Below are 46,625 nucleotides of genomic sequence, written 5' to 3' on the forward strand. Positions count from 1 at the left end.
CGGCTCCCTTTCCCCCTCTCCCCTTTGGGGAGAGGGGACTGACCGAGGTGTTCTTGGATCTACATCGACCTGAAAACCGAGTCGAACTCAGGATTTGAAAAGCATGAAGATCGGCTCCCTTTCCCCCTCTCCCCTTTGGGGAGAGGGCTGGGGTGAGGGGTGACTCTAACTGACCCACCCCACTCCGAGAATCACTCAGCCGTCGAAGGCTTCTCCCAAAGATTGATCCCGCCCTCCTGGGCAAACCGATCGATCTCCGCCAGCTCTTCCGCGCTAAAGCTCAAGTTCTCCAACGCCCCGACGTTCTCGATGATCTGTTCCGGCCGGCTCGCGCCGATCAGGGCCGAGGTCACGCGCGGGTCGCGCAGGGTCCAGGCCAGCGCCAGTTGCGCGAGGCTCTGGCCGCGACGCTTGGCGATTTCGTTGAGCCCGCGTACGTGGGCGATGTTGGCTTCTGACAGGTGCGATTCCTGCAACGAACCGCCGCCCGGACGGTTGACCCGCGCGTCCTTCGGAATGCCGTTGAGGTATTTGTCGGTCAACAGACCTTGGGCCAAGGGTGTGAAAGCAATCACGCCGGCACCGAGTTCGTCGGTGACATCCAGCAGATCCTTTTCCACCCAACGGTTGAGCAGGTTGTAGGCCGGTTGGTGAATCAGCAGCGGCACTTTCCACTCTTGCAACAGCGCGGCGATTTCACGGGTTTTCACCCCGGAATAGGACGAGATGCCGATGTACAACGCCTTGCCTTGTTGCACGGCGGTGGCCAATGCGCTGGCGGTTTCTTCCAGCGGGGTGTCCGGGTCGAAGCGGTGGGAGTAGAAGATGTCCACGTAATCGAGGCCCAGGCGTTGCAGGCTCTGGTCAAGGCTGGCCAGCACGTATTTGCGCGAACCGCCGCCCTGGCCGTAAGGGCCTGGCCACATGTCCCAACCGGCCTTGCTGGAGATGATCAGTTCGTCGCGGTACTGCTTGAAGTCTTCACGCAGCAGGCGACCGAAGTTGATTTCGGCGCTGCCGTACGGCGGGCCATAGTTGTTGGCCAGGTCGAAATGGTTGATGCCCAGGTCGAACGCCGTTCGCAGCAACGAGCGCTGGGTGTCGATCGGCGTGCTGTCGCCGAAGTTGTGCCACAGCCCCAGGGACAGTGCCGGCAGCACCAGCCCGCTGCGGCCTACGCGGCGGTACGGGATAGAGTCATAGCGGTTTTCGGCAGCGGTGTAAGTCATCGAATCCTCTCTTGTCTGTTTTGAAATGGTGTCGACTTCTTCGCGAGCAGGCTCGCTCCCACATTTGGAAAGCATTCTCCTGTGGGAGCGAGCCTGCTCGCGAACGGTGTTACACAAATCGATTGCCTGGCCTTGTGGCGCCAAGACTGGCTCTTACTCTGTTTTCAACTACTCTCGATAACAAATGCGCCCCCAAGCATACGCCCAAGAATTGCCACGCCAACCTCGTGTTCGACGGATTGCTGAAACGTTTCACATTTTTCCTGGATCGCTCTAAAACGACGCATGAAGTGTACGTTTTCAAGGTATTAGTACGTACCGCCTCAAACGCTCGCTGATCTAACCAAAATTCACCGAAAATCGCCAAAAACCACGCTCAACGCCGTTCTAAAGAATACTTCATAACCAGCCATCTTCCGTACCACATGGTATGGAGATTTTTAGCGGGTTACGGCCCTGACACGCAGCCAGAAATGCCTTGTCACAGCGTCTGAAGCCGCTTGAAAAATCAAGCATTCAAAGCGGTCTGCACAAGGAAAGTAGCGTGCAAGCTCTTGATAGCGATCTACGCACGAGCGACGACGAGGGAGGGTTGGAGTCTGGGCGTGCTGCAGGCCAGAGAGCCAACACGCATGAGCCTTGTACGCATCCTGAAAAGATCGCAGCCTTCGGCAGCTCCTACATTGGAATGCCGTACACCTGTAGGAGCTGCCGAAGGCTGCGATCTTTTGATCTTGAGTTGCTCAAACTGCCCCCGCAAACACTTCCCCCAACCAATCCACAAACACCCGTACCCGTGGCGACATGTGGCGGTTATGCGGATACAGCACTGAAACCGGCATCGGTGGTGGTGGTATGTCGGCGAGAATTTCCTGCACAAGGCCTTGGGAGATCAGCGCTTCCATCCGGTAGTGCGGGCATTGAATCAGCCCCAGCCCCGCAATCGCCGAAGCCGCGTAGATCTCCGCGCCGAACACCGACACCGAGCCGTCGATCGTCAGTTCCTGCAGTTCGCCATCGACCATGAATTCAAACGGAAACTGCTTGGCGGTGGTGCGCGACACGTAGTTCACCGCGCGGTGCTGTTTCAGCTCGTCGAGGCTTTTCGGTTCGCCATATTTGCGCAGGTACGCGGGGCTGGCGCAGGTGATCTGGCGCAGGTTGGCCACGCGTTTGCCGATCAATGCCGAGTCACTCAGCGTGCCCGCGCGCAGTACGCAATCGACACCTTCGGCGATCAGGTCGACAAAACGGTCGGCCTCGCTGATCGACAGCTCGATGTCCGGATAACGGGCCATGAATTGCGGCAGTGCCGGGATCACAAAGTGCTTGGCCAACGTGCCGTGCAAATCCACGCGCAACCGCCCTTTCGGCGCCACGCCGCGAAACGCCAGTTCGGCTTCTTCCAGCTCCGCCAGCAATTGCACGCAACGCAGGTAATACGCCTCGCCATCCAGCGTCGGACGCACTTTGCGTGTGCTGCGCTCCAGCAGGCGCGTGCCGAGCCAGGCTTCGAACTGGTTCAGCGTATGGGTCAGCGTGGCCCGTGGCAGACCCAGGTCATCGGCGGCCAGGGTGAAGCTGCTGCGCTCGTAGATGCGCACGAACACCTTCATCGCTTTGACTTGATCCACGTTCAGCTCCTGGTATTCGATTGTTGGCGATTATTGAACAGTCAAGGCAACTCTCGTGCATTTATCGCCTTGAGTAAACATGTGAATCTGGCCTCACCCCGAACAAACACGTTCACCACTTCATAAGGATTCATCGCCATGACCACTCAAACTTCGAAAGTAGCCATCGTCACCGGCGCCTCCCGCGGCATCGGCGCGGTCATCGCCAAACAACTGGCCAGCGAAGGTTTTGCCGTCGCCATCAATTACGCCAGCAGCGCCACCGAAGCGTCGAAACTGGTGGTTGAATTGCGTCAGGCCGGCCACCAGGCCATAGCGATCCAGGCTGACGTCTCCAGTGCCGACGACGTTCGCCGTTTGTTCGACGAGACCGAAGCGCAACTGGGCAAGGTCGACGTGCTGATCAACAACGCCGGCATCCTCAAGGTGCTGCCACTGGCCCAACACAGCGACGAACTGTTCGACCAGAACTTCAACATCCACACCCGCGGCACGTTCAATGCCCTGCGTGAAGCCGCCACTCGCCTGAACAGCGGCGGTCGGATCATCAACTTCTCCAGCAGCACCGTCGGCCTGAACCTGCCGGGTTACGCGGTGTACATCGCCAGCAAAGCGGCGGTGGAATCCCTGACCCAAGTGTTCGCCAAGGAAATGCGCGGTCGCAACATCACCGTCAACGCTGTCGCACCGGGCCCGGTCGCCACCGACCTGTTCCTGCACGGCAAGAGCGAAGAGCAGATCCAGACCTTCGCCAAGATGGCTCCGCTGGAACGTCTGGCCCAGCCAGAAGACATCTCCCGCGTCGTGTCCTTCCTGGTCGGCCCTGAATCGGGCTGGGTCAACGGGCAAATCCTGCGCGTCAACGGCGGCCTCGTCTGAGCCCCCGTCACCTGAACCCCACAGCGCAAGGTTGAAGGAGCAAAGAAGATGAGCCACCCCGCCAACACCCCCGTTCGCACCGGGCAGTCAAAACTGATGTTCACGCTGTTCACCGTGGTGGCGGCGGCCACCGCCGCTCTGGCTGCGGGCTCCAGCCTGCTGTTGACTCTGCCGGTCTGGGCGATGTTTGTGGGTTGGGTGGCGTTTTTCAGCCGCGGCCTGACCTTGCGCGACGGTCTGGTGAACTTCGGCTGCGTGCTGATGGGCATCGCCTTCGGCATGGGCGCGGCACCGAGCATTGGTGCATTGGCGCCAAGCCTTGGCCTGTTTGCGCTGCCGCTCGTGGTGTTTGTCGTGGCGATGATTGTGGTGTCGCTGCGGGGATTGAAGGTGATGAACAACATCGTCGCCTACTTCCTCGGCCTCATTGCCTACTTCGCCTCGCACCTGGAGCCGTCACTGGAAAGCTTCACTGAGCTGGGTGCCGCTGGCGCCATCGGCTCCTTCGCCGGCTGGTTGTCCCACGCCGTGCAACAACACCTTCCCCGTCGGGCCTGAAACCAAACCCTGCTTAAATGCGCAAGAGGTCAACCTCATGAAATCAGTCATTCTCATCACGGGCGCCGGTACTGGTATCGGCAAACTCGCCGCCGAATCCCTCGCCCGGGCCGGGCACATCGTTTACGCCAGCATGCGTGACGTGAACGGACGCAACGCCACGCGGGCCGACGGCGTTCGCCAGTGGGCCAAGGAACAGAATGTTGAGTTGCATCCGCTGGAGCTGGACGTGTTGTCCCAGGATTCGGCCGACGCAGCGGTGGCGACGATCGTCAAAGAACAAGGTCGTCTGGACGTGGTGATGCAAAACGCCGGGCACCTGGTCATCGGCCCGAGCGAAGCCTTCACCGCCGAAGAAATCATGAAAGTCTTCGACAGCAATTTCTACGGCGCCCATCGGGTCAGCCGCGCGGTGTTGCCGCAGATGCGCGCGCAGGCCTCGGGGTTGGTGTTGTGGATCAGCAGCACCACGACCAAGGGCGGTTTCCCACCGTTCCTGGGGCCTTACGGCGCAGCGAAAGCGGCGATGGATTCCCTGGCGGTGAGCATGTCCTACGAACTGACGCGCTTCGGCATCGAAACCTCGATCGTGGTGCCCGGTGCGTTCACCCGTGGCACCGATCATTTCCCGAGCGCCGGCAAACCGGCCGACGTCGCGCGCAGTGACGCCTATGCTCGATATGACGGGGTGATGGATAAAGTCGGCGAGCGATTGAGTGCATTGACCCCGGACGATGCCGATCCGCAAGCGGTGGCCGATGACATCGTGCGCATTGTCGGCCTGCCCCATGGCTCGCGGCCGGCGCGCTCGGTGATCGATTTTGTCGGGGATGGCGCGGCTGAGGTGCTGGAAGTGTCGGAGCGGGTGCGGATCGAGTTTGCCAAGCGGATCGGAATTGATGATTTGCTTCGCGTGAGTCAGTAAGGACGCCTTCGCGGGCAAGCCTCGCTCCTACAGGGGTTACGCGTACTCTGTAGGAGCGAGGCTTGCCCGCGAAGGCGCACGAACAGGCACCACACCTCTAAAGGACGGAACACACCATGCACACCACCATCATCATTTTCTTCGGCCTGGTCCTGCTGGCGCTGATGCTGTACATCGGCGAGCGAATCGGCTTCAGCCGCCAGACGCTGACCTACAGTTTCGTCGTCCTGTGGCTGGCGCTGACGGTGATCAACGGTGCAGTCGGCGTGGTCACGGCCGGCCAGTCCGTGAGTTCGGAGCTGGTGGTCGGCACGGTGGTGTTCAGCGTGCCGGTGGCGGCGCTGGTTCTGTTCATGGTGCTGAGCAAAACCTAGGCGCCACCGGCTCCCGATCAACGCACCAAATGCAGGAACTGCATGTGCCGCTCGTACTGGTCGAGGATGTCGTTGATGATCTGCTCCTTGGTGTAACCCACCAGATCGTAGTCCTGACTGCCCTCGCTCAAATGCACTTCGGCGCGGTAGTAGCGACGGTTGTTGAGTTGCTTGGAACCCATGCCGCCACGGGCGAAGGACGGCGTGAAGTAGCCACGCATCTGCACCTGGTAGATGAACGGATGTTGCTCGCCATGCCCGATTTCCAGGCTGACGCTGTCGTTCGCGGGGTCCGGCTGAGCGACCACGTTCAAACCCTTCTCGACGAACACCGCCGTCACTTCTTCAATCGCCGGACGCACCGTAGTTTCGAGGAAGCGATAGACCTCATCCCGCGACGGGAAATGCACCGCCTGACTCAAACGCTGACGCCAGCCGCCACGCTTGGAACCGGAGACCGGTGCCAGGGAATGCATCTGCGCAATCTGCTTCTGCGACTCCAGATAGAACGCCTTGTGCAGCCCCCACATCATCAGCAGCAGGATCATCGAGAACGGTAACGAGGTCAGCACGACGGCTGATTTCAACGCATCGATGCTGCCAGAGAACAGCAGCGCACTGGTCACCAATGCCGTCATCGCACCCCAGAACACCCGCAGCCATTTCGGCCCGTCTTCGTCCGGGTTGCCGCCCTTCGCCGAGAGCGTCGACAGCACCACGGTGCCGGAGTCGGCGGACGTGACGAAGAACACGAAGCTGATAAACACCGTGACCGCGATCACGGTTTTGCTCCACGGGTAGGTTTCCAGCAGCAGGTACAAGGTCATCGACGGGTTATCGATGGCCGACATACCGAGCGCCGTCATGCCGTGGTTGAGCACTTGATCGATGGCGCTGTTGCCGAAAATCGACATCCACGCCAGGGTGAAACCGAGCGGAATCAGCAGCACGCCGAAGACGAATTCACGGATGGTCCGGCCCCGGGAAATCCGGGCGATGAACAGGCCCACGAACGGCGACCATGCAATCCACCAGGCCCAGTAGAACACCGTCCAGCCGCCCAGCCAGTCGCTGGGTTTGTCGTAGGCGTAGAGGTCGAAACTCTTCATCGGCAACGCGCCGAGGTAGTCCCCGATGTTCTGGATCAGGGTGTTGAGCAGGTGCTGCGTGGGGCCAGCGAACAACACAAACAGCAGCAGCGCGCAGGCCAGCAGCATGTTGATGTCGGACATCACCCGTACGCCTTTATCGACGCCGGACACCGCAACGATGATCGCGGCGCCCATCATCAGCGTGATCAGGCCGACCTGAATCCAGTGGGTGTGGGCGATGCCAAACAGGTAGTCGAGCCCCGAATTGAGGTGCAACACCCCGAAGCCCATGTCCGCGCCGAGGCCGAACACCGTGGCAATGATGCCGAAGCCGTCCACCGCGTAGCCGATCGGGCCGTTGATGCGCTTGCCAATCAGCGGGTACAGCGCCGAACGCAGGGCCAGAGGCAGGTTATGGCGATAGGCAAAGTAGGCCAGCGCCATGCCGACGAAAGCGAACACGCCCCAGCCATGCAGGCCCCAGTGCAGAAACAGAATCTGCATCGCCTGCCGCGCCGCTTCCGGCGTACCGGCGGTGCCTTGGGGCGGTTGCGCCAGGTGCGTCAGCGGTTCGGACACGCAAAAGAAGAACAGCGTGATGCTGATCCCGGCGGCGAACAGCATGCCGGCCCAGGACAGGTAACTGAATTCGGGTTCGTCGTGGTCGGCACCGAGTTTGATCTTGCCGTAGCCAGACAACGCGGTGACCACCACGAAGACCAGATACAGGGTCATCGCGAGCATGTAATACCAGCCGACCGTGTTGGCCGCCCAGTTTTGCGCTTCCAGTAACCAGGCCCCGGCCTGTTTGGGCATGGCCATGACGACGATGCCGAACAACAGAATGAAACCCGCCGCGAAGTAGAACACCGGCGGATTCATGCGGACCTGGCCGCTGGGAGGGGTGGACGGTGCACTCATGAACAGTGCGCCTCAAAGGGGTGAAACAGGGCAATCAGTAACGGACTCGGCAAGGGCAAGCCTCCTGTTGTGAGCGGGCAGCAAACCGGCGGTTTAACTTGAATGAGCGTTCAAGTTAAACATGAATAGCGTGCTAAGGACTAATCGCAGGGCTCGGCGGTCGCTTTCCTACGCTAGCTCAAGGAAGGGTATGACGCGGGGTTTGGAGGATTCGTTCATTGAGAAAGGAGCTAATTGCCAGTATCTCGATCAACCTTGAGAGCCACCCCTCACCCTAACCCTCTCCCCAAGGGGTAGAGGGGACTGACCGAGGTGTTCAGTTGAGCTACATCGACCTGAACTATCGAGCCGAACTCAGGATTTGAAAGCAACAGAGATCGGCTCCCTTTCCCCTCTCCCCCCTGGGGAGAGGGTTGGGGTGAGGTGTGGCTCTCAGATTAAACAACGATCTAACTGATGCTTACTTCTGCGTCCCATCATCATGCTGCAAATTCGCCTGCGTCAGGTTGGCCCCCGCCGGCACGCTACGGGTCAGCCACACGTTGCCGCCAATGGTCGAACCCTTGCCGATGGTGATCCGCCCCAGAATCGTCGCCCCGGCATAGATCACCACATCGTCCTCGACAATCGGATGCCGTGGATGGCCCTTCTGCAACTGCCCGTCCTCATCCGACGGGAAACGCTTGGCACCCAGGGTGACCGCTTGATAAATCCGCACCCGCTCACCAATGATCGCCGTCTCGCCAATCACCACACCCGTCCCGTGATCGATAAAGAAGCTGCGGCCAATCTGTGCGCCCGGATGAATGTCGATGCCGGTGGCGGAGTGGGCGATTTCCGCGCTGATCCGCGCCAGCAATGGCAACCCGGCGCGGTACAAATGATGGGCGAGGCGATGGTGAATCACCGCCAGAATTCCCGGATAGCACAGCAACACTTCATCGACGCTGCGGGCCGCCGGGTCGCCGTGATAGGCCGCCAGCACGTCGGTGTCGAGCAGATTGCGCAGCCCCGGCAGCGCGAGGGCAAAGTCCTGGATGATCTGGATTGTCTTGGCTTCGACTTCAGTGTCAGCCTGGTCGCTGTGGCGAGCGGCATAACGCAGCTCAAGCCGCGCCTGAGCCAACAATGCATTCAGCGCGACATCGAGGGTGTGGCCGACGTAGAAGTCTTCACTCTCCTCACGCAAATCCACCGGCCCCAGGCGCATCGGGAACAACGCACCGCACAGGGCTTCGAGAATCTCCGCCATCGCCGCCCGGGACGGCAACTCGCGACCGCCCTGCTCGCCGCTGGCGCGGCCGTTTTGTGCACGCCATTGATCACGCGCCGTGCGCAGTTGGCTGACGATGGTCTGCAATTGCCAATGGCTGGAACGCTCGCTCACGGTAAAAACTCCTCACGGGCGGCCGGACTGTCTGGCCGCACTGACGGCGATTACTTTACGGCAAGGGCTTGGAGCCGAATTAAGAACCAATTGTGCTGGGATCAATACATTCGGATATAAGCGATTGACGGTTGCCCGTACAAATAGGCGTGCCTATAGTCCTGACATCTCTCCCCGCCAGTACGGACCCATGATCAAACAATCGCTTGCCCGCTTTAATCGCCTCGACCTGCTCGGCCATCCCACCGCCCTGGAAAAACTCGAACGACTGTCGACCTGGCTGGGCCGCGATGTGTACGTCAAACGCGATGACCTGACGCCGCTGGCCATGGGCGGCAACAAGCTGCGCAAACTCGAATACCTGGCCGCCGATGCGCTGGCTCAGGGCGCCGATACGTTGATCACCGCCGGTGCGCTGCAATCCAACCACGTGCGCCAGACCGCCGCCATCGCCGCCAAACTGGGCCTGGGTTGCGTAGCGCTGCTGGAAAATCCGCTGGGCACCGACGACGCCAACTATGTCGGCAACGGCAATCGGCTGCTGCTGGACCTGTTCGATGCCAAGGTCGAGTTGGTGGAGAACCTCGACAACGCTGACGACCAATTGCAAGCCTTGGCCGATCGCCTGCGCAACAACGGCAAGAAGCCGTACGTGGTGCCGATTGGTGGCTCCAATGCCTTGGGGGCTTTGGGTTATGTGCGTGCGGGCCTGGAACTGGCGGAACAGATCAAGGACACCGGCCTGCAATTCGCCGCCGTGGTGCTGGCCTCGGGCAGTGCCGGGACCCACAGCGGTCTGGCGCTGGCCTTGAATGAAGTACTCCCGGATTTGCCAGTGATTGGCGTGACGGTTTCCCGCAGCGAAGAAGATCAGCGGCCCAAAGTTCAGGGCCTGGCCGAACGCACAGCCGAGCTGCTGGGTGTGAGCCTGCCGAAGCGTTTCAAGGTTGAACTGTGGGATGAATACTTCGGCCCGCGTTATGGCGAGCCGAATGCCGGGACGCTGTCGGCGGTGAAGCTGGTGGCGAGTCAGGAAGGTTTGCTGCTGGACCCTGTGTACACCGGCAAAGCCATGGCCGGGTTGCTCGATGGCATCGGCCGCGGGCGTTTTGATGACGGCCCGATCATCTTCCTGCACACCGGCGGGGCGCCGGCGTTGTTTGCCTATAAAGATTTTCTGTAACCAAACAAGATCAAAAGATCGCAGCCTTCGGCAGCTCCTACGGGCGCACGCCGATCCCCTGTAGGAGCTGCCGAAGGCTGCGATTTTTTCCAAAGACAATACATATTCTATAAAAGAATAACAAAATCAATATTTAGTATTTTCCTATCTAACAAAGCCGTCATATAGTCGCGCCGCAGGCGAATTTGGCGCGAGACGCATAAGCTGCTTTAGGGCAGGATATCGCAATCGTTCAAATCCCGATTTTGCCAACATTCCTAATAGCGTCTTCCATAAGAAAACACAGGGGCTTGTCATGAATTTTTCCGCACTACGTCGAAACCTGCTGGTAGGTTCGCTGGGCCTGGCATTGAGCGCCGGCCTGTTGGGGCAAGCGGTTGCCGGTGAGCAACTGCAAAAAATCAAGGACGCAGGCGTGATCAACGTCGGCCTGGAAGGCACTTATCCACCGTTCAGTTTCGTCGACGCCGACGGCAAACTGGCCGGCTTCGAAGTCGAGTTCTCCGAAGCCCTGGCCAAAGAGCTGGGCGTGAAGGTCAAACTGCAACCGACCAAATGGGACGGCATCCTCGCGGCGCTGGAATCCAAGCGTCTGGACGCAGTGATCAACCAGGTGACCATCTCCGAAGAACGCAAAAAGAAGTATGACTTCTCCGAGCCGTACACCGTTTCCGGGATTCAGGCGCTGGTGCTGACCAAGAAGGCTGCGGAGCTGAACATCAAGACGGCCGCCGACCTGGGTGGCAAGAAAGTCGGCGTAGGCCTGGGCACCAACTACGAGCAATGGGTCAAAGCCAACGTGCCGACCGCTGACGTGCGCACCTATGAAGATGATCCGAGCAAGTTCGCAGACCTGCGTAACGGCCGCACCGACGCCATTCTGATCGACCGCCTCGCCGCCCTCGAATACGCCAAGAAAGCCAAGGACACCTCCGCTGCCGGCGAAGCGTTCTCCCGCCAGGAAGCCGGTATTGCCCTGCGCAAAGGCGAGCCTGAGCTGCTGGCTGCCGTGAACAAGGCCATCGACAAGCTGCGTGCCGACGGTACGCTGAAAAAGCTTTCGGAAAAATACTTCAGCGCTGACGTCACTCAATAATGGAAGAAGCTTTCCAACTTGCGCTGGACTCCGCGCCCTTCCTGCTGAAGGGCGCGTACTACACGGTCATCCTGAGCCTGGGCGGAATGTTCTTCGGCCTGGTGATGGGCTTCGGCCTGGCGTTGATGCGCTTGTCACGCTTCAAATCGGTGAGCTGGCTGGCCCGCATCTACGTGTCGTTCTTTCGCGGCACACCGTTGCTGGTGCAGCTGTTCGTGATCTATTACGGCTTGCCGCAATTGGGCATCGAACTCGACCCGCTGCCAGCGGCCCTGATCGGCTTCTCGCTGAACATGGCCGCCTACGCCTGTGAAATCCTGCGTGCCGCAATCAGCTCCATCGAGCGTGGCCAGTGGGAAGCCGCCGCGAGTATCGGCATGACCCGCGCGCAGACCCTGCGCCGGGCCATCCTGCCGCAAGCGATGCGCACGGCCCTGCCACCGCTGGGCAACAGCTTCATTTCGCTGGTCAAGGACACGGCGCTGGCCGCCACCATCCAGGTGCCGGAGCTGTTCCGCCAGGCGCAATTGATCACCGCCCGCACCTTCGAAATCTTCACCATGTATCTGGCCGCCGCCCTGATCTACTGGATTCTGGCCACGGTGCTGTCGCACCTGCAGAACAAGTTGGAAGAGCGGGTCAATCGGCACGACCAGGAGTCCTGACCCAATGATTGTCGTGGAAAAACTGACAAAGCAGTTCAAGGGTCAAGTGGTGCTCAACGGCATCGATCTGGAAGTGAAGGAAGGCGAGGTCGTGGCGATTATCGGGCCAAGCGGCTCGGGCAAGACCACGTTCCTGCGTTGCCTGAACTTCCTCGAAGAACCCACCAGCGGCCGAATCAAGGTCGGCGACATCGAAATCGATGGCAGCCGCCCGCTGAACCAGCAGCAAGGCCTGGTGCGACGTCTGCGCCAGCACGTGGGCTTCGTGTTCCAGAACTTCAACTTGTTCCCGCATCGCACGGCGCTGGAAAACGTGATCGAAGGCCCGATCATCGTGAAGAAGATCCCCCACGCCGAAGCGGTGGCCCTGGGTAAAAAACTGTTGGCCAGGGTTGGCCTGGCGGGCAAGGAAGACGCTTACCCGCGACGCCTGTCCGGTGGTCAGCAACAGCGTGTGGCGATTGCCCGGGCGCTGGCGATGGAGCCGGAAGTGATTCTGTTCGATGAACCCACCTCGGCACTCGACCCGGAATTGGTCGGTGAAGTACTGGCGACCATCCGCAGCCTCGCCGAAGAGAATCGCACCATGGTCATCGTCACCCACGAAATGGGCTTTGCCCGGGACGTGGCGAACCGCGTGGTGTTTTTCGACAAGGGTGTGATCGTCGAGCAGGGCGAAGCCAAGGCACTATTTGCCAATCCGAAAGAAGAACGGACGAAGCAGTTCCTTAGCAAGTTCCTGAATAACGCACACAACTGAAACTCCCATTTAAAACTTGTTAACTTCCATGGAAGGAAGTGACATTTACCCTCCGACTTAAAAACTCCGCAACCACCGCCTCCTTTCCAATCTATACAACTTCGATTCTCTAAACGCGGTACATATATATGTTCTGCAACAGAATCATTCATCCTAAAATCAATCATGCATCCAGACAACGGCGGCTCAATGCATCGCCGCACCCGCCGCATCAAACCGGGAAAAACCAAGGTAAAGTTCGACAGCGCAATGGCGTTTATTAACTGCGCCACGTAGGACATTTCTGATTAACACCGAATCCAACCCGCAACTAACAAACTCTATTGACACCTATTCCAGCGCACTCTTATCTAGTCTCCAACAGGCGTCGACCGCCCAACTCAATCGTTATCAATACGTACACATAACGAACATTTTGTTGCTCGATCATTAACGCCTCTTGAACTTCCAGAAACGGACTTCGCTGCAAGGCTTCAAGGAGAGAACCCATGACAAGCACCTCGAACAAAACCGAACTTGCGGCCCCCACCCTGGCGCAATCCCACCGGAGCGGCATCAACATCACCTCGGCCGCCCACTTGCTGATCGCGGTAGCGCCCTACCGCGGCATGGACGAAGGCGATCTGATCGAACTCTATTGGGACGACTGCTACGTGGCTTCAAAAGCCCTGATCATCGACGACGTCAATCAACCCGTGCATCTGCGCGTGCCCGAGAGTTTTGTCATCAATGGCACCTCGCACGTCCATTACCGCGTCATGCAAGTCGGGCAAGACCCGGCGTTGTCGCCGACCACGCGGGTGCAGATCAAACTCGATTGCCCCGGCGGCGAGTCGCCCGCGCTGTCCGGCGACGAAAACCAGAGCCTGGCCCCGGTGAACCTCCCCGACACCATTCGCCGCCAAGGGGTCAACCCGAACCAGATCAAACGCGGCGTCCCGCTGACCATCGAGCCTTACCTGAACATGGCCGTCGACGATGAAATCACCCTGCAGTGGGGCGATGTGCGCATGGACCTGCCCAAGCTCAGGGCGAGCGACATCGGCAAGCCGATCCAGGTCTGGGTGCCGCCGGCGATCATTCTCGAAGCCGGCGAAGACCTGCGCCTGGAAGTGACCTATTGCATCCTCGACCGGGTGGGCAACAACTCGCGCTGGGCGCCGCCGCGGATGTTGAAGATCGGTTGCGCCAATCCCTACCTCAAAGCGCCGTTGAAAGAAGAACTGAAGGCAGCAGAACCCCGCAAAAAATGAAATCACCACCGCCCTCCTGTGGGAGCGGGCTTGCTCGCGAAGAGGCCATGTCAGTCGAAATAAAAGTTGCCTGACACACCGCCTTCGCGAGCAAGCCCGCTCCCACAGGGGACCCTGCCGACCTCAGTCCACGCGTCAGCTGTTGCCCCACAAACAACTGTTGCCCTACGGACAGACGCTCTTCTATGCATATTCCCAAAAGTTAGTTTATTAATTATTTATACACGCTTAGGGTATATACACCGGACCACCGGACATTCTTGATATTCATTCGCCGCCACCATCGCGGCGTTTCCATGAGATGTGAGGTAGGTATGGTCCGGAACACAATCACCCCAGTGCAGAACGCCAGGGCATTGCGTGCAGCCAAGGAGCGGCACTGATGTCCAGTCTGGCAGAAGCCACCATCCAGAGTGATCTGGATATCGCCCCCCTGTTGTTGCCCGCGCAGGTTTTGCGCAACGACGCACAAGCCATCAAGGCTGCCCATGAGTTGGCGCAAGCCGCTCGCCTGCAAGCGGCCAAACGTGATCAGCAGCGCAAGTTGCCGTGGTCGGAAATCGAACAGTTCACCCGCAGCGGCCTGGGCAGCATTGCCATCCCGCGCGAGTACGGTGGCCCGCAGGTTTCGTTCGTCACGATCGCCGATGTGTTCGCGATCATTTCCGCGGCGGATCCGGCACTCGGGCAGATCCCGCAGAACCAGTTCGGCATCCTGAATCTGGTCCTCGGCAGCGCCACGGAATCGCAGAAAAAACAGCTGTTCAAAAGCGTGCTCGAAGGCTGGCGCATCGGCAATGCCGGGCCGGAGCGCGGCACCAAAAACACCCTCGAACTCAAGGCGAGAATTACGGCTGACGGTGACGGTTTCGTCATCAGCGGCCAGAAGTTCTATTCCACCGGTGCGCTGTTCGCCCACTGGGTGGCGGTCAAGGCGTTGAACGATGACGGCAAGCAAGTGCTGGCCTTCGTGCGCCGTGGCACGCCGGGTTTGCGCATCGTGGATGACTGGTCCGGTTTCGGCCAACGCACCACCGCCAGCGGCACCATTTTGCTCAACAACGTGCGGGTCGACGCCGAGCTGGTGGTGGACAACTGGAAGATCAACGACAACCCGAACATCCAGGGCGCCGTGTCGCAATTGATTCAAGCAGCCATCGACGCCGGCATCGCGCGCGGCGCCATCGATGACGCCATCGAATTCGTCAAAACCCGCGCTCGGCCATGGATCGACGCCAAGGTCGAACGGGCCAGCGATGACCTCTACGTGATCGCCGACATCGGCAAACTGAAAATCGAACTGCACGCCGCCGAAGCGCTGCTGCGCAAGGCCGGGCAAGTGCTCGATCAGGTCAACGCCGCGCCACTCACCGCCGAATCCGCCGCCCGCGCCTCGATTGCCGTGGCCGAAGCCAAAGTGCTGACCACCGAGATCTCGTTGCTGGCCAGCGAAAAACTCTTCGAACTGGCCGGCAGCCGCGCCACCCTCGCCGAATTCAACCTCGACCGTCACTGGCGCAACGCCCGCGTGCACACCCTGCACGACCCGGTGCGCTGGAAATACCACGCTGTCGGCACTTATCACCTCAACGGCACGCTGCCCGCTCGCCACTCCTGGATTTGACCAGACCTCTGGAGAAACACATGACTCTTTCTCACCACGTCGCGGTCATAACCAGCGATGAGCAAGCCCTGATCGTCGCCAGTGATCTGGCCGAAGACTTCAAACGCGACAGCGCCCTGCGCGACCGCGAACGCCGTTTGCCGCACCCGGAACTGGAAGTGTTTTCCCGCTCAGGCCTCTGGGGCATCAGCGTGCCAAAAGAATACGGCGGTGCTGGCGTGTCCAACGTCACCCTGGCCAAAGTGATTGCCCTGATCGCCCAGGCCGACGGCTCCCTCGGGCAAATCCCGCAGAACCATTTCTACGCCCTCGAAGTGCTGCGGGTGAATGGCAGCGAAGCACAGAAAAAACGCCTGTACGCGGAAGTCTTGGCTGGCCAGCGTTTCGGCAACGCCCTCGCTGAACTCGGTACAAAAACGGCTCATGACCGCGCTACCAGCCTGACTCGCGACGGCGACGGCTACCGCATCAACGGCCGCAAGTTCTACGCCACGGGCGCGATTTACGCCCAGCGAATCCCGACTTCAGTCGTGGATGAACACGGCGTGCAGCAATTGGCCTTCGTGCCGCGCGACAGCCAAGGCCTGACGGTGATCGACGACTGGAGCGGCTTCGGTCAGCGCACCACCGGCAGTGGTTCGGTGGTGTTCGAAGACGTGTACGTCGCCGCCGACGATGTGATCCCGTTTCAAAGCGCTTTCGAACGCCCGACCACGGTTGGTCCTCTGGCGCAGATTCTTCACGCCGCCATCGACACCGGCATCGCCCGCGCGGCTTACGAAGATGCCCTGCATTTCGTGCGCACTAAAACCCGGCCGTGGATCGACGCGACCCACGAAAAAGCCACCGACGATCCGCTGACCATCAAGAGCTTCGGCCACTTGGCCATTCGACTGCACGCAACGGAAGCCTTGCTGGAGCGCTCCGGCGAATTCCTCGACAAGGCCCAGGCCGAGATGAACGCCGAAACCGTGGCAGCCGCCTCGATTGCCGTCGCCGAAGCCCGGGCCATCAGCACCGAAATCTCCCTCGCCGCCGGCAGCACGTTGTTCGAACTCGCCGGCAGCCAGGCAACCCTGATTGAACACGGTCTGGATCGCCATTGGCGCAACGCCCGGGTGCACACGCTGCACGACCCGGTGCGCTGGAAATATCACGCCGTGGGCAATTACTACCTCAACGATGAAAACCCGCCACTGCGGGGGACCATCTGATGGCTGATGCGAAAAAGAAGATGCTGCTCAACGCGTTCAACATGAACTGCATCGGGCATATCAACCATGGCCTGTGGACGCATCCACGGGACACGTCCACCCAATACAAAACCATCGAATACTGGACCGAGCTGGCGCAACTGCTGGAGCGCGGACTGTTCGATGGTTTGTTCATCGCGGATATCGTCGGCGTGTACGACGTCTACCAGAACTCGGTGGACGTGCCGCTGAAAGAGTCGATCCAGCTGCCGGTCAACGACCCGCTGCTGCTGGTCTCGGCCATGGCTGCCGTCACCAGGAATCTGGGTTTCGGCCTGACCGCCAACCTGACCTACGAGCCGCCGTATCTGTTCGCTCGGCGCATGTCGACTCTCGATCATTTGAGTCGCGGCCGGGTCGGCTGGAACATCGTCACCGGCTACCTCGACAGCGCCGCCAAGGCCATGGGCCTGAGCGAACAGGTCGAGCACGACCGCCGCTACGACCAGGCCGACGAGTACCTGCAAGTGCTCTACAAACTCTGGGAAGGCAGCTGGGAAAACGGCGCGGTGCTCAACGATCCCAAGCAGCGGATCTACGCCCAACCCGAGAAAGTGCACAAGGTTGAGCACAAGGGCGAGTTCTATCAGGTCGAGGGTTATCACCTGTGCGAACCGTCGCCGCAGCGCACGCCGGTGCTGTTCCAGGCGGGCAGTTCGGATCGCGGTTTGCTGTTTGCCGGGCGTCATGCCGAGTGCGTGTTTATCAGCGGCCAGAACAAACCGTCGACCAAGGTGCAAGTGGACAAGGTCCGCGCCAGCGCCGTCGAGGCTGGGCGCAACCCTGAGGACATCAAGGTGTTCATGGGTTTGAACGTGATTGTCGGCGCCACCGAGGAGCTTGCCTGGAAGAAGCACGCCGAGTACCTGAGCTACGCCAGTGCCGAGGCCGGCGTGGCGCATTTTTCGGCGTCTACCGCGATCGATTTTTCTCAGTACGAGATCGACGAACCGATCCAGTACGTGAAAAGCAACGCGATCCAGTCGGCGACCAGGAACCTGCAAAACAACGACTGGACCCGGCGCAAATTGCTCGAACAACACGCCCTCGGTGGCCGCTACATCACCGTGGTCGGTTCCCCAGAGCAAGTGGCGGATGAACTGGAATCGTGGATCGCCGAAACCGGCCTCGATGGCTTCAACCTGACACGGATCGTCACGCCGGAAAGCTATGTGGATTTCATCGATTTGGTGATTCCGGAGTTGCAGCGTCGTGGGTCGTACAAGACCGCTTACGACAGCGGCAGCCTGCGGGAGAAGCTGTTTCACGGTGAAGCGCATTTGCCGGAGCAACACACGGGCGCAGCGTTCCGCCGCTAAAAGCTTCGCGGGCAAGCCTCGCTCCTACAGGAGGATGCGTTCTGCCCTTGTAGGAGCGAGGCCTGCCCGCGAAGAGGCCTGACCAAACACCCAAAATTTAATGCACTGACTGGAATAACCATCATGACCAAGCACTACCTCTCTCACCCAGTCAAAGCACTGGCCCTGGCCCTCGGCCTCTTCAGCTCCATCACTTTCGCCGCCGACGCGCCGCTGAAGGTCGGCACCACCGCCGCGTTCGCCATCCCGCTGGAAGCCGCCGTCGAAGAAGCCTCCAAGCAAGGCCTGAAAGTCGAACTCGTGGAGTTCACCGACTGGATCGCCCCGAACGTCAGCCTCGCCGCCGGCGACATCGACGTGAACTACTTCCAGCACGTCCCATTCCTGGAAAACGCCAAGGCTGCCGCCGGTTTTGACTTGGTGCCGTTTGCCCCGGGGATCATCAACAACGTCGGTCTCTACTCGAAGAAATACAAAAGCTTCGACGAGCTGCCGCAAGGCGCCAGCGTCGCCATCGCCAACGACCCGATCAATAGCGGTCGCGGCCTGCAATTATTGGCCAAGGCTGGTTTGATCACGCTGAAACCGGGGGTCGGCTACAAGGCCACCGAAGAAGACATCATCGCCAACCCGAAGAAGATCAAGATCCTCCAGGTCGAAGCCGTGCAACTGGTGCGCGCCTATGACGACGCCGATCTGGTCCAGGGCTACCCGGCCTACATTCGTCTGGCGAAGACCTTTGATGCCGGCTCTGCGCTGCTGTTCGACGGCCTCGATCACAAGGAATACGTGATCCAGTTCGTGATCCAGCCAAAAAGCAAAACCGATCCGCGCCTGATCAAATTCGTCGACATCTACCAGCATTCGCCAGCCGTGCGTGCGGCGTTGGATAAGGCCCACGGCAAGCTGTATCAAGCCGGCTGGGAAAGCTAAGCATGACGGCCGCGATCCAACGGCGACTGGATATTCCAGAGCCCCATCAAGCCGCACAAGCCGAACTGCACCCGGACCTGAACCGCGCTCACGTGCGCTTCATCGGCCTGGGCAAAACCTACAACGGTCAGCAAGGTCCGGTGGCGGCGTTACACGGCATCGACCTGGCGATCCAGCGCGGTGAGGTGTTCGGCATCATCGGCCGCAGCGGCGCCGGCAAGTCGTCGCTGATCCGCACCATCAATCGCCTGGAACAACCGAGCACCGGGCGCGTGCTGATTGATCAGGTGGACATTGGTGAGTTCGATGAAGACCGCTTGGTGGCGCTACGTCGGCGGATCGGCATGATCTTCCAGCACTTCAATCTGATGTCGGCCAAGACCGTTTGGCAGAACGTTGAGTTGCCGCTGAAAGTCGCCGGTGTGCCTAAGGACAAACGCGAACAGAAGGTCCGTGAACTGCTGGAACTGGTGGGCCTGCAAGAAAAGCACAAGGCCTACCCGGCGCAGCTTTCCGGCGGGCAGAAACAACGCGTCGGTATCGCCCGGGCGTTGGTGCACGACCCGGAAATTTTGCTATGCGACGAGGCCACTTCGGCGCTCGATCCCGAGACCACGCAATCAATCCTCGGCCTGCTGCGTGAGATCAATCAGCGTCTGGGTTTGACCATCGTACTGATCACCCACGAGATGGCGGTGATCCGCGATATCTGCGACCGCGTCGTGGTGCTCGAACATGGGCGCGTCGTCGAGCAAGGGCCGGTGTGGGAGGTGTTTGGCAATCCGCAGCATGAGGTCAGCAAGACTTTACTCGCGCCGCTGCAACACGCCTTGCCGGAAGAACTGCAAAGCCGTTTGCACTCGCAACCCCATTCTTCGGATGCGGCGGTTGTGCTGCGTTTGCAATTCACCGGCAGCGCCACCGACGAACCGGATCTGGCCGCGCTGTTCGCCGCCCTTGGCGGCCGCGTGCGTTTGCTTCAGGGCGGCGTGGAACGGATTCAGGGGCATGCGCTGGGGCAATTGCTGTTGGCGGTGGCTGGATCGTCCCTGAACGCCGAGGAACTGCGTCAGCGCGCCGGCAACTGGGCGCAACAGGTGGAGGTGCTGGGTTATGTGGTTTGATCGCTTGCTTCAGGGCTTTATCGACACCTTTTTGATGGTCGGCGTGTCGTCGCTGATCGCGCTGCTGGCGGGCATTCCGATGGCGGTGATTCTGGTCACCAGCGACAAGGGCGGCATTTACGAAGCGCCTCTGCTGAACCGCGTGTTGGGCGGGTTTGTGAACCTGTTTCGTTCGATTCCGTTTTTGATTCTGATGGTGGCGTTGATTCCGTTTACGCGGTTGATCGTCGGCACCACTTACGGCGTGTGGGCGGCGGTTGTTCCGCTGACGATTGCCGCCACACCGTTCTTCGCGCGGATTGCCGAAGTGAGCTTGCGCGAGGTCGATCACGGCTTGATCGAAGCGGCCCAGGCGATGGGTTGCCGGCGCTGGCACATCGTCTGGCATGTGCTGCTGCCTGAGGCGCTGCCGGGGATTGTTGGCGGTTTCACCATTACGCTGGTGACGATGACCAACTCCTCGGCCATGGCCGGGGCGATTGGCGCTGGCGGGCTGGGGGACATTGCGTATCGGTATGGGTATCAGCGCTTTGACAGCCAGATCATGTTGACGGTGATTGTGCTGCTGGTGGTGTTGGTGGCGATTATTCAACTGGGCGGGGATCGGTTGGCGCGAGGGTTGAACAAGCGCTGAGCGAAGATCAAAAGATCAAAAGATCGCAGCCTTCGGCAGCTCCTACGGGGATTTGCATAAGGCGCTGGATTGCGGCGTCGGGGTCTGCGCGGCATTTGCGGCAGGCTCGGTCCTGTAGGAGCTGCCGAAGGCTGCGATCTTGGCGGTGCTGAATTCCCACCCGATGGTAAGTTTTCCCACAAGAAAATCAGAGTGCCAGCAGGCCCGTTCCCTTTCATTTGCAGGACATTTCCTAGATCATTTCGCTCGCTTGCGCCTGCCAAATCCGGTGGCTAGTCTTCGGCCCGTCACTGCTCATCAGTGATCGGGTTTAGTAGCCCGGATCAATAGGCGCATAGCGTTCATGCTCATGTTCGGTACTTTGCCGGATGCTGAATATGGTGGCTGTGCGTGGGGCATCTTCGGGTGCACCGGTTTTCCTATTGACCGGCCTACTAACCTGCGTACAGCCGCCACCCAACGTTTAGTAGGCGAAAAGTGACGGCTCCGCGGTATCAATAGGAGCAACGCCCATGAAAAGACCCGTTCCCGATCCACCCTCCAACGCCCCTGAAACCGACGCCCCGCTCAGAGACCGATCCGCGCTCTATCGTGCAATCGATTTCTACCTCACCGGCGAACAGCCTTCGGCGCCCGATGAACTGCGTTTCTACAACGTCAGTGACGATGTGAGCTTTGAAGACACCCAACTCTATGTGGCTGACCTGCTGCGTTGTGCCTCAGTCACGGCGTATCAGTGTGGTGATCAGCTCAAGGGGGCTGACCGAGTCATGGTGTTTTCCATCTGGCATTTACTGGAGATTGCCAAAGCAATGGTTGATCGCTCCATTGATTGCCTGGGCATGAAGCAGGGCTAAGGCAAGATCAAAAGATCGCAGCCTTCGGCAGCTCCTACAGGGTGTCGAGCATGATCCCTGTAGGAGCTGCCGCAGGCTGCGATCTTTTAAAGCGCGAAAGCGCTTATAGTTTGCGCATCTCCCTTTGCCTGCGCAGCCCACCATGAAACAAACCCCCGACGACCTCGACAAGATCACTGCCACCACCCTGGGCCATTACAACTCGGTGGCCGAAGGGTTTCGCGAGGGGACGCGTGATCACGATGTCAGCCAAAACATCGACGCGCTGCTGCGGCACATCCAAGGTGAAGCGCCGTTCAGCATTCTCGACTTCGGCTGCGGGCCGGGGCGGGATTTGCAGACGTTTACGCGCATGGGCCACACCGCCGTCGGCCTCGATGGCTCGGAAAAATTTGCGCAAATGGCCCGTGAGGACAGCGGTTGCGAGGTCTGGCAGCAGGATTTCCTGAAGCTGGATCTGCCGGCCGAGCGCTTCGACGGGATTTTTGCCAATGCAGTGTTGTTCCATATCCCGCGCCAGGAATTGCCTCGGGTATTGAAGGAATTGCGCGGGGCGTTGAAGCCGGGTGGGGTGTTGTTCAGTTCCAATCCTCGTGGTGAGAATCAGGAAGGCTGGAATGGGCCGCGGTATGGGGCTTATCACGATTTGCAGGCGTGGCAGGCGTTGTTGATCGAGGCCGGGTTTGTCGAGTTGGAGCATTACTACCGGCCGGCGGGGTTGCCCCGAGAGCAGCAGCCTTGGTTGGCCAGCGTTTGGCGTAAATCAACGTAGGCAAGGCCGACGCTTTCGCGAGCAGGCTCGCTCCCACATTGGGATGCGTTCCACTGTGGGAGCGGGCTTGCTCGCGAAAGCGGTGTGTCAGACAACAGAGATGTTGAATGTTAAATCGCTTTCGCGAGCAAGCCCGCTCCCACAGGGTTTGTGCCTTACCGTAAGCCGGTGTAGTCAGCATCGACGCCTTCGCGAGCAGGCTCGCTCCCACATTGGAATGCGTTCCACTGTGGGAGCGAGCCTGCTCGCGAATAGAGCGCGAAGCGCTCGCCTTACCGCACTTCTTTTTTCGGCTCGCGAATCTTGTACCAAGCCACGTACAGCGCCGGCAAAAACAGCAGCGTCAGCAACGTCGCGATGATGATCCCGCCAATCATCGCGTAGGCCATTGGCCCCCAGAACACCTCCCTCGCAATCGGGATCATCCCCAGGCTCGCCGCCGCAGCGGTGAGCAAAATGGGCCGACGCCGATGCTCCGTCGCCTGCGCCACCGCATCCCACGGCGCCAGGCCTTCCTTCTCCAGCGCGTCGATCTGCGTCACCAGGATCACCGAGTTGCGGATGATGATGCCGATCAGCGCCAGGATCCCGAGGATCGCCACGAAGCCCATCGGCGTGCCGGTCGGGATCAGCGCCAGCACCACGCCGATCAAGCCCAGCGGCGCAACACTGGCCACCAGGAACAGCTTCTGCACACTGTGCAACTGGATCATCAGGAACGTCGCCATCAAGAACAGCATCAGCGGCACGACCTTGGCAATCGGCCCCTGGGCCTTGCCGCTTTCCTCGACGGTACCGCCCGTCGCGACTTTGTAACCCACCGGCAACCCGGCGGCGAATTTGTCGATGGTCGGTTGCAGTTGTTTCACCAGGTCGGTCGGCTGAATCTCGTCGCGCACCGCAGCCTTGATGGTGATGGTCGGTTTGCGATCCCGGCGCCACACCAGCGGTTGCTCCAGTTCATACCGCACGGTGGCGAAGGCCAGCAGCGGAATCGACGTACCGCCCGGCGTGACGATTTGCAGGTTCTGCAAGGTTTCCGGCGTCCCGCGTTCCGCATCTTCGGCGCGGCCCACGACGTTGATCAGGTAAATATCATCGTCCACCTGCGTGATCGGCGAACCAACGACAATGCTGTTCATCAGGTTGGCCACATCTTCCGAGGACAGCCCCAGTTGCCGCGCCTTGTCCTGGGCGATGTCGATGCGCAGGACTTTGCCCGGCTCGTTCCAGTCGTAAATGATTTCGCCGATGTGCGAGTTCTGGTCGAGGGCGGTGGCCAGTTCGATCGCGTGTTTGCGCACTTGATCGATGTCCTTGCCGCTGACTCGGTACTGGATCGGCCGTCCGACCGGAGGCCCCATTTCCAGGGCCTGGACGTAACTGCCGATGCCGACAAAATCCTTGCGCAGCCGCTCACGCAAACGTTGGCTGAGCGCGGTGCGCGATTCCAGGCCTTTGCTGACGATCACCAATTGCGCGTAGTACGGGTTCTGCAATTGCTGGTCGAGGGGCAGGTAGAAACGGATCGCACCCTCGCCGATGTAGGTGCTCCAGCGCACGATGTCCGGGTCATCCTTGAACGTCGCTTCAAGCTTGTCCACCGCCTTGCGCGTTTCATCCATCGAGGCGTTTTGCGGCAGGTTGAGGTCTACGAGGATTTCCGGGCGGTCCGAGGACGGGAAGAACTGGTTCTGCACAAACTGCATCGAGAACACCGCCCCCACGAACAACGCGATGGTGATGCCGATGGCCCACCAGCGATTGCGCATGGCCCAGAACATGCCGCCATTGAACGCCCGCCCGATGCGCCCCGGTTCGGCGGAATGCGGTTTCACATCGGCGCTGAGAATGTGCACAGCGATCACCGGGGCAAACAGCACCGCGACCACCCACGACACCAGCATCGCCACCGCAATCACCGCGAACAGTGTAAAGGTGTACTCACCGGCGGAACTGGCGTTCAAGCCAATCGGCACAAACCCGGCCACCGTCACCAGCGTGCCGGTAAGCATCGGGAACGCGGTCGAGGTGTAGGCGAACGTCGCCGCTTGCTCCTTGGTCTCTCCCATTTCCAGGCGCGTGACCATCATCTCGACGGTGATCATCGCGTCATCCACCAACAGGCCGAGGGCGATGATCAGCGCGCCGAGGGAAATCCGCTGCATGGTGATGCCGCTGTATTCCATGAAGACGAAGACCATCGCCAGCACCAGCGGAATCGAGCACGCCACCACCAGACCGGCGCGCACGCCGAGGCTGATGAAGCTGACAATCAGTACGATCACCACCGCTTCGAACAACGCACTGGTGAAGCCGCCGACGGCTTTTTCCACCACGTCGGCCTGGTCGGAGACGTTGTGCACGCCAACGCCCACCGGCAGGTCGGCGGTCAGGTCGGTCATGCGTTGATGCAGCGCCTTGCCGAATTCCTGGATGTTGCCGCCCTTCTTCATCGCAATCGCCAGGCCGATCGCCGGGTGACCGTTGAAGCGGAATTCCGGGGTCGCCGGGTCGACGTAACCACGGCTGATTTCAGCGATGTCGGCCAAGCGATAGAAGCGGTCATTGAGGCGCAGGTTGACGTTGGCCAGGTCTTTTTCGGAAGCAAACTGCCCGGAGGTGCGCACGGAAATCCGTTCCGGCCCGGCCTCGATCACACCCGCCGGGGTCACGGCGTTCTGCGATTGCAGGCTCTGCACGACCTGGCGCTGATCGATGCCCAGCGCGGCAAGTTTGCGCGTGGAGAAGTTCAGGTACAGGACTTCATCCTGCTCGCCGACCATCTCGACCTTGCCCAGCCCCGGCACATCACGAATCGCCGCCCGCACCTGCTCCACGTAGTCGCGCAATTGACGCATCGACAAGCCATCGGCGGTGTAGGCATACACCGAACCGTACACATCACCGAACTCGTCGTTAAACCCTGGCCCTTGCAGGCCTTTGGGGAAGTCGCCGCGAATGTCGTTGATCTTCTTGCGCACCTGGTACCAGATTTCCGGGATGTCCTTGGCGCTGGTGGTGTCGCGCAGGTACACGAACACCGTCGATTCGCCGGGTCGGGTGTAGCTTTTCACGTAGTCGAGGGAGTCGAGCTCTTCGAGTTTTTTCTCGATGCGGTCGGTGACCTGCTTGAGGGTTTCTTCCTGGGTCGCACCGGGCCAGCGGGTCTGGATGACCATGGTCTTGATGGTGAACGAGGGGTCTTCTTCGCGACCGAGGTTCATGTAGGAGAACACGCCCATCAGCAGCGCGACGAACATCAAATACCAGACGAACGACTGATGTTTGAGGGCCCATTCGGATAAGTTGAAACTCCCTTTCATCGCGGGCTTTCCTCGTCGATTTTGACTTTTTGCCCGGGTTTCAGGCTGTTCACACCGGCGCTGACCACGCGCTCACCGGACTTCACGCCGTCGGCCAGCACCACCGTTGAATCGGTGCGGCTGATCAGGCTGACGTCCCGTGGGGAAACGGTCTGGTTTTGCGGGTCGATGACCCAGATGCGGGTTTTGCCATCGACTTCTTGCAGCGCGCTGACCGGCAATTCCAGACGCGGCTTGATCGCGGAACTGAGGGTCACACTGATCGCCGTACCGAGACGAAAGCCTGGCGGCGTGTCGGTCAGGGTCAGGCGGGCGCGACGGGTGCGGGTCGCGCTTTGAGCCTGGGGTTCGATTTCACGAATGATCGCGGTGCTGGTGATGCTCGGGTCCAGTTGCGCGGCGACCTGAAACACCACGTCCGCCGGCAGTTGATCGACCAAGGTGTCCGGCAGGTCGATCACCGCTTCCTTGATGTCCGGTTGCGCCAGGGTCACCACTTGCTGGCCGGCGGTGACGACTTGCCCGGCCTCGGCGTTCCAGGCGGTGACGATGGCTTTGTGATCGGTGCGCAACTGCACGTAATTGAGTTGGTCCTTGGACTGATCGACCGCAGCCTTGGCTTGATCAAGGGACGCCTGGGTGGTTTTCAGGTCGGTCTGGGCGATGTCCAGTTGCGCCTGGGCGCCGACGCCGCGATCAAACAGCGCTTGCTGACGGCGGGCGTTGGCCTGGGCGTTGATGAATTGCGCCTGGATGCGCGCCAGATCGCCCTCGGCTGAACGCAATTGGTTCTGCTGATCGGTGGGGTCGAGGGTCGCGAGCAGGGCGCCCTTCTCGACTTCGGCGCCGACGTCGACATTACGGCTGGCGATGCGGCCCGGTACGCGGAAGCCGATATTGCTTTCATAGCGGGCCTGGATGCTGCCGGCGAAACGGCCGAGGTCTTCCTGATTCAGGGATTTGACTTCGATGGACAGCACCGGGCGCACGGGCTCGGGCGGCGGTTCTTTTTTCGAGCACGCGACCAGCAGCAGGCCGGCGGACAACAGCATCAGGCGCTTCATTGGTCGGCTCCCGGTGCCAAATCCTTGTAGGTGTTTTCGGCGATGTCCACTTTCATTCCCGGGTGCAGTAACTGGCCACCGGCGATGATGACTTTTTCGCCACCCTCCAGACCGCCGCTGATGATGACTTTGCCGGTCAGGTAGCGGCCGACGGTGACGGTGTGCAGTTGCGCCTTGCCGTCGGCGTCCACCAGCCATACGGCGGGGTCGCTGAGGTTTTTGGTCAGGGCTGACCAGGGCAGTTCCACCGCCGATTTACCCGGCGTCTTCGCCGTGGCGCTGACCACCGAGCCGAGTTGCATGCCGTCGGGCAAGCCATGGAGGGTGACTTTGACTTGCACGGTGCCGGTCTGTGCGGACACCGCCGGGGTGATTTCCCTGACCGTGCCGGTGGTTTTGATCGCGGGGTTGTCGAGCAGGCTGACCACTACAGATTTATCCGAGGGCGGCTCGGCCAGCAGCGATTCGTAGACGTTGAACACGGCGTCGCGCTCACCGTCCCGGGCCAGGCTGAAGATCGGCACCGTGGCTTGCACAACCTGGCCGACTTCGGCCTGACGCGCGGTAATCACACCCGGCGCTTCGGAGATCAGCGAGGTGTAACTCAGTTGTTCCCGGGCATTGGCCAGTTGCGCCTGGGCGGCGGTCAGGGCGCTTTGGCTGCTGCGCAATGCAGCCTGGGCGGCATCGTATTCGCTTTGGCTGGTGTAGCCCTTGGGCAGGAGTTTTTGCTGGCGCACGAACGCGGCGGCGGTCTGTTTGACCCGAGCCTGTTCGGCGGTGACCTGAGCCTGGGCCGAATCGACGTTGGTCTGCAGGTCTTTCGGATCGAGTTTGGCGAGCACCTGCTTGGCGGACACCCGGTCACCGACGTCGACCATGCGCTGGATGATCTTGCCGCTGACGCGGAACGACAACTCGGTCTGCACCCGGGCCTGGACATCGCCGGTGAGGGTCACAGAAGCGGCGTAATCCGCAGGATTGACCGCTTGCACGAAGACCCGCGGCAGGTCTTTTTCGACCGGTTTTTTATCGCCGCAAGCGGTCAGCAGCGCGAAAACGCCCAGCCCCACCATGATTTTCAATCCGCTACCCGCCATGCAAACTCCTTTTCGTTGTACGAACGTGCAAGTGACGATACGACTGTGAGCTTAGAACAGGGTTCAATGGGTGCACTGACCGCGATAAATAATGTGATCAAACCGCTGTCTTTGTAGCAGCTGGCGAAGCCTGCGTTCGGCTGCGAAGCAGTCGTCAAACCTGAGTACTCAGTCTGCCTGATACACCGCGGTGTCTGACTTCACGACTGCTTCGCAGCCGAACGCAGGCTTCGCCAGCTGCTACAGGTCACGGTGTGGCCGACAATAAGGCAAACTGGCCGCCTATGCAGCAGGAAGCTCTTATGCTCAAAACCCTCGCGGTGGCCAATTACCGCTCGATCAATAAATTGGTGATCCCGCTGGGTCGGTTGAACCTAATCACCGGCCCCAACGGCAGCGGCAAGTCCAACCTCTACCGTGCGTTGCGCCTGCTGGCGGAAACCGCCCAGGGTGGCGTGGTCAATGCGCTGGCCCGTGAGGGCGGGCTGGATTCGACGTTCTGGGCCGGGCCGGAAAACATCACCCGGCGCATGCGCAGCGGCGAAGTGCCAATCGAGTCCACCGTGCGCCACAGCGTCAAACGCCTGCGCTTGGGATTTGCCGGGCAAGACTTCAGCTATTCGATTGCCCTGGGGTTGCCTGCGCCGACACAGTCCTACTTTTCCCTCGACCCGGAAATCAAAAAAGAATGCATCTGGGCCGGGCCGCTCTATCGCCCGGCCAGCCTGCTGGTGGACCGCGAAGGCCCGATGATTCGTGCCCGCGAGGGCCGCAACTGGGACGTGCTGGCCCAGCACACGCCGAACTTCGACAGCCTGTTCGATCAGGTCGGCAGTTTTCGCACCTCACCGGAAGTCATGCACCTGCGCGAATTCATCCGCCGCTGGCGCTTCTACGATCACTTTCGCAGTGACGCCGACGCCCCGGTGCGCCAACCGCAACTGGGTACGCGCACGCCAGTGCTGCATCACGATGGCCGCGACCTGGCGGCGGCGTTGCAGACCATCCGCGAAATTGGCGATCCAGAGGCTTTGCAAGCGGCCATCAGCGATGCGTTCCCCGGCGCACGGTTGAACATCGCGCCGTTGCAGGGTGGACGCTTCGCCATCGAGTTTTATCAGGAAGGGTTGCTGCGGCCACTGTCGGCGGCGGAATTGTCGGACGGCACGCTGCGTTATCTGCTGTTGGTCGCCGCGCTGCTGACGCCTCGGCCACCGTCGCTGATGGTGCTGAACGAGCCGGAAACCAGCCTGCACCCGGACCTGTTGCCGGCGTTGGCGCGGTTGATTATCCGTGTGTCCGGGCAGTGTCAGGTGTGGGTGGTGTCCCATGCCCGGCGCTTGATCTCGGCGTTGCAGGAGGACCCGGAGTGCAATTGCATTGTCCTGGAGAAAACCCTGGGCCAGACCGGGATCGTCGGGCAGCGGCTGCTGGATGAGCCGGCGTGGCATTGGCCGGATTGAGGGGTGTCAGCTAGAACCACCCCTCACCCTAACCCTCTCCCCAAAGGGGCGAGGAGACTGACCGAGTTGTTCTTAGAGCTACATCGACCTGAAAAATCGAGCTGAACTCAGGTTTTGAAAGCGACAGAGATCGGCTCCCTTTCCCCCTCTCCCCTCTGGGGAGAGGGCTGGGGTGAGGGGTGGCTCTCAGCCTCACCGCAGAATCAACAGAGGTCAGCAGAAGATCACCCCTGCCACTTCCCACCCTCGACAATCACGCTCTCCGGCTTGGTGTCATCGCTCAGTTCTTTACGCACATATTGGTCGTACAGCTTGAGCAAATACTTCTCCTCACCCAACTTCGCCAACTCGACATTCACCCAGTCCCGCAGCTCGATGTTGCCCTTCTTCACGGCTGGCGCAATCGGCGCTTCGGCGCCCAGGGTTTGCTCCAGCACGCGATAGCCCGGGTTCTGCTTGGCCCAGCTGAACAGCACCAGGTTGTCCTGGGCATAGGCATCGCCGCGACCATTGGCCAGGGCTTGCAGGGACTCGGAGTTTTTCTCGAACTTGAGCAGTTTCCAGTCCGGGTGATTCTTGGTCAGCCAGATATCAGCCGTGGTGCCGGTAGTGACGATGGTGGTGCGGCTCGCCAGGTCATCAAGATTCTTCACCGAGCTTCCCTGCGGCACCAAGGCCTGCACCGCGACCTTGAGGTTCGGGTTGGTGAATTCCACCGCCTCCTTGCGCTCCGGGGTCACGGTCATGTTGGCCAGGATCAGGTCGACCTTGTCGCTTTGCAGGAACGGAATCCGGCTGGCCGGCTCCACGGCGACGAACTCGACTTTGTTTTCATCGCCCAGCAAATCCTTGGCGAATTGGCGGCCGATGTCGGTATCGAAACCGACGTAGCGCCCGGCCTCATCGACGAAACCGAACGGCGGCTTGTCGGTGAAAACCCCGACAATCAGCTTGTCCCGGGCCTTGATTTTGTCCAGATAGCTGGCCGGCGCCGCGTTTTCGCTGGCGACTTTCGGCTTCGGCGGTTCTTCGGATTTGTTGCAGCCGGCCAGCAGCGCGAGGCCGAGCAGCGGCAGTAAAAAGAGTGAAGACTTGGCAGTTTTCATAGCAGTTCCAGTTCCTTTGTTTGAGTCTTTTTGGGCAGGGCTTCGACGTAGGAGAATTTCTCCAGGAACTGCTGCGCTCGTGCGGTTTGCGGGTTCGTAAAGAAAAGCTCGGGAGGGTTTTGCTCGAGGATGCGCCCGGCATCCATGAACACGATGCGGTCGGCCACGGCGCGGGCGAAGGCCATTTCGTGGGTGACGATCAACAGGGTCATGCCTTCGCGGGCCAGGCCCTGAATCACTTCCAGCACTTCCTTGACCATTTCCGGGTCGAGGGCGGCGGTGACTTCATCGAAGAGCATGACCTTGGGGTTCATGCACAGCGAACGGACGATGGCGATGCGTTGCTGCTGGCCGCCGGAGAGCTGGCGCGGATAGGCGTCGCGCTTGTCCAACAAGCCCACACGCTCAAGCAACGCTTCGGCCTGGGCGCGGGCGTCGCGGCGATCACGTTTTTGCACTTTGACCGGGCCGAGCAGCAGGTTATCGAGCACGTTCATGTGCGGAAACAGGTGATAACTCTGGAACACCATACCGATCTGCTGCCGGACATCGCGCCAGTCGGTGCCCTTGTCCAGCAGCTCGCGGCCATTGAATTTCAAGCTGCCGCTGTGGGCGACTTCCAGGCCATTGAGGCAACGCAGCAACGTACTTTTGCCGCAGCCGCTGGGGCCGAGGATGACGATCACTTCGCCCGGTTTCACACTCAGGTCGATCTCGTTGAGCACCTGCTGCTCGCCGAAAAACTTGTTGAAACCCTTGAACTCGATCAATGCGCTCATGCTTGCGTCCAGCGCCGCTCCAGCACGCGCGATGCGGCCGAGAGCGGGTAGCAGATGAAAAAGAAAAACAGGAAAAGCGCGCCGTAGATCAGCACCGATTCGTAGGTGCGCTCGATGATCTGCTGGCCGACCTTGATCACGTCCACCACACCGATCAACACTGCCAGGGAGCTGGTCTTGATGATCCGTGTGTAGACGTTGATGGTCGGTGGTGTCATGCGTTTCAGCGCCTGGGGCAACAGCACGTAGCCGTAAAGCTGCGGGCCATTCAGGCCAATCGACAACCCCGCTTCACGCTGGCCGCGCGGCAACGACAGCAGCGCGCCACGCACCACTTCGCCGACCTCGCTGGCGCCCCATAGCGACAGCACCAGCACCGCGCACCAGAAGCTCGGAATGCTCAAGCCAAAGAAAATCGGCAGGCCGAAGAACAGCAGATACAGCCAGACCAGCACCGGGATCGCCCGGAACAGTTCCAGATAGACCCGCAAGATCGCGTTCAGCCACTTCGAATTCAGCGTGCGCAACACGCCGTAGAGCACGCCGCCGACGGTGCTGATGGCGATGCTCAGAAAGGAAATCGACAAAGTCTGCGCAGCGCCCTTGCCCAGTTGCGGCAACGACACCCACAGCAACTCAAGACCCGAACTGGCCATGCTGGAGCCTCCTTTCCAGACGGCTGAGCAGCAGCGACAGCGGCAAGAACAACAGCACGCAAATCAACGTCAGCACGGCGAGCATTTCGTAGGTTTTGTAGTAGAGCGCGATGTAGCTTTTGGTGGTGTAGAGAATCTCCGGCACCGCCACCGCCGAGACCACGGTGGTTTCCTTGAGCAGGAAGATGAAATTGGCGAACAGCGACGGCAGGCTGAGGATGCCGGCTTGCGGCAGGATCACGTAGCGCAGCAATTGGCCGTGAGACAAACCGATGGAGCGGCCGGATTCGAGTTGCGCCTGGGGCACCGCATCGACACCGGCGCGCAGCACTTCGGTGAGGTAGGCGCCGCCGAGAAACGTCATGGTGATGATCGCCGCGGCAAATCCCGAAACGCTGATGCCCAGTGCCGGCAAGGCGAAGTAAACGAAGAACAGTTGAATGAGTAGTGGGGTGTTACGCGCCAGCTCCACATACAACCCGACCAGGCGCTGCAGGTAAGGCGTGCGGAACACCAGAATCGTCGCGTTGATCAGCGCCACCAGCAGCGACGTGCCGATGGCAATGAAGCCGACCTGCAGCGTCACGCCCACGGCTTTGAGAAACGCCGGCAGGGTGCTGAGGATAAAAGCGTAATCGAAGGTCATTGAACATCCTGAACGTCGCTCGGTAAGCGACGGTGGTGCAGTCCATGGGCGATGGATAACCACCCGGCAGGCACCGACTTTAAAGGCATAAGAATAAGAATTTAAATACCGTTAAAGCATATTGATATCACGCAAAAAACTATCCCCCGGATTTGCGGTGGCAACGGAACACGACTATTTTCCTTTGCGCTGTAGGAAGGATCTTTTTTTCAATTTGCCCCTCCAAGGACGTACAGCTTTTGGCCAGACTCCCCGGCCAAACCATCACAAGGAAGAGAAAAATGGCTGACGCAAAAGTGCCGCAACGGCTGGACCCGCAGGACATCGTGAAATTGCTGGTGGCGTTGCGCCGGGCGTTGAAGGCCGGGGTGGCCTAGAACCCTTAAAAGCAAAAGATCGCAGCCTTCGGCAGCTCCTACACGGGTTCGCGTATCTCTGTAGGAGCTGTCGAGTGAAACGAGGCTGCGATCTTTTGATCTTCTGGCGTAACAAAAAACGCCGACGCTATAACAGCCGTCGGCGTTGAAACCTTGAAGGGGTTTGAGGCTGCGTCGAATCAGAACGCCGGCAATACCGCGCCGCTGTATTTCTTCTCGATGAACGCTTTCACTTCCGGGCTGGTCAAGGCTTTGGCCAGTTTCTGGATAGCGTCGCTGTTCTTGTTGTCCGGACGAGCGACCAGGAAGTTCACGTAAGGCGAATCTGCACCTTCGATGACCAACGCGTCTTTAGCCGGGTTCAGGCCTGCTTCCAGCGCGTAGTTGGTATTGATCAAGTCCAGGTCAACTTCCTTCAGAACACGCGGCAGCATGGCCGATTCCAGTTCCTTGAACTTGAAGTTGTGCGGGTTCTTGGCGATGTCTTTCGGCGTAGCCAACGCGTTTTTCGGGTCTTTGAGCTCGATCAGGCCAGCCTTCTGCAGCAGGATCAGGGCACGGCCGCTGTTGCTGCCTTCGTTCGGCAGCGCGATGGTCGCGCCGTTTGGCAGATCAGCCAGGGATTTGTATTTGCTCGAGTAGCCACCGAACGGTTCAACGTGGACGCCGATCACGGTTTCCAGGTTGGTGCCTTTGCCTTTGTTGAAGCTATCCAGGTACGGCTTGGTCTGGAAGTAGTTGGCATCCAGGCGCTTTTCGGCAACCTGCACGTTCGGTTGAACGTAGTCGGTGAAGACTTTGATTTCCAGATCCACGCCTTCTTTGGCGAGGGTCGGTTTGATCAGTTCCAGAATCTCGGCGTGCGGGATCGGGGTCGCCGCAACCACCAGTTTCTCGCCGGCCTGGGCCAGGCTTGCAGTCAGGGCAGCCGCCAATGCGGTGAACAACAGAACCTTTTTCATGCAGTGTCCTTATCGAAAATCACGGTCGCCAATGACGACGGCTTCTAGTACGAGTGCCAGTGAAGTGCTATCGCTGGCGTGAAGCGGACAATACCGGGATTTTTTATTCCCGAACAATATCTTTTATTCACTTTGATATTCCATTTTGTTCATACAACCACCGCCCGCTCTAATCCGCACATTTACCCGTAGGAGCGAGGCTTGCCCGCGAAGGCTTCCTTCCTGACACACCGCGCTGCCTGGTTCGCGAGCAAGCTTTGCTCCTACAGGGGAAGGTGTTCTTCCTGACACACCGCGTCGCCTGGTTCGCGAGCAAGCTTTGCTCCTACAGGGGAAGGTGTTCTTCCTGACACACCGCGTCGCCTGGTTCGCGAGCAAGTTTTGCTCCTACAGAAGGCCGGCGTTGTGGAGGAGTTGTTTCAGGGCTGTTTGCTCGGCGGCGGAACCACTGGCGAGGATTCGCTTGAGTTGCCGCTCAATCTGCAGCAACGACGGCAACGCCTCCGGCAGGTTTAAATGCTCGGGCAAGATCTCATCCCCAGTACTCACCAGCAGCGCAAAGTGAATGACGTTCTCAAGTTCCCGGGTATTGCCCGGCCAACTGTGCGCCTCCAACACATGCTGCGCCGCTTCGCTGATCAGCGGCACCGGCAGGTCCAGGCGCTGGCTATAGATGCCCAGAAAGTATTCCGCGAGGGAAAGAATGTCGCCCACCCGCTCACGCAGCGCCGGCAGTTCGAGTTGGCCTTCGCTGAGGTAGTGATAAAGCCGTTCATGGAATTTCCCCGCCGCCACCGCTTGAGCCAGGTCGATACTGGTGGCGGCGACCAGGCGCACGTCCACCGGGCTCGGCTGGTGCGCGCCGACGCGGGTGACTTCGTGGTTTTCCAGCGCGGAGAGCAATTTGATCTGGATCGGCAATGGCAAATCACCGATCTCATCCAGGTACAGCGTCCCGCCATTGGCGGAGCCGAACCAACCGGCACGACTGCTGGCCGAACCGGTGTAGCTGCCAGCGGCATAACCGAACAATTCAGCATCGGCATAGGTCGGGCTGATCGCGCCGCAATTGACCGACACGAACAACCCGCCACGATCACTGGCACGATGGATGTGCCGCGCGAGCAATTCTTTGCCGCTGCCGGTTTCACCGCGAATCAGGACTGAAATAGCGCGCGGTGCCAGTTGTTCCAGCTCCTGGCGCAACTGCCGCGAGCGTGGATCGACGAACACCAGCGCTTTGGCGCGGATGCTCAGTGGGCTTTTTTCGGCGTCAGGGAAGGTCAGTAATGGCTGACCGAAGGCTTCAAAACTCATGGCAGACTCCCGCCCAAAACCGCCGGGAGACGGGGGGCGTTAACAAAAAAATTTAAGCGCGGCGCAAGGCGTGATGTTCCATGCGGTTTTGCAGGCGATAGAGGTAAGCGAAACCCTGCTCCCAGCGCTGGTGACCGGACTTGACGTTGATATGCCCGGCCCCCGCCAGAATGCCCGCCTCGGCGCCCCAGTTGCGGGCCAGTTCCATCGCTCGCGGCGCACTGACGGCGCTGTCGTTATCGGAACTGACCACCTGGCTCGGGAACGGCAGCAACGTGGTCGGGATCGGTGCAAAGTTGCGCAGGGCCGGCGAGCAGGCCGGACGTTCGACGTCCGCTGGCGCGACCAGCAAGGCACCGCGCACCTGACGCAGAAACTGCAAAGGCGCGGTCGCCGCCCAATGGGCAACGGTGATGCAACCCAGGCTGTGGGCGATCAGGATCACCGGCGTGCTGTCGGCGGCAATCGCCTCGGCCAATGCGGCGACCCAGTCTTCACGGCGCGGTGTCAGCCAGTCGGCCTGCTCTACCCGCGCACTGTTCGGCAGACTGTTCTGCCAATGTGTTTGCCAATGATCTTCTGGCGATCCTTGCCAGCCCGGCACAATCAGGTAGCGAATTGATTCGTTGCGCATGGGGGAGCTCTCCTGCTGCGTGTCTGTTCCTGATGGAGTATAGGGACGAGAGTTATATTCGTTAAGGAATAAGAAGCTATTTATTAAGACCTTAATTGCATATGTGAGGTGGATTGGATATTTGTGCCTGGCTTTAGAACCACCCCTCTCCCTAACCCTCTCCCCAAGGGGGCGAGGGGACTGACTGAGTTGTTCATTCGAGCTGCATCGACCTGAACGTCCGAGGCGAACTCCGGTTTGAATAGCATGAAGATCGGCCCCCTCTCCCCTTTGGGGAGAGGGTTGGGGTGAGGGGTGGATCCCAAGTCCTACGCAAAAAAAAGGGCCGCACCCTGCCAAGGAGACGGCCCCGGAAACTGTAGAAGTTTATCGCGCGGTAATCACCGACAACTTGGTAATCCCCGCCCGCTCAATTGAAGCCATCGCCCGCGCCACTTCGCCGTAATTCACCCCGTCATCAGCCTGCAATTGCACGCGCACTTCGGGGTCCTTGGCCTTGGCCGACTTGAGGCTGAATTCCAGCAAGTCCGGCTGAATCTCGTCCTTGTTGATAAACAGCTTGCCGGCGCCATCAATGCTCACCACCAGCGGATCTTTCTGCTCTACCGGAGCCACGGCCTCGGTCTTGGGCAAGTTGATCGGGATCGCGTTGGTCAGCAGCGGCGCGGTGACGATAAACACCACCAGCAGCACCAGCATCACGTCCACCAGCGGCGTTACGTTGATTTCGCTCAGCACCTCATCACTGTCTTGCGTGGAGAACGCCATATCAGGACGCCTCCTTCACTTTCTGCGCGCCGCCCTGGGCAACCACTTTGTGCGAGGTCGGGTGAATCAGCAGGCGGAACGAACTCTTCTGCGCCAGGCTGTAGAAGTCATGGGCGAAGTCATCCAGGTCCGCCGCCGTCAGTTTCAGACGCCGCAAAAAGTAGTTGTAAACCAGCACCGCCGGTACCGCGACGGCGATCCCCACGCCGGTGGCAACCAGCGCCGCACCAATCGGACCCGCGACGGTTTCCAGGCTCGCCGAACCCGCCGCACTGATGCCTTTCAACGCTTCCATGATCCCCCACACCGTGCCGAACAAACCAATGAACGGCGAGGTGCTGCCAATACTCGCGACCACCGCCAGCCCGGTTTCCAGCGAACGACGCTCGCGGACGATCTGCTGACGCAAGGCGCGCTCCAGACGATCCTGATGGTTGATCGCCTGGCTCAAATCATTCGCCGGCGGCGCTTCACCGACCTGAATCGCGGCATAACCGGCCTGGGCCACACGCGCCGCGGCGCCCGGTTGGGTTTCGCTCAACTCGGCCGCTGCGTCGAGACTCGAAGCGGCCCAAAACTGTTTATGAAACTTGCGATCCTGGGCTTTCAGGCGACCGAACTGCACGCCTTTGAGCAACGCCAAACCCCAAGTGGCAACGGAAAAAACCACCAGCAGCCAGATCACCGCGCTTTCGATGGATTCAAGTGGAGAGGCCAGTAACGTCATGATGTATTCCCTCGTGTAAATTTTTCGCGCGAAATTGGTTTCGGTTTAATGAATCTTGAAATCGATGGGCACGCTGACCCAGCCATCCAGGGCCACATCACCTTGCTTGGCCGGTACGAAACTCCAACGTTTCACCGCATTAAGCGCGGCCTCGTCGAGTTGATCGCGACCACTGCTTTTCTGAATCTGGATTTCCCCGGGCTTGCCATTGGCCAACACATGCACCCGCAACAACACCGTGCCTTCCCAACCGCGACGCTGAGCCAGGGACGGGTATTCCGGCGCCGGGTTCTTCAGGTACGCGGCGTTGGCCGATGCCGGAGTCACTGGCGCGGGCGCCGGTGGTGCGGGCGGCGCAGGCGCCGCGACAGGCGCTGTCGGTTGTGGTGGTGCCGGGGGTTGCTCGACAGCTTTTGGAGCCGGTTTCGGTACAGGCTTGGCGACCGGTTTTGGTTTGGGAATCGGTTTCGGGGGCGGCGGTTTCACAGCCAACTCGTCTTCCACGGGCGGCGGAGGCTCGACCACCGGCTGAACCGGTTGTGGCGGTGGCGGCTCGACCACGGGCGGCGCCGGGCGCGAAAACTCGATGGTCATCGGCGGAATTTCCGGCGGCACGATCGGCAGTTCTTTGATCGGTTGCTGGTTGACCCAATAGATCACCGCACCGTGCACCAGCAGCGCCAGCACGCCGAGCAGGATCGCTTCGCGTCGGCTCAAAATACCCTTGGGCGCCCGCTGCAAACGCAACTGGCCCAAGGGCACGCGATGCGCCCGGCCGAGGTCGACCAACTCGCCACTCGGCGCCTGGCGCCAGAGCACCTCATGTGCGCCGGCGGCGGTCTGGACATTGCCCATTGATTAACTCCCTGCGGTCTCTTTGCGAATAACCCGATGACACCCCGCACTGAATCCCCCGCGAGGCGTATCGACGGGCCAATCATTGGGCCAGACGCTTATCTCTTAAAGTAATCTTTAAAGTTATGGATAGATCTGAATCGAATATAAAAAACGATCAATTCCGCCAAAGCCACGTCGTTCAAGGCTTGCAGCGGAGCATCGGGAAAACGATGCTTTTCAAGCATTGAAAGTATTCGCGGAAGGCATCGATTTATAGGGAAATAGGATGAGGAACAACTAACAACAGCGAGTATTGCCCACAAACAAAAACAGGCTGATGCACATTCATGCATCAGCCTGTTGCTTTTCACAGAATTGTTTATTGCTTGATGAATTCTCCAGCCAGACCAACTACTTCACCGTCAAAGTTAGTACGCGAACCCACCGCACGAACTTTTGAATAGTTGTGATCCGGTGAGAACAATGACCACGCCTGGAAACCGCTACTGCCATTCAGGCCGACGAACGTGATGGTGGTCGGTTGCCCGGTGCTGTTCTGGAAGTGGTAGTGCCCGTAGCTGACATCGTAGTTCACCCCGCCCTGGCTGAACGTGCCGCTGAATGTGCCGTTGGAATCATTACCGTCGGTAATCACCAGTTTGGCGCCAGCATTGGAGTTTACGTAAGTACCATTAATGCTCGACATGGTTCGACTTCCTTTATCTGTTAAATAAGTGTCTTCCGATGAGAGCAAGTTTCCTCCTGGAAACTCACGAAACAGAGCATGGTTCGACAATCACTTATTGTCCACGGCCAAACGCACTTATTATTCGACGAAAACGCGATATCCACTATGCAGAGTCTTCATAAGTTATTCCAAAACTTTCAAACATTACTTCCGTCAGCACTAAGCCGATTCAGAAATCGTAGCGACCGGTTACGCCCAAGGTGCGCGGCGTGCCCAGCAAGCCTTCATAACCGCCATTCCCGCCTGTCCACAGCGTCGTGTAATAGGTTTTATCGAACGCGTTTTTCAACCACAACGACACATCCCACTGACCTTGGTTGAAGTCGCCGCGCAGACCTGTGGATAAGTTGACCACGGCGTAACTCGGGATCTGCCCGTAGTCGGAATCCTCCACCGTGCCCACGGCTTTGGAGCGGAAGGCATAGCTGGCGGTGACGTATTCTTCGAAGCCGTTGCTCAGGTTCCATTTGTATTCGCCGTTGGCGTTGCCGATCCATTTCGACGCGCCGACCACCTGATGGCCGCTGAGGTCGCACGAGGCCGGGGCGCCCGGGGCCAGGCTGACTTCCGGCGGGCACGGCGCATCTTTGTAGGAGAGGTAACTGACGTCGTTGAACGAGCCGTTGAGGTTCAGGGTCAGGCCGCGCAACGGGATGATCGTGCTTTCGACTTCCACGCCGCGAGAGCGCACGGAACCGGCGTTGGTCAGGTATTGCACGCGATTGTCGTAGTCGTAGGCGTTGGTCTGGTAGGCGTTGACCTGGGTCCAGAACACGTTGGCGTTGAGTTGCAGGCGCCGGTCCCACAGGGTGCTTTTGAACCCGAGTTCGGCGTTGTTGGCGCGCTCGGTGCCGATCAACAGTGAATCGGCACCTGCCGTTGGCGCGGAGCCGACCGCCAGGTTCACGCCGCCGGATTTCTCGCCGTGGGACAGCGTCGCGTAGCCGAGCAAGTCATCGGTAAAGCGATAGCTGAGGTTCAACAGGCCAGAAGGACTGGAGCTGTACTGATTCAAATCGCCGGAATCGTAGGCGCCTGCACGACCGCGTCGTGCCGTGGCCGCCGCACCCGTGACAGCCGCGCCACCGACCGGCGCATCGCGCGTCACCCAGGCGTTTTTCTCTTCATAAGTGCCGCGCACACCAGCGGTGAAATCCAGACGTGGCGTGAGGTGCCAGGTGCCTTGGGCGAACAGTGCAAAACTGTTGGTTTCGATATGGCCGTTGCCGACGCTGCTGACGTTGGCCAGCGCGCCCCGTGGCGTGCCGTTCCAGATGTCCGCTTGCGGGCCGTAATAGGAGAAAGACTTGTTGTCCAGGTCCGAGCCGAAGTAATAGGCGCCGAGCACATAGTCGAAGAATTCGCCCTTGGGCGAAGCCAGGCGAAATTCCTGAGAGTACTGCTTATCTTCCACCGAAACCCCGGCGTTGTAGCTCGCCGGCACGTTCAAACCGTCGTCGTTGCGCGGGGTGAAATTCCACCAGCGGTAGGAACTGACCGACGTCAGGGTGAAGTCGCTCGGCAATGTCCAGTTGGCCTCCAGCGACGTGCCGCCCTGATGCACCGTGACATGCTGATCGTTGTCCAGATTGACCTTGCGGTGGGTGCCGTTGACCAGCGTAGCGCCGGCGGCAGCGGCCCGTGACTCATAGAGGTTGACGCCATTGATGGTCGGCCCGGTGCTATACAGCACACGGGTGCCGGCGCTGGAATCCTCTTCGTTGTAATCGCCGATCCAGCGCAGGCTGAACGACTCGTTGGGCTTGTACAGCAACTGCCCACGGAAGCCGTCGCGGGAACCGCCGTTCAAATCATGGCCGTTGAATTCGTTCTTGATATCGCCGTCGCTGCGGGTGCGATAAGCCGAAAAGCGTCCGGCGAGTTCGTCGTTCAACGGCCCGGAAATCGTGCCCTTGGTCTGGAAGTAGCCGTCCTCGCCCACCGAGGTTTCGATGCTGCGTTCCGGGGTAAACGACGGCGCCCGGGTGCTGATGTTGATCACGCCGGCGGTGGTGTTCTTGCCGAACAGCGTGCCTTGCGGACCACGCAGGACTTCGAGCTGTTCGATGTCCATCAGGTCGAACACCGCCATGCCCGGCCGGCCGAGGTAAACGTTGTCAATGTAGAGCCCGACGCTGCCCTCCAGACCATCACTGGCCGGGTTGTTGCCCAGGCCCCGGATCGACACGCTGGACTGGCGCGCATGCATGTAGGCGACGTTGACGCTGGGCACCAGTTGTTGCAAATCCTGGATGCGATAGACGCGCTGGGTTTCCAGGACCTGACCGCTGACCACGCTCATTGGGGTCGGCACGTCCTGCGAACTTTCTTCGCGGCGGCGGGTGGTGACGGTCACGGTTTCCAGTTGCGAACTGTCGGCCGTGGCTTTGCCGGCGGGAGCCGCTGACGCGGTGGAGGTGTCCGCCGCATAAGCCTGGGCGCTCCCCGCCAGCAACAGGGCCAGGGGCAGGCGTTTGAGCCGTCGGGGCGATAGGGGCGAGGCAAGGTTCAACGGACTCATGGGGCGGCTCCTGATCAAAAAACACGCAGTGACATTCAGCAATGCATATTCTTTAAAGTTATTTATTTATGTTTTTACAAAGATTTACTGCATAAGAGATTGCCTTTATAAGGAGTCGACCTAATGCATATCCAATGCATTTGCCCGATATTTTTTATGTGAAAAATGCATATCGATTTGCGCCAACTCCGACACTTCATCGCCCTCGCCGACCAGCGCAGTTTCGTCGCGGGTGCGCTGACGGTGAACCTCTCGCAATCAGCGTTCAGCCGCAGCATTCAGGCGCTGGAACACAGCGTCGGTTGCCAGTTGGTGGATCGCGGACGCAAGGACCTCGCGCCGACCAAACAGGGCCAGGTGTTGCTCGAACATGCGCGACGACTGGTCAGCGGCGCGCAGCAGATGGCCAACGAGATCAGCCAGTTCAATGGCCTGGAGGCCGGCGAATTGCGCTTCGGTTGCGGCCCGGCGCCAGCGGCGGGGTTGATCCCGCGGGCGATTGGCGCCTTCATCGGGCGCTACCCGAAAGCGCGGGTGCAGTTTCAGGTGGACGACTGGCAGAGCCTGAGCAAGCGATTGTTGAGTGAGGAGTTTGAGTTTTTCGTCGCCGACACCCGCTACTTCGAAGCGGACCCCGACTACCTGACCCAACGCCTGCGCCCACGCAAATGGCATTTCTGCTGCCGCGCCGGACATCCACTGGCGGGACGTGAAAGCGTCAGTGCGGCGGCGTTGATGAGTTATCCGATGGCCGTCAGCATCCGCCCGCCGAACCTGCGCAAAGTCATCGTCGACCTGAGCGGCCGCCCGGATTTCACGCCGAATGTGGAATGCGAAAACAGCTACAGCCTGTTGAGTGTGGTGATGCGATCGGATGCGATCGGGATCGTCGGCGCCTATTCAGATGCGCTGCACCTCGCCAGGGATGAACTGGTGTGTTTGAAGATTGATGGGTTGGCGGATGATCTGGAGGAGATGTACACGCGGTACGGGATTGTCAGCCGGGCGGGGTATCGGTTGTCGCCGTTGGCCGAAGCGATGATTGCGCAGATCAAGGCGATTGATCAGCGGGATGAAGAGGTGTGTTCGCTGGAGAATCTTGCCGTCTGATAGGCCGCCTTCGCGAGCAAGCCCGCTCCCACAAGGGATTTGTGAACGACGCAATACCAATGTGGGAGCGGGCTTGCTCGCGAAGAGGCCAGACCAGGCGCCAATGCACCCACTGCATAAACCCCATTCTCCAAATGCACTTGCCTCAACCCCACCCCACCAGCGAAAACCCTCGCCTGTCTTTCGATCGGTGAATTCTATGTCCAACCCCCAAAACCCCGTGCGCAACGTGCTGTACATCATGTGCGATCAACTGCGCCGCGATTACCTCTCGTGCTACGGCCACCCGCACTTGCACACCCAGAACATCGATCGCCTGGCCGCTGCCGGCGTGCGTTTCAGCCGCGCCTACACCCAAGGCACCATCTGCGGACCCTCGCGGATGTCGGCCTACACCGGGCGTTACGTCAGCAGCCATCAAGTGGCGTGGAACGCCGTGCCGTTGCCCCTGGAAGAACTGACCATCGGCGACTACCTGCGTCCCCATGGCATCCGCACCGCGCTGGTGGGCAAGACCCACGCCACGCCCAACCTGGATGCCTTGCAACGGTTGGCGATCGACCCGTCCAGCGATCAGGCCGAAACGCTGAACGAGGTCGGTTTCGAACCCTTTTTCCGCCACGACGGCATCTTCCCCGATGATCCGATCTTCGACGACAAACGCGAGTCCGCGCCCTACACCCAGTACCTGCGCGACCACGGTTTCGAGGGCCGCAATCCGTGGCACGACTGGGCCAACGCGGCCGAAGGCGAACGCGGCGAAATCCTCAGCGGCTGGAAAATGCGCAACGCCCATCTCCCCGCACGCGTTCCCGAGCAGCACTCGGAAACGGTCTACACCACCGACCGCGCCATCGACTTCATCGCCGAGCAGGGCGAACAGCCGTGGTGCCTGCACCTGTCGTACATCAAGCCGCACTGGCCCTACATCGCCCCGGCGCCGTATCACGCGTTGTATGGCGCCGAGCAAGTGATTGAACCGGTGCGCGCAGCGCGCGGCGAGGAAAGCGATCACCCGGTGTACAACGCATTCCGACAACATGAAGAAAGCCTGAATTTCTCCCGCGATGAAGTGCGCCTGAACGTGGTGCCGACCTACATGGGATTGATCAAACAGATCGATGATCAGCTCGGGCGGTTGTTCGATTTTCTGCAAAGCAATGGCCGCTGGGATGACACCTTGATTGTGTTTACCAGCGATCACGGCGACTTCCTCGGTGATCATTACCTGGGGGAAAAAGAATTTTTGCTGGAACCGGCAGTGGGAATTCCACTGATCGTTCGCGACCCGCGAGCGGCGGCGGATATCACCCGTGGCTCGGCGGATGATCGACTGGTGGAAACCATTGATGCGTTGCCGACTTTTCTTGAGGCACTGGGTTTACCGAGCGCTGAACACCGGCTCGAAGGACGCTCGCTGATCCCGCTGCTACACGGCGTGCAAACCGGATGGCGCCGCTACGCGATCAGCGAATACGACTATGCCTTCCAGGCCCCGGCGCGGGAGCGTCTGGAACAACCCATCGACCGTTGCCGCATGACCATGGTGCGCAGCGAGCGCTGGAAATACCTGGCGTACGACGGCTTTCGGCCGCAGTTGTTTGATCTGTTGAATGATCCACAGGAGCTGAAGGATTTGGGCACAGACCCGGCGTATGCGGCGGTGCGCGAAGAACATGCGGGGTATTTGTTCGAGTGGGTGCGCGGGCTGAAGCGGCGCACGACGATTAGTCATCAGGAGATTGATTTGCGCGGGCAGCGGTTTCGCTATGGCGAGCCCGAGACCGAGAAGTTAGTCCAGATCGGGGTGTGGTAACCCGATCAAATTGTGGGAGCGGGCTTGCTCGCGAAAGCGGTGTATCAGTCAATATTTGTATCGACTGATACTCCCTCTTCGCGAGCAAGCCCGCTCCCACAGGGTCCGTGTTTCACACGCCTTTGATCGTCTGACTCCGCTGCCCCGCCACGCCCACCGGCACTTCACCCTTCAACGTCACCCGCCGAACAATCCGATCCTGAGTCCCGTAATCGTCCACCGCGTAATGCTGGGTCGAACGGTTATCCCAGATCGCCACATCACCGGCCTTCCAGCGCCAGCGCACGGTGTTTTCCAGCCGCGTGACGTGGCTCTGCAACAACCCGAACAAATGCGCCGAATCCGCCTGTGAATAGCCCTTGATGCGTTTCACGAAATGCCCCAGCAGTAAGCTCTTTTCGCCGCTGATCGGGTGCACGCGCACTACCGGGTGTTCGGTTTCGTAAACGGTGGAGGTGAAGATCTTGCGGTAGCGCTCCAGCTTCTCCGCCGACACGTCAGGCTTGGCGCCGGCGTAGTCGTATTCGTTGCTGTGCACCGCCGTGAGTTTGTCCGCCAACTCACGCAGTTCCGGCGCCAGTTCGTTGTAGGCGGTGGCGGTGTTGGCCCAGAAGGTATCGCCGCCGAACGCCGGCGCCACTACCGACCGCAGGATCGAGGCTTTCGGGTAGGCGTCGACGAAGGTCACGTCGGTGTGCCAGGAGTTGGCGCGCTGGCCTTCAGCGCCGTCCAGTTCCAGCAGGTAGCGAGTGCCGTCGCGCACCGGCACGGTCGGGTGCGCCACCGGCTCGCCGAGCAAGTGGGCGAAGGCTTCCTGGCTCTGATCGTCGAGTTGAGTCTGCTCGCGGAAGAACACGACTTTGTATTGAACCAGCGCCTGCTGGATCGCTTCGACGGTGTCGGCATCCAGTTCGCCGCAGAGTTGCACGCCACGGATCTCGGCACCGATCCGACCGGCCACCGGATGGATTTCCAGCGCGTGAACAGCGGGTTTTACAGCGAAAGCGGCATTGCTCATGGGTAGACCCTCGATCGGACTGCTGACGGTTGAACGCCTGCGAAACATTGCTCTATCTATATTCAATTTAGGTCTAATAGATATTCACATGCTTCGTTGACGGAATAAGAGCTTGCATTTAAAACCTCAAGCAACCTTCGTCGCAAATGCCTTCGAGCTATTTTTAGGATGCCGCAAAAGCATATGGATCTTCGCCAGTTGCGCTACTTCATCGCCCTCAACGAACACCGCAGTTTTGTCCGCGCGGCCGACGCCATGGGCATCACTCAACCGGCGTTCAGCCGCAGTATCCAGGGGCTGGAGCAAGAGTTCGGCTGTGTGCTGGTGGACCGTGGCAACAAGGATTTGCGCCCGACACCCGAAGGCCAGGTGGTGCTGCAACACGCGCTGACCCTGGTGCAAGGCGCGGCGCTGCTCAGCGCCGAAGTGACGCAGATGACCAAGCTCGACGCCGGTGAACTGCGCTTCGGTTGCGGCCCGGCGCCGGCGGTGAAACTGGTGCCGGACGCGGTGGCGCAATTCATCAACGCGCACCCTAAAGTGCGCACCTGTTTTCAGGTGGATAACTGGGAAAAACTCAGCCGCGCCCTGAGCCGCGAAGAGATCGAATTCTTTATCGCCGACATCCGCCATTTCGAGGCTGACCCGAACTTCCAGACCCAGGCCCTGACGCCCAAGCGCGGTGTATTTTTTTGCCGGCCGGGGCATCCGCTGTTGGTCAAGGACAGCCTGTCGACCAACGACATGTTCGACTATCCGCTCGCCACCACGCTGATCCCGCCGGGCATTCGCAAACTGCTGGCGAACCTCAGTGGGCGGATGGATTTTTCACCGACCATCGAGACCGAGCACTTTCCGGCGCTGGTGAAAGTGGTGCTGCAATCGAACGCCATCGGCATCGGCACGGAAGAGGCGTTTGTCGAGGACATTGCCAAGGGTTCACTGGTGCTGCTGCACTGGCGCAACTTGCCGCAGAACATTGAAAGCATGAATGCGCGGTGCGGGATTGTCAGTCGCACGGGGTTTCGGTTGTCGCCGGCGGCAAGGGCGATGATTGAGACATTGGTGGCGGTGGATAAGCAGCAGATTAGCGTCGCGGTTTAGGGCCTCTTCGCGAGCCAGCCCGCTCCCACAATGGATCGCCTGTGAACACATAATTTGTGAACACCGAAGATCAAC

The 46,625-nt window shown here is 59.9% G+C and carries 41 protein-coding genes; 21 read left to right on the top strand and 20 right to left on the bottom strand.

The window, feature by feature from the left end; genetic code table 11:
• Window positions 1-191: 191 nt before the first annotated feature.
• Together mgrA and HB680_RS30650 are read right to left on the bottom strand one after the other, a co-directional pair.
• Window positions 192-1,229: an L-glyceraldehyde 3-phosphate reductase gene (gene mgrA / locus HB680_RS30645; RefSeq protein ID WP_213942029.1), complete on the bottom strand. Its 1,038-nt coding sequence runs from the start codon at window positions 1,227-1,229 to the stop codon at window positions 192-194.
• Between the two features lie 743 nt (window positions 1,230-1,972).
• On the bottom strand, window positions 1,973-2,863 hold the full coding sequence (locus HB680_RS30650; protein WP_213942030.1) for a LysR substrate-binding domain-containing protein: 891 nt from the start codon (window positions 2,861-2,863) through the stop codon (window positions 1,973-1,975).
• A 138-nt stretch (window positions 2,864-3,001) separates the two neighbouring features.
• Here HB680_RS30650 and HB680_RS30655 point away from each other — a divergent pair, with 138 nt between their 5' ends.
• From HB680_RS30655 to HB680_RS30670, 4 genes are all read left to right on the top strand, one after another.
• Entirely contained in the window at window positions 3,002-3,742 is a 741-nt protein-coding gene (locus HB680_RS30655) for an SDR family oxidoreductase (protein WP_213942031.1), read from the top strand.
• Between the two features lie 48 nt (window positions 3,743-3,790).
• Complete coding sequence (locus HB680_RS30660) at window positions 3,791-4,300, top strand: DUF1097 domain-containing protein (protein ID WP_213942032.1); 510 nt, start codon at window positions 3,791-3,793, stop codon at window positions 4,298-4,300.
• Between the two features lie 37 nt (window positions 4,301-4,337).
• Complete coding sequence (locus HB680_RS30665; RefSeq protein WP_213942033.1) at window positions 4,338-5,225, top strand: SDR family oxidoreductase; 888 nt, start codon at window positions 4,338-4,340, stop codon at window positions 5,223-5,225.
• Between the two features lie 116 nt (window positions 5,226-5,341).
• Complete coding sequence (locus HB680_RS30670) at window positions 5,342-5,599, top strand: hypothetical protein (RefSeq protein ID WP_163907718.1); 258 nt, start codon at window positions 5,342-5,344, stop codon at window positions 5,597-5,599.
• A gap of 17 nt (window positions 5,600-5,616) precedes the next feature.
• Here the strand turns inward: HB680_RS30670 and betT are convergent, their stop codons facing one another.
• Window positions 5,617-7,572, bottom strand: a complete 1,956-nt coding sequence (gene betT / locus HB680_RS30675; protein WP_177331475.1) for a choline transporter BetT — start codon at window positions 7,570-7,572, stop codon at window positions 5,617-5,619.
• 499 nt (window positions 7,573-8,071) lie between these two features.
• Window positions 8,072-8,998 carry a serine O-acetyltransferase EpsC gene (gene epsC, locus HB680_RS30680; protein ID WP_213942034.1) on the bottom strand — a complete coding sequence of 309 codons (927 nt, stop codon included), beginning with the start codon at window positions 8,996-8,998 and terminating at the stop codon, window positions 8,072-8,074.
• A gap of 190 nt (window positions 8,999-9,188) precedes the next feature.
• Between epsC and HB680_RS30685 the strand changes: the two genes are divergently transcribed.
• The 13 genes from HB680_RS30685 (at window position 9,189) to HB680_RS30745 (ending at window position 22,471) form a co-directional block, all read left to right on the top strand.
• The gene (locus HB680_RS30685; protein WP_213942035.1) at window positions 9,189-10,181 is read left to right on the top strand and encodes a D-cysteine desulfhydrase; all 993 of its coding nucleotides are present in this window, start codon (window positions 9,189-9,191) and stop codon (window positions 10,179-10,181) included.
• A gap of 295 nt (window positions 10,182-10,476) precedes the next feature.
• On the top strand, window positions 10,477-11,277 hold the full coding sequence (gene tcyJ, locus HB680_RS30690) for a cystine ABC transporter substrate-binding protein (RefSeq protein WP_213942036.1): 801 nt from the start codon (window positions 10,477-10,479) through the stop codon (window positions 11,275-11,277).
• Window positions 11,277-11,942 carry a cystine ABC transporter permease gene (gene tcyL, locus HB680_RS30695; RefSeq protein WP_054047827.1) on the top strand — a complete coding sequence of 222 codons (666 nt, stop codon included), beginning with the start codon at window positions 11,277-11,279 and terminating at the stop codon, window positions 11,940-11,942. The genes tcyJ and tcyL overlap by 1 nt, the downstream gene beginning before the upstream one ends.
• 4 nt (window positions 11,943-11,946) lie before the next feature.
• On the top strand, window positions 11,947-12,702 hold the full coding sequence (gene tcyN / locus HB680_RS30700) for an L-cystine ABC transporter ATP-binding protein TcyN (protein ID WP_213942037.1): 756 nt from the start codon (window positions 11,947-11,949) through the stop codon (window positions 12,700-12,702).
• A gap of 488 nt (window positions 12,703-13,190) precedes the next feature.
• On the top strand, window positions 13,191-13,955 hold the full coding sequence (locus tag HB680_RS30705) for a hypothetical protein (RefSeq protein WP_213942038.1): 765 nt from the start codon (window positions 13,191-13,193) through the stop codon (window positions 13,953-13,955).
• 382 nt (window positions 13,956-14,337) lie between these two features.
• On the top strand, window positions 14,338-15,579 hold the full coding sequence (locus HB680_RS30710; protein WP_213942039.1) for an SfnB family sulfur acquisition oxidoreductase: 1,242 nt from the start codon (window positions 14,338-14,340) through the stop codon (window positions 15,577-15,579).
• A 20-nt stretch (window positions 15,580-15,599) separates the two neighbouring features.
• Complete coding sequence (locus HB680_RS30715) at window positions 15,600-16,793, top strand: SfnB family sulfur acquisition oxidoreductase (RefSeq protein ID WP_213942040.1); 1,194 nt, start codon at window positions 15,600-15,602, stop codon at window positions 16,791-16,793.
• On the top strand, window positions 16,793-18,151 hold the full coding sequence (locus HB680_RS30720; RefSeq protein WP_213942041.1) for an LLM class flavin-dependent oxidoreductase: 1,359 nt from the start codon (window positions 16,793-16,795) through the stop codon (window positions 18,149-18,151). The genes HB680_RS30715 and HB680_RS30720 overlap by 1 nt, the downstream gene beginning before the upstream one ends.
• A gap of 123 nt (window positions 18,152-18,274) precedes the next feature.
• Window positions 18,275-19,084, top strand: coding sequence for a MetQ/NlpA family ABC transporter substrate-binding protein (locus tag HB680_RS30725; RefSeq protein WP_213942042.1), 810 nt, complete (start codon window positions 18,275-18,277; stop codon window positions 19,082-19,084).
• 2 nt (window positions 19,085-19,086) lie between these two features.
• Window positions 19,087-20,208, top strand: a complete 1,122-nt coding sequence (locus HB680_RS30730) for an ATP-binding cassette domain-containing protein (protein ID WP_213942043.1) — start codon at window positions 19,087-19,089, stop codon at window positions 20,206-20,208.
• Window positions 20,198-20,842 (top strand): methionine ABC transporter permease, encoded by a 645-nt coding sequence (locus tag HB680_RS30735; RefSeq protein WP_213942044.1) that lies wholly within the window; start codon window positions 20,198-20,200, stop codon window positions 20,840-20,842. The genes HB680_RS30730 and HB680_RS30735 overlap by 11 nt, the downstream gene beginning before the upstream one ends.
• Window positions 20,843-21,354: 512 nt before the next feature.
• On the top strand, window positions 21,355-21,699 hold the full coding sequence (locus HB680_RS30740) for a hypothetical protein (protein WP_213942045.1): 345 nt from the start codon (window positions 21,355-21,357) through the stop codon (window positions 21,697-21,699).
• Window positions 21,700-21,841: 142 nt separating this feature from the next.
• Window positions 21,842-22,471, top strand: a complete 630-nt coding sequence (locus HB680_RS30745) for a class I SAM-dependent methyltransferase (RefSeq protein ID WP_213942046.1) — start codon at window positions 21,842-21,844, stop codon at window positions 22,469-22,471.
• Window positions 22,472-22,743: 272 nt separating this feature from the next.
• Here HB680_RS30745 and HB680_RS30750 read toward each other — a convergent pair whose 3' ends face one another.
• The 3 genes from HB680_RS30750 to HB680_RS30760 are packed head-to-tail and all read right to left on the bottom strand — an operon-like array spanning window position 22,744 to window position 27,961.
• Entirely contained in the window at window positions 22,744-25,797 is a 3,054-nt protein-coding gene (locus HB680_RS30750; RefSeq protein WP_213942047.1) for an efflux RND transporter permease subunit, read from the bottom strand.
• Window positions 25,794-26,861, bottom strand: a complete 1,068-nt coding sequence (locus HB680_RS30755; protein WP_213942048.1) for an efflux RND transporter periplasmic adaptor subunit — start codon at window positions 26,859-26,861, stop codon at window positions 25,794-25,796. Before HB680_RS30755 ends, HB680_RS30750 begins: the two co-directional genes overlap by 4 nt.
• Window positions 26,858-27,961 (bottom strand): efflux RND transporter periplasmic adaptor subunit, encoded by a 1,104-nt coding sequence (locus tag HB680_RS30760; RefSeq protein ID WP_213942049.1) that lies wholly within the window; start codon window positions 27,959-27,961, stop codon window positions 26,858-26,860. The genes HB680_RS30755 and HB680_RS30760 overlap by 4 nt, the downstream gene beginning before the upstream one ends.
• Window positions 27,962-28,263: 302 nt before the next feature.
• Between HB680_RS30760 and HB680_RS30765 the strand changes: the two genes are divergently transcribed.
• Window positions 28,264-29,424 (top strand): AAA family ATPase, encoded by a 1,161-nt coding sequence (locus HB680_RS30765; protein WP_213942050.1) that lies wholly within the window; start codon window positions 28,264-28,266, stop codon window positions 29,422-29,424.
• 224 nt (window positions 29,425-29,648) lie between these two features.
• Here HB680_RS30765 and HB680_RS30770 read toward each other — a convergent pair whose 3' ends face one another.
• From HB680_RS30770 to HB680_RS30825, 12 genes are all read right to left on the bottom strand, one after another.
• Complete coding sequence (locus HB680_RS30770) at window positions 29,649-30,530, bottom strand: transporter substrate-binding domain-containing protein (protein WP_213942051.1); 882 nt, start codon at window positions 30,528-30,530, stop codon at window positions 29,649-29,651.
• Window positions 30,527-31,309 (bottom strand): amino acid ABC transporter ATP-binding protein, encoded by a 783-nt coding sequence (locus HB680_RS30775; protein ID WP_213942052.1) that lies wholly within the window; start codon window positions 31,307-31,309, stop codon window positions 30,527-30,529. The genes HB680_RS30770 and HB680_RS30775 overlap by 4 nt, the downstream gene beginning before the upstream one ends.
• Window positions 31,306-31,965 carry an amino acid ABC transporter permease gene (locus HB680_RS30780; protein ID WP_213942053.1) on the bottom strand — a complete coding sequence of 220 codons (660 nt, stop codon included), beginning with the start codon at window positions 31,963-31,965 and terminating at the stop codon, window positions 31,306-31,308. Before HB680_RS30780 ends, HB680_RS30775 begins: the two co-directional genes overlap by 4 nt.
• Entirely contained in the window at window positions 31,946-32,611 is a 666-nt protein-coding gene (locus HB680_RS30785) for an amino acid ABC transporter permease (protein ID WP_054047861.1), read from the bottom strand. Before HB680_RS30785 ends, HB680_RS30780 begins: the two co-directional genes overlap by 20 nt.
• Before the next feature lie 556 nt (window positions 32,612-33,167).
• On the bottom strand, window positions 33,168-33,950 hold the full coding sequence (locus HB680_RS30790) for a MetQ/NlpA family ABC transporter substrate-binding protein (protein ID WP_213942054.1): 783 nt from the start codon (window positions 33,948-33,950) through the stop codon (window positions 33,168-33,170).
• A 387-nt stretch (window positions 33,951-34,337) separates the two neighbouring features.
• Window positions 34,338-35,267: a sigma 54-interacting transcriptional regulator gene (locus HB680_RS30795; protein WP_213942055.1), complete on the bottom strand. Its 930-nt coding sequence runs from the start codon at window positions 35,265-35,267 to the stop codon at window positions 34,338-34,340.
• A 52-nt stretch (window positions 35,268-35,319) separates the two neighbouring features.
• A complete protein-coding gene (locus HB680_RS30800; RefSeq protein WP_123515925.1) occupies window positions 35,320-35,901 on the bottom strand; it encodes an alpha/beta hydrolase in 582 nt (193 codons plus the stop codon).
• A 366-nt stretch (window positions 35,902-36,267) separates the two neighbouring features.
• Entirely contained in the window at window positions 36,268-36,669 is a 402-nt protein-coding gene (locus HB680_RS30805; protein WP_213942056.1) for a biopolymer transporter ExbD, read from the bottom strand.
• Between the two features lies 1 nt (window position 36,670).
• On the bottom strand, window positions 36,671-37,396 hold the full coding sequence (locus HB680_RS30810; protein WP_213942057.1) for a MotA/TolQ/ExbB proton channel family protein: 726 nt from the start codon (window positions 37,394-37,396) through the stop codon (window positions 36,671-36,673).
• Between the two features lie 45 nt (window positions 37,397-37,441).
• Window positions 37,442-38,251: an energy transducer TonB gene (locus HB680_RS30815; protein ID WP_213942058.1), complete on the bottom strand. Its 810-nt coding sequence runs from the start codon at window positions 38,249-38,251 to the stop codon at window positions 37,442-37,444.
• 361 nt (window positions 38,252-38,612) lie between these two features.
• Entirely contained in the window at window positions 38,613-38,939 is a 327-nt protein-coding gene (locus HB680_RS30820) for a hypothetical protein (protein ID WP_213942059.1), read from the bottom strand.
• A gap of 211 nt (window positions 38,940-39,150) precedes the next feature.
• Window positions 39,151-41,502: a TonB-dependent receptor gene (locus HB680_RS30825; RefSeq protein WP_213942060.1), complete on the bottom strand. Its 2,352-nt coding sequence runs from the start codon at window positions 41,500-41,502 to the stop codon at window positions 39,151-39,153.
• Between the two features lie 165 nt (window positions 41,503-41,667).
• Between HB680_RS30825 and HB680_RS30830 the strand changes: the two genes are divergently transcribed.
• Together HB680_RS30830 and HB680_RS30835 are read left to right on the top strand one after the other, a co-directional pair.
• A complete protein-coding gene (locus tag HB680_RS30830; protein ID WP_213942061.1) occupies window positions 41,668-42,612 on the top strand; it encodes a LysR family transcriptional regulator in 945 nt (314 codons plus the stop codon).
• Window positions 42,613-42,811: 199 nt separating this feature from the next.
• Window positions 42,812-44,428 (top strand): alkaline phosphatase family protein, encoded by a 1,617-nt coding sequence (locus HB680_RS30835; RefSeq protein WP_213942062.1) that lies wholly within the window; start codon window positions 42,812-42,814, stop codon window positions 44,426-44,428.
• A 112-nt stretch (window positions 44,429-44,540) separates the two neighbouring features.
• On the opposite strand, the gene HB680_RS30840 is transcribed toward HB680_RS30835, so the two are convergent.
• Window positions 44,541-45,446 (bottom strand): TauD/TfdA family dioxygenase, encoded by a 906-nt coding sequence (locus tag HB680_RS30840; RefSeq protein ID WP_213942063.1) that lies wholly within the window; start codon window positions 45,444-45,446, stop codon window positions 44,541-44,543.
• Window positions 45,447-45,629: 183 nt separating this feature from the next.
• On the opposite strand from HB680_RS30840, the gene HB680_RS30845 reads away from it, so the two are divergent.
• On the top strand, window positions 45,630-46,550 hold the full coding sequence (locus tag HB680_RS30845; RefSeq protein WP_054047883.1) for a LysR family transcriptional regulator: 921 nt from the start codon (window positions 45,630-45,632) through the stop codon (window positions 46,548-46,550).
• Window positions 46,551-46,625 lie beyond the last annotated feature (75 nt).

The organism is Pseudomonas sp. dw_612, from assembly GCF_018449725.1.
In the GTDB taxonomy this organism is placed as follows: Bacteria; Pseudomonadota; Gammaproteobacteria; order Pseudomonadales; family Pseudomonadaceae; genus Aquipseudomonas.

Coding starts and splice junctions, on each gene's coding strand:
- HB680_RS30770 (WP_213942051.1), bottom strand. CDS start 30,530: ATGAAAACTGCCAAGTCTTCACTCTTTTTACTGCCGCTGCTCGGCCTC.
- HB680_RS30745 (WP_213942046.1), top strand. CDS start 21,842: ATGAAACAAACCCCCGACGACCTCGACAAGATCACTGCCACCACCCTG.
- HB680_RS30665 (WP_213942033.1), top strand. CDS start 4,338: ATGAAATCAGTCATTCTCATCACGGGCGCCGGTACTGGTATCGGCAAA.
- HB680_RS30815 (WP_213942058.1), bottom strand. CDS start 38,251: ATGGGCAATGTCCAGACCGCCGCCGGCGCACATGAGGTGCTCTGGCGC.
- HB680_RS30780 (WP_213942053.1), bottom strand. CDS start 31,965: ATGGCCAGTTCGGGTCTTGAGTTGCTGTGGGTGTCGTTGCCGCAACTG.
- HB680_RS30820 (WP_213942059.1), bottom strand. CDS start 38,939: ATGTCGAGCATTAATGGTACTTACGTAAACTCCAATGCTGGCGCCAAA.
- HB680_RS30845 (WP_054047883.1), top strand. CDS start 45,630: ATGGATCTTCGCCAGTTGCGCTACTTCATCGCCCTCAACGAACACCGC.
- HB680_RS30830 (WP_213942061.1), top strand. CDS start 41,668: ATGCATATCGATTTGCGCCAACTCCGACACTTCATCGCCCTCGCCGAC.
- HB680_RS30840 (WP_213942063.1), bottom strand. CDS start 45,446: ATGAGCAATGCCGCTTTCGCTGTAAAACCCGCTGTTCACGCGCTGGAA.
- HB680_RS30750 (WP_213942047.1), bottom strand. CDS start 25,797: ATGAAAGGGAGTTTCAACTTATCCGAATGGGCCCTCAAACATCAGTCG.
- HB680_RS30825 (WP_213942060.1), bottom strand. CDS start 41,502: ATGAGTCCGTTGAACCTTGCCTCGCCCCTATCGCCCCGACGGCTCAAA.
- HB680_RS30725 (WP_213942042.1), top strand. CDS start 18,275: ATGACCAAGCACTACCTCTCTCACCCAGTCAAAGCACTGGCCCTGGCC.
- HB680_RS30710 (WP_213942039.1), top strand. CDS start 14,338: ATGTCCAGTCTGGCAGAAGCCACCATCCAGAGTGATCTGGATATCGCC.
- HB680_RS30755 (WP_213942048.1), bottom strand. CDS start 26,861: ATGAAGCGCCTGATGCTGTTGTCCGCCGGCCTGCTGCTGGTCGCGTGC.
- HB680_RS30765 (WP_213942050.1), top strand. CDS start 28,264: ATGCTCAAAACCCTCGCGGTGGCCAATTACCGCTCGATCAATAAATTG.
- HB680_RS30705 (WP_213942038.1), top strand. CDS start 13,191: ATGACAAGCACCTCGAACAAAACCGAACTTGCGGCCCCCACCCTGGCG.
- tcyL (WP_054047827.1), top strand. CDS start 11,277: ATGGAAGAAGCTTTCCAACTTGCGCTGGACTCCGCGCCCTTCCTGCTG.
- HB680_RS30670 (WP_163907718.1), top strand. CDS start 5,342: ATGCACACCACCATCATCATTTTCTTCGGCCTGGTCCTGCTGGCGCTG.
- HB680_RS30790 (WP_213942054.1), bottom strand. CDS start 33,950: ATGAAAAAGGTTCTGTTGTTCACCGCATTGGCGGCTGCCCTGACTGCA.
- HB680_RS30800 (WP_123515925.1), bottom strand. CDS start 35,901: ATGCGCAACGAATCAATTCGCTACCTGATTGTGCCGGGCTGGCAAGGA.
- HB680_RS30660 (WP_213942032.1), top strand. CDS start 3,791: ATGAGCCACCCCGCCAACACCCCCGTTCGCACCGGGCAGTCAAAACTG.
- tcyJ (WP_213942036.1), top strand. CDS start 10,477: ATGAATTTTTCCGCACTACGTCGAAACCTGCTGGTAGGTTCGCTGGGC.
- HB680_RS30775 (WP_213942052.1), bottom strand. CDS start 31,309: ATGAGCGCATTGATCGAGTTCAAGGGTTTCAACAAGTTTTTCGGCGAG.
- betT (WP_177331475.1), bottom strand. CDS start 7,572: ATGAATCCGCCGGTGTTCTACTTCGCGGCGGGTTTCATTCTGTTGTTC.
- HB680_RS30730 (WP_213942043.1), top strand. CDS start 19,087: ATGACGGCCGCGATCCAACGGCGACTGGATATTCCAGAGCCCCATCAA.
- HB680_RS30805 (WP_213942056.1), bottom strand. CDS start 36,669: ATGGCGTTCTCCACGCAAGACAGTGATGAGGTGCTGAGCGAAATCAAC.
- mgrA (WP_213942029.1), bottom strand. CDS start 1,229: ATGACTTACACCGCTGCCGAAAACCGCTATGACTCTATCCCGTACCGC.
- HB680_RS30720 (WP_213942041.1), top strand. CDS start 16,793: ATGGCTGATGCGAAAAAGAAGATGCTGCTCAACGCGTTCAACATGAAC.
- HB680_RS30810 (WP_213942057.1), bottom strand. CDS start 37,396: ATGACGTTACTGGCCTCTCCACTTGAATCCATCGAAAGCGCGGTGATC.
- HB680_RS30685 (WP_213942035.1), top strand. CDS start 9,189: ATGATCAAACAATCGCTTGCCCGCTTTAATCGCCTCGACCTGCTCGGC.
- HB680_RS30655 (WP_213942031.1), top strand. CDS start 3,002: ATGACCACTCAAACTTCGAAAGTAGCCATCGTCACCGGCGCCTCCCGC.
- HB680_RS30785 (WP_054047861.1), bottom strand. CDS start 32,611: ATGACCTTCGATTACGCTTTTATCCTCAGCACCCTGCCGGCGTTTCTC.
- tcyN (WP_213942037.1), top strand. CDS start 11,947: ATGATTGTCGTGGAAAAACTGACAAAGCAGTTCAAGGGTCAAGTGGTG.
- HB680_RS30760 (WP_213942049.1), bottom strand. CDS start 27,961: ATGGCGGGTAGCGGATTGAAAATCATGGTGGGGCTGGGCGTTTTCGCG.
- HB680_RS30835 (WP_213942062.1), top strand. CDS start 42,812: ATGTCCAACCCCCAAAACCCCGTGCGCAACGTGCTGTACATCATGTGC.
- HB680_RS30735 (WP_213942044.1), top strand. CDS start 20,198: ATGTGGTTTGATCGCTTGCTTCAGGGCTTTATCGACACCTTTTTGATG.
- HB680_RS30740 (WP_213942045.1), top strand. CDS start 21,355: ATGAAAAGACCCGTTCCCGATCCACCCTCCAACGCCCCTGAAACCGAC.
- HB680_RS30715 (WP_213942040.1), top strand. CDS start 15,600: ATGACTCTTTCTCACCACGTCGCGGTCATAACCAGCGATGAGCAAGCC.
- HB680_RS30795 (WP_213942055.1), bottom strand. CDS start 35,267: ATGAGTTTTGAAGCCTTCGGTCAGCCATTACTGACCTTCCCTGACGCC.